This is a genomic window from Rhodanobacter sp. UC4437_H4 (genome assembly GCF_052978425.1).
This window is the reverse complement of record NZ_CM129673.1, coordinates 2371723-2428662: the sequence shown is the minus strand read 5'-3', so window position 1 is coordinate 2428662 and position 56940 is coordinate 2371723. Positions and strand designations below refer to the sequence as shown.

The 56940-nt window shown below is 69.2% G+C and carries 46 protein-coding genes (2 of these 46 cut by a window edge); 22 read left to right on the top strand and 24 right to left on the bottom strand.

Translation table 11 applies throughout. From position 1 onward, the window contains the following. Both aroE and ACVCL3_RS11075 read left to right on the top strand, forming a co-directional pair. On the top strand, positions 1 to 563 hold the 3' portion of the coding sequence (gene aroE, locus ACVCL3_RS11080) for a shikimate dehydrogenase (protein WP_447101311.1). 268 nt of this gene lie to the left of the window's left edge; 563 of the gene's 831 nt are visible here — the last part of the coding sequence; its start codon lies beyond the left edge, outside the window; it ends in the stop codon at positions 561 to 563. Between the two features lie 122 nt (positions 564 to 685). After that, a complete protein-coding gene (locus tag ACVCL3_RS11075; protein ID WP_447101310.1) occupies positions 686 to 1228 on the top strand; it encodes an energy transducer TonB in 543 nt (180 codons plus the stop codon). 7 nt (positions 1229 to 1235) lie between these two features. On the opposite strand, the gene ACVCL3_RS11070 is transcribed toward ACVCL3_RS11075, so the two are convergent. Beyond that, the gene (locus tag ACVCL3_RS11070; protein WP_447101309.1) at positions 1236 to 1565 is read right to left on the bottom strand and encodes a low molecular weight protein tyrosine phosphatase family protein; all 330 of its coding nucleotides are present in this window, start codon (positions 1563 to 1565) and stop codon (positions 1236 to 1238) included. Then, positions 1565 to 2098 carry a gamma carbonic anhydrase family protein gene (locus ACVCL3_RS11065; protein WP_447101308.1) on the bottom strand — a complete coding sequence of 178 codons (534 nt, stop codon included), beginning with the start codon at positions 2096 to 2098 and terminating at the stop codon, positions 1565 to 1567. The genes ACVCL3_RS11070 and ACVCL3_RS11065 overlap by 1 nt, the downstream gene beginning before the upstream one ends. A gap of 93 nt (positions 2099 to 2191) precedes the next feature. Between ACVCL3_RS11065 and ACVCL3_RS11060 the strand changes: the two genes are divergently transcribed. Continuing rightward, positions 2192 to 4249, top strand: a complete 2058-nt coding sequence (locus tag ACVCL3_RS11060) for a M3 family metallopeptidase (RefSeq protein WP_447101307.1) — start codon at positions 2192 to 2194, stop codon at positions 4247 to 4249. Between the two features lie 163 nt (positions 4250 to 4412). Here the strand turns inward: ACVCL3_RS11060 and ACVCL3_RS11055 are convergent, their stop codons facing one another. Further along, a complete protein-coding gene (locus ACVCL3_RS11055; protein ID WP_008438719.1) occupies positions 4413 to 4622 on the bottom strand; it encodes a cold-shock protein in 210 nt (69 codons plus the stop codon). A 217-nt stretch (positions 4623 to 4839) separates the two neighbouring features. Between ACVCL3_RS11055 and xth the strand changes: the two genes are divergently transcribed. The 4 genes from xth to ACVCL3_RS11035 all read left to right on the top strand — a co-directional run bounded on the left by xth (position 4840) and on the right by ACVCL3_RS11035 (position 8061). After that, on the top strand, positions 4840 to 5607 hold the full coding sequence (gene xth, locus ACVCL3_RS11050; protein WP_447101306.1) for an exodeoxyribonuclease III: 768 nt from the start codon (positions 4840 to 4842) through the stop codon (positions 5605 to 5607). Between the two features lie 5 nt (positions 5608 to 5612). Continuing rightward, positions 5613 to 6290: a YecA/YgfB family protein gene (locus tag ACVCL3_RS11045; protein ID WP_395120790.1), complete on the top strand. Its 678-nt coding sequence runs from the start codon at positions 5613 to 5615 to the stop codon at positions 6288 to 6290. Positions 6291 to 6377: 87 nt separating this feature from the next. After that, the gene (locus ACVCL3_RS11040) at positions 6378 to 7124 is read left to right on the top strand and encodes a DUF4336 domain-containing protein (RefSeq protein WP_447097677.1); all 747 of its coding nucleotides are present in this window, start codon (positions 6378 to 6380) and stop codon (positions 7122 to 7124) included. Between the two features lie 103 nt (positions 7125 to 7227). Beyond that, the gene (locus ACVCL3_RS11035) at positions 7228 to 8061 is read left to right on the top strand and encodes a pirin family protein (RefSeq protein WP_447101305.1); all 834 of its coding nucleotides are present in this window, start codon (positions 7228 to 7230) and stop codon (positions 8059 to 8061) included. An 84-nt stretch (positions 8062 to 8145) separates the two neighbouring features. Here the strand turns inward: ACVCL3_RS11035 and ACVCL3_RS11030 are convergent, their stop codons facing one another. The 7 genes from ACVCL3_RS11030 to ACVCL3_RS11000 form a co-directional block, all read right to left on the bottom strand. Then, positions 8146 to 8967 carry a carbohydrate ABC transporter permease gene (locus ACVCL3_RS11030; protein ID WP_395120795.1) on the bottom strand — a complete coding sequence of 274 codons (822 nt, stop codon included), beginning with the start codon at positions 8965 to 8967 and terminating at the stop codon, positions 8146 to 8148. Next, positions 8964 to 9842, bottom strand: coding sequence for a carbohydrate ABC transporter permease (locus tag ACVCL3_RS11025; RefSeq protein WP_447101304.1), 879 nt, complete (start codon positions 9840 to 9842; stop codon positions 8964 to 8966). Before ACVCL3_RS11025 ends, ACVCL3_RS11030 begins: the two co-directional genes overlap by 4 nt. After that, positions 9839 to 11119, bottom strand: a complete 1281-nt coding sequence (locus ACVCL3_RS11020) for a sugar ABC transporter substrate-binding protein (protein WP_447101303.1) — start codon at positions 11117 to 11119, stop codon at positions 9839 to 9841. Before ACVCL3_RS11020 ends, ACVCL3_RS11025 begins: the two co-directional genes overlap by 4 nt. After that, positions 11116 to 12609 carry a glucoamylase family protein gene (locus tag ACVCL3_RS11015; protein ID WP_447101302.1) on the bottom strand — a complete coding sequence of 498 codons (1494 nt, stop codon included), beginning with the start codon at positions 12607 to 12609 and terminating at the stop codon, positions 11116 to 11118. The genes ACVCL3_RS11020 and ACVCL3_RS11015 overlap by 4 nt, the downstream gene beginning before the upstream one ends. 64 nt (positions 12610 to 12673) lie before the next feature. Continuing rightward, the gene (locus ACVCL3_RS11010) at positions 12674 to 14188 is read right to left on the bottom strand and encodes a tryptophan halogenase family protein (protein ID WP_447099502.1); all 1515 of its coding nucleotides are present in this window, start codon (positions 14186 to 14188) and stop codon (positions 12674 to 12676) included. A gap of 109 nt (positions 14189 to 14297) precedes the next feature. Further along, positions 14298 to 17345, bottom strand: a complete 3048-nt coding sequence (locus ACVCL3_RS11005; RefSeq protein ID WP_447101301.1) for a TonB-dependent receptor — start codon at positions 17343 to 17345, stop codon at positions 14298 to 14300. A gap of 32 nt (positions 17346 to 17377) precedes the next feature. Then, the gene (locus ACVCL3_RS11000) at positions 17378 to 18397 is read right to left on the bottom strand and encodes a LacI family DNA-binding transcriptional regulator (RefSeq protein WP_447101300.1); all 1020 of its coding nucleotides are present in this window, start codon (positions 18395 to 18397) and stop codon (positions 17378 to 17380) included. Between the two features lie 571 nt (positions 18398 to 18968). Between ACVCL3_RS11000 and ACVCL3_RS10995 the strand changes: the two genes are divergently transcribed. Together ACVCL3_RS10995 and rsmG are read left to right on the top strand one after the other, a co-directional pair. Continuing rightward, positions 18969 to 19424, top strand: coding sequence for an SPFH domain-containing protein (locus ACVCL3_RS10995; protein WP_395120801.1), 456 nt, complete (start codon positions 18969 to 18971; stop codon positions 19422 to 19424). A gap of 157 nt (positions 19425 to 19581) precedes the next feature. After that, on the top strand, positions 19582 to 20211 hold the full coding sequence (gene rsmG / locus ACVCL3_RS10990) for a 16S rRNA (guanine(527)-N(7))-methyltransferase RsmG (RefSeq protein ID WP_447101299.1): 630 nt from the start codon (positions 19582 to 19584) through the stop codon (positions 20209 to 20211). 147 nt (positions 20212 to 20358) lie between these two features. On the opposite strand, the gene ACVCL3_RS10985 is transcribed toward rsmG, so the two are convergent. Then, positions 20359 to 21714, bottom strand: a complete 1356-nt coding sequence (locus tag ACVCL3_RS10985; protein ID WP_447097669.1) for a GH1 family beta-glucosidase — start codon at positions 21712 to 21714, stop codon at positions 20359 to 20361. Positions 21715 to 21985: 271 nt separating this feature from the next. Between ACVCL3_RS10985 and ACVCL3_RS10980 the strand changes: the two genes are divergently transcribed. The 5 genes from ACVCL3_RS10980 to ACVCL3_RS10960 all read left to right on the top strand — a co-directional run bounded on the left by ACVCL3_RS10980 (position 21986) and on the right by ACVCL3_RS10960 (position 26246). After that, positions 21986 to 23074: an ABC transporter ATP-binding protein gene (locus ACVCL3_RS10980; RefSeq protein WP_447101298.1), complete on the top strand. Its 1089-nt coding sequence runs from the start codon at positions 21986 to 21988 to the stop codon at positions 23072 to 23074. 123 nt (positions 23075 to 23197) lie between these two features. Then, positions 23198 to 24061 (top strand): ParA family protein, encoded by an 864-nt coding sequence (locus ACVCL3_RS10975; RefSeq protein WP_395120804.1) that lies wholly within the window; start codon positions 23198 to 23200, stop codon positions 24059 to 24061. 3 nt (positions 24062 to 24064) lie between these two features. Further along, positions 24065 to 24934, top strand: coding sequence for a ParB/RepB/Spo0J family partition protein (locus tag ACVCL3_RS10970; RefSeq protein WP_395120805.1), 870 nt, complete (start codon positions 24065 to 24067; stop codon positions 24932 to 24934). A gap of 12 nt (positions 24935 to 24946) precedes the next feature. Further along, complete coding sequence (locus ACVCL3_RS10965) at positions 24947 to 25492, top strand: sigma-70 family RNA polymerase sigma factor (protein ID WP_395120806.1); 546 nt, start codon at positions 24947 to 24949, stop codon at positions 25490 to 25492. Beyond that, positions 25479 to 26246 carry a DUF3379 family protein gene (locus tag ACVCL3_RS10960; RefSeq protein WP_447101297.1) on the top strand — a complete coding sequence of 256 codons (768 nt, stop codon included), beginning with the start codon at positions 25479 to 25481 and terminating at the stop codon, positions 26244 to 26246. The genes ACVCL3_RS10965 and ACVCL3_RS10960 overlap by 14 nt, the downstream gene beginning before the upstream one ends. A gap of 93 nt (positions 26247 to 26339) precedes the next feature. Here ACVCL3_RS10960 and ACVCL3_RS10955 read toward each other — a convergent pair whose 3' ends face one another. From ACVCL3_RS10955 to bufA1, 4 genes are read right to left on the bottom strand one after another with little or no spacing between them, the layout of a single operon-like run. Next, positions 26340 to 26810, bottom strand: coding sequence for a DoxX family protein (locus ACVCL3_RS10955; RefSeq protein ID WP_447101296.1), 471 nt, complete (start codon positions 26808 to 26810; stop codon positions 26340 to 26342). A 31-nt stretch (positions 26811 to 26841) separates the two neighbouring features. Continuing rightward, on the bottom strand, positions 26842 to 27597 hold the full coding sequence (locus ACVCL3_RS10950) for an HvfC/BufC family peptide modification chaperone (protein WP_447101295.1): 756 nt from the start codon (positions 27595 to 27597) through the stop codon (positions 26842 to 26844). Further along, positions 27572 to 28438 carry an MNIO family bufferin maturase gene (gene bufB, locus ACVCL3_RS10945; RefSeq protein ID WP_447101294.1) on the bottom strand — a complete coding sequence of 289 codons (867 nt, stop codon included), beginning with the start codon at positions 28436 to 28438 and terminating at the stop codon, positions 27572 to 27574. The genes ACVCL3_RS10950 and bufB overlap by 26 nt, the downstream gene beginning before the upstream one ends. A gap of 5 nt (positions 28439 to 28443) precedes the next feature. Beyond that, the gene (gene bufA1, locus ACVCL3_RS10940) at positions 28444 to 28752 is read right to left on the bottom strand and encodes a BufA1 family periplasmic bufferin-type metallophore (protein WP_395120811.1); all 309 of its coding nucleotides are present in this window, start codon (positions 28750 to 28752) and stop codon (positions 28444 to 28446) included. Between the two features lie 170 nt (positions 28753 to 28922). On the opposite strand from bufA1, the gene ACVCL3_RS10935 reads away from it, so the two are divergent. Together ACVCL3_RS10935 and ACVCL3_RS10930 are read left to right on the top strand one after the other, a co-directional pair. Beyond that, a complete protein-coding gene (locus ACVCL3_RS10935; protein ID WP_395120812.1) occupies positions 28923 to 29639 on the top strand; it encodes a glycosyltransferase in 717 nt (238 codons plus the stop codon). A 64-nt stretch (positions 29640 to 29703) separates the two neighbouring features. Further along, positions 29704 to 30072, top strand: coding sequence for a DUF488 domain-containing protein (locus ACVCL3_RS10930; protein ID WP_395120813.1), 369 nt, complete (start codon positions 29704 to 29706; stop codon positions 30070 to 30072). A gap of 60 nt (positions 30073 to 30132) precedes the next feature. Here ACVCL3_RS10930 and ACVCL3_RS10925 read toward each other — a convergent pair whose 3' ends face one another. Then, a complete protein-coding gene (locus ACVCL3_RS10925; protein ID WP_447101293.1) occupies positions 30133 to 31080 on the bottom strand; it encodes a patatin-like phospholipase family protein in 948 nt (315 codons plus the stop codon). A 195-nt stretch (positions 31081 to 31275) separates the two neighbouring features. Between ACVCL3_RS10925 and ACVCL3_RS10920 the strand changes: the two genes are divergently transcribed. Then, a complete protein-coding gene (locus ACVCL3_RS10920) occupies positions 31276 to 33036 on the top strand; it encodes an SLC13 family permease (protein WP_447101292.1) in 1761 nt (586 codons plus the stop codon). 88 nt (positions 33037 to 33124) lie between these two features. On the opposite strand, the gene ACVCL3_RS10915 is transcribed toward ACVCL3_RS10920, so the two are convergent. Then, positions 33125 to 34096 (bottom strand): helix-turn-helix transcriptional regulator, encoded by a 972-nt coding sequence (locus tag ACVCL3_RS10915; RefSeq protein WP_447097657.1) that lies wholly within the window; start codon positions 34094 to 34096, stop codon positions 33125 to 33127. Between the two features lie 147 nt (positions 34097 to 34243). Between ACVCL3_RS10915 and ACVCL3_RS10910 the strand changes: the two genes are divergently transcribed. Further along, positions 34244 to 35041 carry a DUF481 domain-containing protein gene (locus ACVCL3_RS10910; protein WP_395120817.1) on the top strand — a complete coding sequence of 266 codons (798 nt, stop codon included), beginning with the start codon at positions 34244 to 34246 and terminating at the stop codon, positions 35039 to 35041. An 82-nt stretch (positions 35042 to 35123) separates the two neighbouring features. Here ACVCL3_RS10910 and hemC read toward each other — a convergent pair whose 3' ends face one another. Continuing rightward, positions 35124 to 36041 (bottom strand): hydroxymethylbilane synthase, encoded by a 918-nt coding sequence (hemC, locus tag ACVCL3_RS10905; protein ID WP_447101291.1) that lies wholly within the window; start codon positions 36039 to 36041, stop codon positions 35124 to 35126. A gap of 141 nt (positions 36042 to 36182) precedes the next feature. Between hemC and ACVCL3_RS10900 the strand changes: the two genes are divergently transcribed. Then, the gene (locus ACVCL3_RS10900) at positions 36183 to 36938 is read left to right on the top strand and encodes a Bax inhibitor-1/YccA family protein (RefSeq protein WP_395120819.1); all 756 of its coding nucleotides are present in this window, start codon (positions 36183 to 36185) and stop codon (positions 36936 to 36938) included. 156 nt (positions 36939 to 37094) lie between these two features. Here the strand turns inward: ACVCL3_RS10900 and ACVCL3_RS10895 are convergent, their stop codons facing one another. The 5 genes from ACVCL3_RS10895 to ACVCL3_RS10875 all read right to left on the bottom strand — a co-directional run bounded on the left by ACVCL3_RS10895 (position 37095) and on the right by ACVCL3_RS10875 (position 44862). Further along, positions 37095 to 40148 (bottom strand): efflux RND transporter permease subunit, encoded by a 3054-nt coding sequence (locus tag ACVCL3_RS10895; RefSeq protein WP_447101290.1) that lies wholly within the window; start codon positions 40146 to 40148, stop codon positions 37095 to 37097. A gap of 9 nt (positions 40149 to 40157) precedes the next feature. Continuing rightward, entirely contained in the window at positions 40158 to 41318 is a 1161-nt protein-coding gene (locus ACVCL3_RS10890; RefSeq protein WP_447101289.1) for an efflux RND transporter periplasmic adaptor subunit, read from the bottom strand. Positions 41319 to 41443: 125 nt separating this feature from the next. After that, positions 41444 to 42940 (bottom strand): efflux transporter outer membrane subunit, encoded by a 1497-nt coding sequence (locus ACVCL3_RS10885; RefSeq protein ID WP_447101288.1) that lies wholly within the window; start codon positions 42938 to 42940, stop codon positions 41444 to 41446. A gap of 94 nt (positions 42941 to 43034) precedes the next feature. Then, the gene (locus tag ACVCL3_RS10880; RefSeq protein WP_447101287.1) at positions 43035 to 43568 is read right to left on the bottom strand and encodes an energy transducer TonB; all 534 of its coding nucleotides are present in this window, start codon (positions 43566 to 43568) and stop codon (positions 43035 to 43037) included. Between the two features lie 7 nt (positions 43569 to 43575). Next, positions 43576 to 44862 carry an acetyl-CoA C-acetyltransferase gene (locus ACVCL3_RS10875; RefSeq protein WP_395120824.1) on the bottom strand — a complete coding sequence of 429 codons (1287 nt, stop codon included), beginning with the start codon at positions 44860 to 44862 and terminating at the stop codon, positions 43576 to 43578. Positions 44863 to 45026: 164 nt separating this feature from the next. Between ACVCL3_RS10875 and ACVCL3_RS10870 the strand changes: the two genes are divergently transcribed. Continuing rightward, positions 45027 to 46148 carry a hypothetical protein gene (locus tag ACVCL3_RS10870; RefSeq protein ID WP_447101286.1) on the top strand — a complete coding sequence of 374 codons (1122 nt, stop codon included), beginning with the start codon at positions 45027 to 45029 and terminating at the stop codon, positions 46146 to 46148. A gap of 212 nt (positions 46149 to 46360) precedes the next feature. Next, positions 46361 to 48760, top strand: a complete 2400-nt coding sequence (locus ACVCL3_RS10865; RefSeq protein WP_447107227.1) for a sensor domain-containing protein — start codon at positions 46361 to 46363, stop codon at positions 48758 to 48760. Positions 48761 to 48823: 63 nt separating this feature from the next. Here the strand turns inward: ACVCL3_RS10865 and ACVCL3_RS10860 are convergent, their stop codons facing one another. Continuing rightward, complete coding sequence (locus tag ACVCL3_RS10860; RefSeq protein ID WP_447101284.1) at positions 48824 to 49288, bottom strand: N-acetyltransferase family protein; 465 nt, start codon at positions 49286 to 49288, stop codon at positions 48824 to 48826. Positions 49289 to 49470: 182 nt separating this feature from the next. Here ACVCL3_RS10860 and ACVCL3_RS10855 point away from each other — a divergent pair, with 182 nt between their 5' ends. Beyond that, positions 49471 to 56940: the 5' portion of a GH36-type glycosyl hydrolase domain-containing protein gene (locus tag ACVCL3_RS10855; protein ID WP_447101283.1), read on the top strand. It continues 1179 nt past the right edge of the window; 7470 of the gene's 8649 nt are visible here — the first part of the coding sequence; it begins with the start codon at positions 49471 to 49473; its stop codon lies off the right edge, out of view.

Here is a 56940-nt window from a genome sequence, read left to right as displayed (position 1 = left end):
TGACCCGGCTGGAGGACGGCCGTCTGGCGGCGCACAACACCGACGGCGACGGCATGGTGCGCGATCTGGCCGAACGCCACGAGATCGACCTGCGCGGCCATGACACCTTGCTGCTCGGTGCCGGCGGCGCAGCGCGCGGGGTGGCCTGGCCGCTGCTCGATGCCGGCGTGCGATCGCTGACCATCGTCAATCGTTCGCCGGCGGCGGCCGACGCGCTGGCCGACGCCATTGGCGAGCCGGCGCGGGTGCGTACCCGCTACTGGGACGACCTGGCCACCATCGGCAGTTTCGACCTGATCGTCAACGCCACCTCGGCCGGCGTGCTCGGCGCGGCGCTGCAACTGCCGTTTGCCCTGCTCGGCAGCCGCGCAGTGTGCTACGACCTGTCCTACGGCCAGGCCGCCGCCGGTTTCCTCGGCTGGGCCCGCGCGGCCGGCGCGCGCTACGCCTGCGACGGCCTGGGCATGCTGGTGGAAACCGCGGCCGACGCCTTCGCGTTGTGGCACGGCCAGCGACCGGACACCGAGCCGGTGTACCAGACTTTGCGCCGGCAAACGGCCTGAGCGCACCGGTCGCCGCCGCGCCACACGACTGAAACAATGCGCGGGCAGGATGGCGCGACCCGCCGGGAGCGCGCCGATGACGACGACTCCAGCGCGCGGCCATCGTTTGCGCAGCAGGTGTCATGTCCCGCTTTCTTTCCACCGTATCGCACCGATACGCGCTTGCCGTCGTCTTGCTGCTGGTGTTGGGCGGAGCCGCTGCGACCTTCCGGCGGGGCCCGGTGGCGGCACCTTCGCCCGCTGGAACGACCGCTGTCGAAGCGGCCGGGACACCGCTCGACGATGCGCAGAGCGGCCGCGCCATCCTGCTCGGGCTGGCGCGCGACGCCATGCGCGACGGCCGCCTGATCGCGCCGGCCGGCAGCAACGCGTTCGAGTTCTACCTCAGCGTACTGCAGCTGGAGCCGCACGACCGCACCGCGCACGAGGCGTTGCGGGACTCCTTCGGCCGCGCCTCGGAGGAGATCGAGCGCACCATCAACCGCAACGAACTGGAGGAGGCGCGCCGCGAGATCGATCTGCTGCGCGAATTCGACAGCAACAACTTCACGCTGTCCCTGCTCGGCGGCAAACTGTCCGCCGCGCGCAACATCCTGACCCGGCAGCACGAGGCCGAAGCCGAGCGCATCCGCCAGGTGAACGCCATGCGCGGCGCGGCGAAGTGAGGCCGGCTCAGCGCAGCAGCGGCCCGGCCTTCCGCAGTAGCGCTTCGACCAGTTCCGCCTGCATGAAGGTATAGCGGTCGGGAATGTCCAGGCAGACGATCTTCTTGCCCTTGAGCCGGGCGCGATGGCGTGCCTGCAGGCGTCGGCGATGGCTGCTCTCCATCACCACGATCAAGTCGGCCCAATCCAGCTGGTCCGTGCTCAGCCCCACCTCGGCATCGTCGGCGAGGCCGGCCGAATCCACCTCGAGGTTCGGCCAGGTGCCGAACACCTGCTCGGCGGTCGGGCTGCGCAAGCGGTTGCGGCTGCACAGGAACAGCACGCGACGGAGGGCCATCAGGCCTCCGCCAGATAGACGTCCTTCAGCCGCACATAGTGATTGGCCGAATAGTGCAGCTGCTCGATCTCGCGTTCGCCCAGCACGCGCACGCATTTCGCCGGGTTGCCCAGCCACAGCTCGCCCTCGCCGACCACCTTGCCCGGCGGGATCAGCGCGCCGGCGCCGACGAAGCCGTGGCGCATCACCACCGCGCCGTCGAGCACGCTGGCGTGCATGCCGATCAGGCAGTGGTCGCCGATCGTGCAGGCGTGCACCACCGCGGCGTGGCCGATGGTGACGCCCTCGCCGATCAGGCACGGGAAGCCCGGGCCGTACGGGCCGGCGTGGGCCACGTGCACGATGGCGCCGTCCTGGATGCTGGTTTTGGCGCCGACGCGGATGGCGTTGACGTCGCCGCGCAGTACCGTGCCGGGCCAGATCGAGACGTCGTCACCGAGCACTACGTCGCCGATCACCGTAGCGGCGGGGTCGACGTAGACGCGTTGGCCGAGCGTGGGCGCGATGCCCTTGAAGCTGCGCAGGGAATTCATCGGCGCATTCTAGCGGCGCGCGGTGCCTCGTCACGCGGCCGCGCTTGATTTCGCCCGGCGCGATCGCCACGCTGGCGGCTCAAAGGAGACCGCATGAGCCCCGACAATCCGCTGCTGGCCGACGACATCCTGCCGGCGTTTTCGCAGATTCGCCCCGAGCACGTCCAACCGGCGATCGACGCGATCCTGGCCGACTACCGCGCCGCCATCGACGCGCTGGTCGCCCCCGGCGCGCCCCGCGACTTCAACCACGTGATGCTGACCCAGGAACGGCTGGAGCAGCGCCTGGCGCGGGCCTGGGCACCGGTGTCGCACCTGCAGGCGGTCGCTGACAGCGAAGCGCTGCGCGCGGTCTACGGCCCGGCCGAGGAAAAACTCACCGAGCACGCGATCGAGCTGGGCCAGAACCGCGCGCTGTACGCGGCGGTGCAGACGCTGGCCGATGCGGCGGATTTCGCCGCCTTGCCGCGGCCGGAGCGCGCGCTGGTCGAACATGCCCTGCGCGACTTCAGGCTGTCCGGCGTGGCGCTGGCCGAGCCGGCGCGTTCGCGCTTCCGCGAGATCGGGGTGGAGCTGTCGCGGCTCTCCACCGAGTTCTCCCATGCCGTGCTCGATGCCAGCGAGGCATGGCACGAACACGTCACCGACGAGCGCGACCTCGCCGGCATCCCTGCCTCCGGCCTCGCCGTGCTGCGCCAGTATGCGCAGGATCAGGATCTGGACGGCTACCTGGTCACGCTCAAGCAGCCCAGCGTGCAGGCCGTGCTGAACTACGCCGACCACCGCGGCCTGCGCGAGCGGGTGTACTGGGCCTACCAGACCCGCGCTTCGGACCAGGGTCCGGATGCGGGCAAGTTCGACAACAGCGAGCGCATCGAGAAGATCATGGCCCTGCGCCACGAAGCTGCGCGCCTGCTCGGCTTCGCCAATGCGGCGGAGGAGTCGCTGGCCACCAAGATGGCCGCCTCGCCGGCCGAGGTGCTGGAGTTCCTGCACGACCTGGCCGCCCGCGCCAAGCCCGTCGCGCAGCGCGAACTGGCCACCCTTCGCGAGTTCGCCCGCGCCGAACTGAAGCTCGACACGCTCGAACCGTGGGATGTCGCCTACGCGTCGGAGAAACTGCGCCAGCGCGAGTACGCACTGGACGAGGAGCAGCTCAAGCCGTACTTCCCGCTGCCGGCGGTGATCGACGGCCTGTTCGGCCTCGCCGGAAAACTCTACGGCATCACTCTCGCCGCCCGCGACGACGTCGACGTGTGGCACCCGCAGGTGCGCTACTACGACGTGCGCGATGCCGCCGGCAAGGTGTTCGCCGGCGCCTACGTCGATCTCTACGCGCGCAACGGCAAGCGCGGCGGCGCCTGGATGGACGTCTGCCGCGCCCGCTTCGACGACGGCGGCCAGGAGCAACGGCCGGTGGCCTTCCTCACCTGCAACTTCGCCCCGCCCACCGAGGGCCGGCCGGCCCTGCTCACCCACGACGACGTGCTGACCCTGTTCCACGAGTTCGGCCACGGCCTGCACCATTTGCTCACCGGCATCGCGCTGCCCTCGATCGGCGGCATCGACGGCGTGGAATGGGACGCGGTGGAACTGCCCAGCCAGTTCATGGAGAACTTCGGCTGGAATCGCCAGGCGCTGGACCTGTTCGCGCGCCACTGGCAGACCGGCGAGCGGCTGCCGGACGAGCTGTTCGAGCGCATGCTGGCCGCGCGGCATTTCCACGCCGGCCTGTTCCTGGTGCGCCAGCTGGAGTTCGCGTTGTTCGATTTTCTGCTGCACCTGGAGTACGAGCCGTCCCGCGGCGCCCGCGCGCTGGCGGTGCTGGAGCAGGTGCGCAAGCAGGTGGCGGTGCTGCATCCGCCGGCATGGCAGCGCTTTCCGCACGGCTTCAGCCACATCTTCGCCGGCGGCTACGCGGCCGGTTACTACAGCTACCTGTGGGCCGAACTGCTCAGCGCCGACGCGTTCGGTGCGTTCGAGGAGCAGGCGGGGGAAAGCGGCAGCGTGATCGACCGCGCCACCGGCGAGCGCTTCCGCCGCGAGTTCCTCGCCGTCGGCGCCAGCCGCCCGGCGCTGGAGAGCTTCATCGCCTTCCGCGGCCGCAAACCCGAGCCGGAGGCGCTGCTGCGCAGCTACGGTTTGGCGTGAAGGGCCGGGAATGGGGAATAGGGAATAGGGAATCGCAAAAGCGGTCGGTCGCGAAGCGTTGCCGCTCTTCCTATTCCCTATTCCCCATTCCCTATTCCCCGCCCCCAAGGCAAAAAAAAGCCCGCCGAAGCGGGCTTTCCTTCAGGAGCTGAGTCTGTGCGACTCAGGCAGCCTGGACTTCCTCGGCCTGCAGGCCCTTCTGGCCCTTGGTGACGATGAACGTGACGCGCTGACCTTCCTGCAGGGACTTGAAGCCCGTGCCCTGGATCGCGCGGAAATGCACGAACAGGTCATCACCGCTTTCCGGCGTGATGAAGCCAAAACCCTTGGCGTCGTTGAACCACTTGACTGTACCGCTCTGACGATCCGACATGTAACGTTACCTTTGAAGCATGGATGATTTGCGGCTCGGAGCGATTGCACTTGACCGCAAGATGGGCAAGTGAACCGGGTGCTCCGGACGGCTTGCCCGCGCAGCATACACTGGAAATCGCGATTTCGGTGGCTTTCCCGCACCGAAGTATTGCGATCGGCGCGAACCGTTCAGCCGGCCCGCCGGGCCGATCGGGGCAATCCTTTACAATATCCCGATGAAAATCGCCTCCTGGAACGTCAACTCGCTGAAGGTGCGCCTGCCGCATCTGGGCCAGTGGCTGGCCGACGCACAGCCGGACATCGTGGCGCTGCAGGAAACCAAGCTGGAGGACGCGAAGTTCCCGGTCGACGAGCTGGCCGCTGCCGGCTACCGGGCCGTGTATTCGGGCCAGAAGACCTACAACGGCGTGGCGATCCTGGCTCGTGAAGCGCCGGTCGACGTGATTACCGACATCCCCGGCCTGGACGACCCGCAGCGGCGCATCCTCGCCGCGACCATCGGCCCGCTGCGCGTGATCGACCTGTACGTGGTCAACGGCAAGGCGGTCGGCGACGAGAAATACGCCTACAAGCTGGACTGGATGGCCAGGGTGCGCGAGTTCCTGGCGCGCGAGCACGAGCGCCACCCGAACCTGGTGGTGCTGGGCGATTTCAACATCTGCCCCGACGATCGCGACGTCTACGACCCGGTGGCCTGGGGCGAGGACATCCTGTGCTCGCCGCCCGAGCGCGAGGCACTCAAGGCGATCACCGACCTGGGCCTGCACGACAGCTTCCGGCTGTTCGAGTCCGCGCCCGGGCACTACAGCTGGTGGGATTACCGGCAGGCGGCGTTTCGCCGCAACATGGGCCTGCGCATCGACCTGATCCTGATCGGCGACGCCCTGAAACCGGCCGCCAGGGCGGCGGGGATCGACCGGGAACCGCGGCGCTGGGAGCGCCCGTCCGACCATACCCCGGTAACGCTGGAACTGGACATCTGACCGAAATGACTGCAAAGAACGAATGGCCCAGCTCGCTGGACGACCACGAACTGGACGAACTGGACCGCTACCTGCGCGCGCATACCGGCGAGGGCGACCTGCTGCTCGATGGCGTGCACGGCCTGCTCTCGGCGCTGGCCGTCGGCCCGCTGCTGGTGCTGCCCGAGGAATGGCTGCGCGAGGTGCTGCACGAGCCGTTCGAGGACGAGGACGAAGGCAATCGCGTGCTGGCCCTGCTGGCCAAGCTCAACGATTCGATCAGCGCCGAGCTCGACGTGGATGCCTACGAGCCGATCCTGGGCGAAGTCGAATCCGAGGCCGGTCCGATGCTGTCGGCCGCCGGCTGGTGCGAGGGCTTCAGCCGCGGCATCGACCTGCGCGCCGCCCTGTGGGAAGGCCGCCTGGCTGAAGATCCCCAGCTGATGGAGCTGCTCGGCCCGGTGATGGCGCTGGCGGTGGACGAAGGCATCCTGCGTGCCGAGGCCGAGTTCGAAAAGCTCAGCGACGACGAATACGACGACTGCCTGGGCCAGGTGCCGGCGGTGCTGCAAGCCGTGAACCAGTACTGGCAGGCCAACCCCGCCACCGAGGCGGAAGTGGAAGCGATGGTGCGCCAGCACCAGCCAGCCAGCGATAGCGAGGCCGCACCGCCGCGCCAGCGCAGCGGTCACTGGGTGCATTGAGGGCCGGGATTCGGGAATCGGGATTCAGGATTCGGAGTAAACCCATCGCCCGCGAGCGGGCTCCTGCTGCAATTGGCGAGGTCATTCGTGACGGAACTCGGCTTGTACACCCCGCTCGACACGTTGAAACCGGTTGCCGCCGACATCTGGATCGTCGACGGCCCGGTGGTGGCGATGGCGGCGCTCGGCATGCGCATGCCGTTTCCCACCCGCATGACGGTGGTGCGGTTGCCCGACGGCGGGCTGTGGTGCCACTCGCCGATCGCGCCCGACGCGGCGCTGTTCGAGGCGATCGATGCGCTCGGGCCGGTGCGCCATCTGGTGTCGCCCAACCTGCTTCATTACGCCCATATCGCCGCGTGGAAGCAGCGCTACCCCCACGCCACGGCGTGGGCTTCGCCCGGGGTGCGCCAGCGTGCGGCCAGCCAGCGCATCGACGTGCATTTCGACGCCGATCTGGACGACGCGCCGCCCCCGGACTGGGCCGGCAGCATCAAGCAGATGTGCTTCCGCGGCAGCCGCGTGATGCAGGAATTCGTGTTCCTGCATGACGCCAGCGGTACGCTGATCCTCACCGACCTGATCGAGAATTTCGAACTCGACAGGCTGCACGGCCCGATGCGCTGGCTGGCACGGCTGGGTGGCGTCCTGGACCCCGACGGCAAGGCGCCATGGGACATGCGCCTGACCTATCTGGGTCGCAAACGCCAGGCACGCGCTTGTCTGGCGCGGATGCTGGCGTGGCAGCCGCGGCGCGTGGTGCTGGCGCACGGGCGCTGGTTTCCGGACAACGCCATGGCCGAGTTGCGCCGGGCCTTTCGTTGGCTCGACTGAGCCGGTGTCGCGCCAGCGAAACGATCCGTTCCGGTGACACCGCTTGGATCGGCGCACGAATCGGACCATCTTGGCGGGCATGTCTTACCAGCCGGAGAACCCCATGAGCGATCGCACCATCACCCGCCGCATCCGCGGCACCGACACCTCCGACGGCGCCGGCGTGAAGCTCAAGCGCATCATCGGCCAGCCCGGGCTGGACATGCTCGACCCGTTCCTGTTGCTGGACGAATTCCGCTCCGACAGCGCCGATGACTACATCGCCGGCTTCCCCGAACACCCGCATCGCGGCTTCGAGACGGTCACCTACATGCTCGCCGGCCACATGCGGCACGGCGACAACCATGGCAACCGCGGCGACCTCACGCCGGGCAGCGTGCAGTGGATGACCGCCGGCCGCGGCATCCTGCACTCGGAAATGCCGCAGCAGGAAAACGGCCTGATGTGGGGCTTCCAGCTGTGGGTGAATTTGCCGGCGAAGGACAAGATGACGGCGCCGCGCTACCAGGACATCGCCCCGGAGCGGATTCCGGTGGTGCATCCGGCCGACGGCGTCGAGGTCAAGGTGATCGCGGGCGAGCTGGCCGGCGCCACTGGACCGGTCGAAGGCATCGCCACCGCGCCGGTATATCTCGACGTCAGCCTGCAGCCCGGTGCGCGGTTCGCGCTGGCGTTGCCCGTCGGCCACCACGGTTTCGCCTACGTGTTCGAGGGCGAATCGGCGCTGGTCGGTGGCGAACGGCTGCAACGCAGCGAGCTGGGCGTGCTGTCCGATGGCGAACAATTGCAGCTGGCCGGCGGCGACAAACCCTCGCGCCTGCTGGTCGTCGCCGGCAAGCCGCTGAGCGAACCGGTGGCCCGCTACGGTCCGTTCGTGATGAACACCCAGGCGCAGATCCACGAGGCGATCACGGATTTCCGGGCGGGCCGGTTCTAATCAGATAAAGCGCTCCTTGCATTCGCCCCCTCTCCCAGAGGGAGCGAACGCAAGGAGCGCGTCACTCCATTAAAGCGGGCGCTCTCACCCCTTCACGCTCCCCAGCAACAACCCCTGCAGGTAATGCCGCTGCAGCGCCAGGAACAGCACCAGCACCGGCAGCACGGTGACCACCGAGCCGGCCATCATCAGTTCGGTGTCCTCGCTGTGTTCGCGCACCAGCGAGGCCAGCGCCAGTGGCAGGGTGTAGTGCTCCTGGCCGGTCAGCACGATCAGCGGCCACATGAAATCGTTCCAGGCGGCGAGGAAGGTGAACACGGTCAGCGTCACCATCACCGGCTTGAGCAGCGGCAGCATGATCTGCACGAAGATGCGCCACTCGCCGGCGCCGTCGATGCGCGCCGCTTCCAGCAACTCGTCCGGCACGCTGCGGGCGAACTCGCGCACCAGGTAGATGCCGAACAGCGTGGCCATGCCCGGCACGATCGCGCCGGCGTAGCTGTTGACCAGGCCGGCATATTTCAGCAGCAGGAACAGCGGCAGCATCGCCACTTGGGCGGGGATCAGCAGCGCGCCGATCAGCGCGCGGAACAGCCGCTCGCGCCCGGCGAAGCGCAGCTTGGCGAAGGCGTAGCCGGCCATCAGGTTGCACACCAGCGCCAGCGCGGCGATCGCGCCGGAGATCGCCAGGCTGTTGAGCAGGTAGCGGCCCATGCCGGCACGGGCGAACAGCGCACGGTAGTTGTCCAGCGTGGGTTGCGCGGGCAGCAGCGGCGGCGGCAGCGAGCTGGCGCTGCCGGCCGGCATCAGCGAGGCCGACAGCATCCACAGCAGCGGCAGCACGGCCACCGCGGCGCAGCCGAACAAGGCGCCGTTGACCAGCCACCGGGCGAGGCGCGGGTTCATGCCGCCGCCCCGCGTCGCGCCAGTCGCAACAGCAGCATGGTCACCGCCAGGATGATGCCGAACAAGGCGAAGGCGACGGCCGAGGCCACGCCGAAGTTCCACCACTTGAAGCCGTCGTCGTACATCAGGTAGAGCACGCTCGTGGTGCTTTGCAGCGGCCCGCCTTCGGTCATCACGTAGGGCTCGGCGAACAACTGGAAATAGCCGGCGACGGTCAGCACCATCACCAGCACCATGGTCGGCCGCAGCATCGGCAGGGTGATGTGGCGGAACTGCCGCCAGCGCGAGGCGCCATCGATGCGCGCCGCCTCGTACAGCTCCGGCGGGACCGCCTGCAGGCCGGCCAGCAGGATGATCATGTTGTAGCCGAAGTTCTTCCACACCGCGAAGGCGATGATCGTGGGCATCGCCCAGTGCGGGTCGCCCAGCCAGTCCACCGGGTTCAGTCCCAGCATCGCCAGCGCATGGTTCACCAGGCCGTACTTGGTGTTGAACAGGTAGCGCCAGATCACCGCCACCGCCACCACGGTGGTCACCACCGGGGCGAACAGCACGGTGCGATGGAACGCCTTCATCCGCGCCAGCGGCGAGTTGAGCAGCAGCGCGGTGCCCAGCGAGGCGCCGATCGACAGCGGCACGCCGACAACCACGAAGTAGAACGTGTTGCCCAGCGCGGTCCAGAACAGCGGCCGCTGCAGCAACTCCCCATAGTTGTGCAGGCCGACGAAGCGCAGGTTGCGCAGGTCGGCCAGCGCGTACAGGTCGTAATCGGTGAGGCTCAGGCCCAGCGCGCCCAGCACCGGCACGAAGAAGAACACGCCCAGCACCAGCAGCGCCGGGGTGAGGAACAGCCAGGCGGTGCGCCCGCGGCTCATCGCGCGCGCCCGGCGCGGTCGAGCATCCAGCGCCGCTTGGCCAGGATCGCGTCGGTGCGGCGGTCGATCTCGGCGGCGGCCTGGTCCACGGTGAGCTCGCCGTGGGCCGCGCGCGCGGCGACCAGCTGCATCTCGGTGACGATGCGCTCCCATTCCGGCACCGGCGGCGTCGGCTTGACCCGTTCCAGCTGCTCGTGGAATGCCTGTACCGCGGGATCGCCACGCAGCGCGTCGCCCCGCCACGCCGAACGGCGCGGCGGCATGTCGCCCAGCAACGCGTAGAACTGCTGCTGCACCTCGGGGCGCGACAGGTATTCGATCAGCAACCAGGCCTGCGCCTTGCGCGGCGAGTGGCGAAAGATCACCAGGCTGGAGCCGCTGGCGATGCCGGCACCGGGGCTGTGCGGACCAGGCAGCGGCGCGGTCGCCCATTCGTCCTGCCGGGACGCCGGGAGGCGTTGGCGGAACTCGCCGATGTTCCACGGCCCGGAGAAGTAGAACGCGTACACGCCGCGGCCGACCTCGGCCCATGGGTTGGGCACTTCGGTGTTGGCCAGCAGCGGCGCTTCGTGGCGCTTGAACCGCTCCACGTAGAACGCCAGCGCGCGCTTGAATCCGGCGCTTTCGAAATTGCCGTAGCGGCCGCCGTCGCGCAGCAGCGGTTCGTCCTGCTGCAGGGCCAGCGACAGCAGCTGCTCGAACTCGTTGGTCGGCAGCAGGATCGCGTAGTGATCGGGCGCGGCCTGCGCCTGCAGCGCGGCCAGCTGCCGCGACCAGGCAGCCCAGTCGCGCGGCGGCGCGTCGAAGCCGGCGGCGGCGAGCAGGTCCTTGCGGTAGAACAGCAGCCGCGTGTCGACATACCAGGGGATGCCGACCAGGGTGCCGTCGATGCGGTTGGTGGCCCAGATGCCGGGAAAGTAATCCGCCGGCTGCACCGCGCGCGAACGTTCGACGTACGGCTGCAGCGGTTCGAGCGCATCCAGCGCGCACATCTCGGCGAGCCAGGTGTTGCCCAACTGGGCCACGTCCGGCGTGGTGTCGCCGGCGATCGCGGTGAGCAGCTTCTGGTGCGCCGCCTTCCACGGCAGTTGCTGCACGTCGACGCGGATGTCCGGGTGTTCGCGCTCGAACGCCGGCATCAGCTGCGCCACCGCCTCGCTCTCGCGGCCCATCGCCCAGAAGGTCAGTGTGTGGCGATCATCGTGATCGCCCCGGCAGGCAGCGATGCCGACCAGCAACAGCGCCGGCGCCAGCAGTCGCCAGCGCCGCCGGCTCACGGTGTGGCCGCCGCCCGTGACAGCCAGCCGCCGCGGAAGCCGGCCTGCTGCAGGCCCTTGCGCACATACGGGTTGCGCTTCATCACTTTCCACACCAGGCCGCTGCGCCAGTTCTCCAGCATCAGCAGGATCGGGCCCTGGTCGATGCCCAGGTACTCGGTGTCGACCCAGCCGAAGCCGGGAATCACCAGGCCGGTGCGCAGCGGCGCGTCGGGATCGCGCAGGGTCAGGTTGAACGCGTCGCGGAAGCCGTACTTCGCGTAGATGTATTTGCCGTAGCGCTGTTTCATGTGCAGGAACTCCGGCACCACCAGGTCCGGCGCGAAGGCGATCGAGCCCAGCGCTGCCGTGGGCGCGATGGTACCGTCATCGACCACGTGGCGCAGGCCCACGCCGCGCGCGGAGTAGCCGAAGTAGCGCCGCTCGCGCCCGTCCGTGACGATGCCGAAGTGGCCCGGGCCGTTGCTGGCCGTCAGCCCCCACAGGTTCTCGCCGTAGCCGGTCCAGCCCGCGGGATTGGCGATCGCGTAGTTGCGTTGCGACAGCACCGCATGGCGGCCGTTTTCGAAATAATCCGAATCGTGCTGGCGCATGAAGTCGTCACGGATGCCGCGGAAGTCGATCCACGCGGCGCTGTACTGGTGGCCGAACAGTGGCCCGAAGGTCAGGAAGGTTTCGCCGTAGAGCGTGCCCCAGTAGCGCGGGTTGGTGCGCGTCCACGCGTGCCACGCCGCGGGCTGCAGCGGATGGGTGGGCGAGCCCAGCGCCAGGATGTAGAGCAGGTTCGCCTCGCTGTAGCCCTCCCAGTCGTGCGGGATGAACTTGCCGCCGGGGGTCCAGCCCATGCTGACCAGCGGCGGGCGTGCCTGCATCCACGGCCAGTCGACGCGCTTGTAGAGCATGTCGGCGAGCGCGCGAATCTCTTTTTCCTGCGGCGTGTCGCGGTCGTAGTACGACTGCGCGAACAGCACGCCACCAAGCAGCAAGGTGGTGTCGATGCTGGACAGCTCGACGCCGCGACCGTGGCGCAAGCCGGTCTGCATGTCGAGGAAGTGGTAGTAGAAGCCGCGGTAGCCGGTGGCGTCATCCTCGCTGGCGTTCTGCGGCGAGTCGGCGAAGAAGCGCAAGGTCACCAGGGTTCGCTTGACCGCCTGGTCGCGGTTGATCCAGCCCCGTTCGGCGCCGATGCCGTAGGCCGTCAGGCCGAAACCCACCGCCGCGATGCTGGAGAACGACTGCCCCGGCCAGTGGTCCGGTGCCAGCCCGTTGACCGGATTGGTGGTGTCCCAGAAGAACTGGAAGGTGCGGTGTTCCAGCTCGTCCAGTTGCGCCTGCTGGTCGGCAGGGAGGGCGGTGAAGGCCAGCGGCGCGTGGCGCGTGGCCTCGGTGGTGATGTCCTGCGCTGCGGCTGGTGCCCATGCACCCAGGCCGGTGAGCGCGAATGCCAGCAGCAATGGGGCGAGGAAGGAGCGGAAGCGCAGAAGACTCATCGAGCGGAATATCCGTGGCGACGAATGAAGGATGTGGTTCTTGTGTTGATGGTGCAAACCCGGGTCACGCAGCTCCAGCGGTGCAGTAGCGATCGATGAAGGCCTGCTGCATCGGCATCGAATCGACGCAGCTGGCGACAACCTGGCCGACACCGGCAATGAACTTGCGCAGGTCCCGCTCGGGCATCTGGTCAACCAGGGGGTGATAGCCCCGCGGGATGATGCCTTGGCCGATCATCACCTGTACCCAGCTGACCAGAGCAAACATTTCCTCGGCATTGCGGAAGAAGCGGCCGCTGTCGCGAAACAGGGCGATGTTCTCGCGCAGTTGATCCGGAATCGACATCGTGCGGCACTGGCGCCAGAACGGCGTGTCGTCCCGCCGGGTGGCGTGGTAGTGCAGAATGAGAAAGTCACGGATGCGCTCGTACTCGAAAACGGCTTGCGCGTTGTAGCGATTGATCACCACCTCGCTGAAATCGCGCTGCGGAAAAAGATTGAGCAGGCGCGCGATACCGGACTGGATCATGTAGATGCTGGTCGATTCCAGCGGTTCCAGGAACCCGCTGGACAGTCCCAGCGCCACCACGTTCCTGTTCCAGAACTTCTTGCGCACGCCGGTGGTAAAGCGCAACGGGCGCGGCTCGCCGACCGCAGGTGCGTCGAGATGGGCGAGCAAGGTTGCCGCTGCTTCGTCGTCGCTGACATGGCCGCTTGAATACACGTAACCGTTGCCGGTGCGATGCTGCAACGGAATCCGCCACTGCCAGCCGGCATCGCGCGCGGTGGAGCGCGTGTAGGACGTGGGCGGTCCCACCTTCTCGCAAGCCACCGCAACTGCACGGTCGCACGGCAGCCAGTGCGTGAAGTCCAGATAACCCGTATGCAGCGCCTGCTCGATCAGCAGGCCACGAAAGCCGGAGCAGTCGATGAACAGTTCGCCATCGATCCGCTCGCCGCTTTCCAGGACGACGGCCTCGACAAAGCCGTCATGCGCACGCAGCAGGGTCTGGGAGATCTTGCCCTCGGTACGACGCACGCCGCGCCGCTCGGCGTAGCCCCGCAGGTACCTGGCGTAGCGGCCAGCATCAAAGTGGTAGGCATAGGCGATGTCCGCCAGCGGCGAGCCGGCCGGTACATCGGTGGCCGAAGGCATGAACTTGCCAAGCGGCGCGGCCACCGTGTTCAGCGAGTAGGCGCCGATGTCCTCGGCGATACCCAGCTGATTCGCCTTGATCCAGAACTGATGAAACGGCAGCAGGCTGACATCGTGGCCGATCGTGCCGAAGCCGTGGATATACGTGTCGCCGATGCGGCCCCAGTCGTTGAACTGGATGCCGAGCTTGAACGTGCCCTGCACCTGCCTGATGAACTCGATCTCGTCGATTTCCAGGAGATTGTTGAAGAGCTTCAGGTGCGGCACCGTCGCCTCGCCGACGCCGACCGTACCGATTTCTTCCGATTCGATCAGCCGGATTGCATAGTCCGGCCCGAGTACCTTCGCAAACGCCGCTGCAGCCATCCAGCCCGCGGTGCCACCGCCGACAATCACGATATTGCGGATGCGTGGATCAGTCATGGAAAACCCGCTCGTGCAAGGGAGTGCTTCGGCGTGAAGAACAAAGCCCGCGAAACGCGGGCTTTGCATGAGACCGCTCCGGTGCCGTCCACCGGCTCGAAGCTCCGCCCTAGAAGCTGATGCCGGCCGTGGCCCTCAGGGTGCGCGTGTAACCGGTGATGTCGCCGGTGGGGTTGTAGAACACCTGCGGGTTGTAGACGCCGCCGCTGCCGTAGTTCGTCATGTAGCCCACGGTATTCCTGAAGTTGAACACGTTGATCAGGTCGATGCGCACATAGCCACTGACGTTGTCGTAGATCTTGAAGTTCTTCGTGGCCTGCAGGTCGAGGTCGCGATAGCCGAAGACCTTGCCGCCGATCAGGAAGCGGCCGTTGCCCGGTGGCGCGATGGCGACGACGCGACCGCCGGCGCCGTTGGTCACGCCGTTGTCCTGGTTCGTCGCCGGCGCACCATAAAAGGCCATGCCGACGTTGGGAACGGGTGTGGACAGGGTCAGCTTGCCGCCAAACACGAAGCCCCAGGGGCCATCGATGTTGCCGGTCACCACGAGCCGGTTCTTGGCCACGGCACCGCCGACAAACGGGTAATGGCCGACGGTCTCGAAGTCGAACGCGTACTGGTCGGTCGGGTCGTTGTTGTTGTGGTTCTGACTCGAATGGGTGTGGGTGTAGGCAATCGTCAGGCCCCAGTGCGATTCCTTGGTATAGGGCTTTTCCGCGGACAGCAGGACCTGGGTGGTGCGGGTTTCCAGGCCGTTGTTGCCGATGATGAAACTGCCGAAGCCGGGGATGCCGTTGCCCCACGGCTGACTGCCGTTCTGCCAGAAACTGCCGTCGGGATAGCGGTTGCCCAGCGTGTAGACCAGGCCGTCGTGGCTGCGGATGTTGGCGATCGCGGCGCTGGTGTTCCATTCGCCGATCGTGTTGCGCATGCCCAGGCTGATCTGGTCGGAGTAGGGCGTCTTGAGGTGGTTGTTGACCGCGTCCACCTCCTTGCCGGTGTTGGTTCCGGCCACCAGCGCCTGCAGGGTCGCGATGTCCATGTATGACGGATCAAAGGCGTAGCAGGTACCGACCCCTACCGTGCACGGATGGAGCGGGGTGTTGAACTGGATCGTCGGCTGCGACAGCACCGACTTGGTCTGCTCGACCTGGATCGCCTCGTACAGGTTGCGATCGTAGGAACGGCCGATGCCGCCGAAAATGACATGCGCTTCGTCCCCGTTGAGGTCGTAGGAGAAACCGAGACGGGGCTGGAAGTTGTTCTTCGGCGCCTTTCGATTGTTCCCGGTGCTGATGTAGTCGTTGATGTCCACGCCGCCCAGGGCCAGTGTCTGCGCGTAGGTCTGACCGGCGGGCGCACCAGTGTGGGGATCGGGGCTGTTGAGGGCGGCGACCACGTTGGCTGGCGTGACGTAGTTGAGATAGGAAGGCGTTTCCTCGTAATCCCAGCGCACGCCCAGGTTCAGGGTCAGCTTGTCGTTGACGGCCCAGTCATCCTGGATATAGGCGCCGAACTGCTTGTCGCGACTGGTCGCCACCGGACTTTGCCCCGGCGTGGGTGAGCCGAACTGCACTTCGTAGGGGGTCGCCTCGGTGCCGGCGTCGGGCGTGACGGCGTAGCTGAACAAGGCATTCGTATCGCCGGCGTCCTGCGCCGTGAGTTTCACTTCCTTGTACTTCACCCCCATCTTGATGACGTGGTCGCCGTGCCACTCGAAATCATTGAAGGTCAGGTCGTCCTGCAGCGCCGGCCCTTTCTGGCCCTTGTTCTGCTGGGCCAGCGGGGAGTTGCCGGTCTGCAGGATCGTCTGGTTCTGGTTGATGTCCTGCGTGTACCGCGCACCGGCGCCGTGCATGGCGGGCGTGGGTGAGAAGAACGCGTCCTCGTACGTCACCTGCAAGCGGTTGAACCAGCTGTAGGCGCTGTGATCCCAGCGCAGGTCATAGCGTTTGTCGGTGTTGTTCGTGTTGATGGCCGCCGACGGCGTGGTGACGCCGCCGATGCCGGACACCTGGGTTTCGTCGCGATACTTGCCGCTGAGCTCGAAGCGATCGCGGTCGGTGGGCTCGTAGTCGATCTTGCCGAACCAGTCGTTTTCCTTGAACGGCAGGCTGGCCGGGCCGATCTGCGCGCTGGCGCTGGCGGGCAGCTGGCTTTCGTAGCCGCCGCCGATCAGGCCCGGAACCACCGTGGTCGGCGTGTCGAATTCCTTGCCCTCGTAGGCAATGAAGAAGTGCGCCTTGTCCTGGATGATCGGGCCGCCCAGGTCGAAGCCGTAGTCCTTTTCGTGCGAATCGGTCTTCTTGTGGTTGGCTATTTCGGAAGGCGTCTTCGCGCGCATGGCGGTGTTGGTGAAGTCGCCGAAGACGTCGCCGTGGAAGGTGTTGGTGCCGGACTTGCTTTGCGCCACCACGGCGGCGCTCGAGACCTGGTCGAACTCGGCCTTGTAGTTCGAGGTGATGACCTTGTATTCGCCGATGGCCAGCTGCGGGAACGGGTTGCCCTGGCTGCCGGTCTGGCCGGTGACGCCGCCCTGCAACACGTAGTTCTTCTGGCCCACGCCGTCGATGTACACGTTGATCGCGCTGGTGGCCTGGGCGCCGGAACGCAGGCTGGTGTTGCCGTTCGCATCGCGCGTGAAGACCATGCCCGGCACGGCGTCGGCGAATTGCAGGAAGTTGCGCGAGGATTGGGGCGTGGCGTCGATCTGGCGCAGCGACACGGTGTTGCCGACCTCGGAAGTCTTCACTTCCTGCAAGGCCGTTGCAGTTACCGTGACGGCGCCGAGATTGGTCGCGTTGGCTGCGGCGGGTGCGCTGGTGCTGGTCGCGGCCGCGGCCGTCAGATTCAGGGTCGCGGTGGACGCCACGCTGAGCGTGACGGTCTGTGTCGTGCCCGGGCCGGCATCGACCGTATACGTGCCGGGTGGCAGGCCGACCAGCGCATAACTGCCTTCGCCGTTGGCCTTGGTCACGCGGGTCGAGCCCGTGGCGATATTCCTGGCGGTCACCAGGGCGTTCGGAGGCGCATGGCCGCGCAGGTTCGCGTCGGAACTCGCGGCCATCACGAACGATGGTGCGACGGCCAGAGACATGATCGACGCGCCGATCAATCCGGCCAGCAGGTTCTTCTTGAATTGCGTTGAGGTTTTCATCGCTCCCCTCCCCGGGCAGCTTGCTGAGACGTTCAGGAGTTCTTTTCTGGTTTGTTTCCGCCGCAGGTGTCGCGAACCACGATTTCAAAACCGAGCGTGTCGGCGGAAGGTGTTTCCTGCCCGGGGTGTTCGACGACGTCGGCCAGGCGCTCCAGCGCGAGACGGCCGAAGTCGGCAATGCGCACGCGCACCGTGGTCAGGGCCGGTGTCACGTAGCGGGTGATCGGGATATCGTCGAAGCCGGCCAGCGCGATGTCCTCCGGCACCTGCACGCCGGCGTCCTTGAACGCCGCCAGGCAGCCCACCGCCATCATGTCGTTGGCGGCGAACACGGCCGCCGGCCGCTTCGTCCGCGCCAGCAGCTGCTGGCCGGCGCGATAGCCCGATTCCTCGGTGAAGTCGCCATCCACCACGGTCAATGCCGCGCGCGGGGCGTATCTGGCCATCGCCTCGCGATAGCCGCGCTCGCGTTCGCTGGCGTCGAAGTTGCCGGGCGGCCCGGCGATCAGCGCCACGCTGCGATGGCCGGCCTGCAGCAGGTGCCGCACCATCGCCACCGCGCCGCCGTGGTTGTCGATGTTGATCACGTGGAACGCCGGCCCGCTCACCGCGCTGTTGAGCAGCACCACCGGCAGCGCCTTGGGCAGGTTGGCGCGCAGGAACGCCGTGTCGACCCGTTCGGACAGGATCAGCAGGCCGTCGACGCGACCCTGCATCGAGCGCACCGCCGCCGCCGCTTCGGTCGCGCCACCGTGCGAGCTGGATACCAGCAGGTGCAGGCCGCGCGCACGCGCCGCCAGGTCGATGCCGCGGATCAACTCGGAAAAGAACTCGCCGTACAGGTCGGGCAGCAGGGCGCCGACAGTGTGCGTGCGACGGGTGATCAGCATGCGCGCCGCTGCATGCGGGATGTACTGCAGGCGCTCGGCGGCGGCGTGGATGCGCGCGCTGGTGGCCGCGGTGACGCCGCCGCCGCCATTGAGCGCGCGCGACACTGAAGCCACCGACACCCGGGCCTCGCGCGCCACGTCTTTGATGGTTGCTGCCGCCATGGGAATGTTTCCGCCGGGTTCGCCAACCCTTGGGTGGCGCCAACGTAAACGTTTTCATGCGGACTTGTAAAGGGCTTGTTGCGGCGACCTGTGCTGCATCGCAGCAGCGCGCAGGCGGCAGCCCGGCGGGAAATCCCGGCGAAACGCCAGAGCGGCCCGCTTGCCGATCCAGGCACTCCCTTGCTGCGCCACGGCAACGGTATGCGGCGCCGACGGGCCGGCGTGGCCGATGGGCCGCCCCCTCGAACGTGACGGACGCCACGCCCCCGCGCCTTGACTGCGGATACCCCGTGTTTTGGCAAGTTCGATGCTTGATTCCCGGGGAAGGAGGAAAAGCGGGCCGCGCGCGACCGAACCGGAGTGAAAACTGACGCAGCGCGGCCGTTCGTGTCCTCCCGTGTCGTCGACAGCTTCACCGATCCGGCGACGTGCTCTTGACTTGTTTTCGGCGTCTTGTTAAAGATTCATCCGCGCGTTAAACCGCGGTTAAGTCACACAGAGTCAATCGATTGTATCCTTCAGTTCCAGTATCAGACGAATAAACCAATCTCAAGTTACTGATTTCACGACCATGACCATGCTGTCCACCCTCATCGTTGCCTTGCTCGCCGTGCTGCTCGCCAGCGCCGTGCGGCGCGTGCCGGAGGGTCTGGTCTACAGCATCTACCGTCATGGCAAGCCGCGCCGGCTGCTGCCGGCCGGGACGCATCTGGTGCTGCCGCTGCTCGACCGGGTCGCGCACAAGATCAATCTGTCCGGCCAGACCCTGCAGCTGCAGGCGCCGCTGGGGCCGCGCGACGTGCGCGGCACGGTGTACTGGCAGGTGCTGGAGCCGGAACGCGCCGACGCCGTGTTCGAGCAGGTCGACCAGCTGATCCGCCATGGCGCGCAAGCCGCGCTGCGTGACGAACCCGCCACCGAGGCGGTCGATCGGCGCGATCTGGGCGCGCGGGTCAAGCAATCGTTGAATCACGTGCTGCGCGAGCGCGGCATGATGGTCACCCGGGTCGATCTCGACGCCGCCTGAGCATCGCATCGCGCCAGGCGCCCGCAGAGCGCCGCGCCGCAGGGGATTTGCTCCACTTCGAGCCCGCTTCGGCGGGCTTTCTTTTGCCCCGGCTGCTGGCGTTGCGGCGGGCTTGCCGGGATACTTGCCGACCGCTTTCCCACAGGACTGATGGCCGATGGCCGCGCGCGACGCCTTGCAGGCACAACTCGAACAGGGCATTGCCGCGCTGGGCCTGCAACTGCCTGCCGATGCGGTGCCGCGCCTGCTCGACTATCTCGCCCTGCTCGAACGCTGGAACGGCGCCTACAACCTCACCGCGGTGCGCGAACCGACCGAGATGGTGACCCGCCACCTGCTCGATTCGCTGGCGATCCTGCCGTTCGTGCAGGGCCACAGCCTGGCCGACCTCGGCACCGGCCCCGGCCTGCCCGGCATCGTGCTGGCGATCGCCGCGCCGGGCTGGCAGATCCTGCTGGTGGATTCCAACGGCAAGAAGGTGCGCTTCCTGCGCGAGGCGATCCGCAGCCTGAAACTGGAGGGCGTGCGCGCCGAACAGGCACGGGTGGAAGACGTCGCCGGCCAGTTCGACTGCATCACCGCGCGCGCCTTCGCCAGCCTTGCCGACATGCTGGCCTGGGGCGGCCACCTGCTGGCACCGCAAGGGACCTGGCTGGCGATGAAGGGGAAGCTGCCGGACGACGAGTTGGCGGGGATCCCGGACGGCTTCGTCGTGCGCGCCACGCACGAACTCCATGTGCCCGGCTTGCCCGCTGAACGCCACCTGCTGGTGCTCGGCCGCGGGTAGGGCGGGCAGTGCCCGCCGGTCTTTGTCCGAGATCGCGAGAGCGGCGGGCAGTGCCCGCCCTACGCCACCACGGTTGTTGTAGGAGCGCACCCTGTGCGCGATGCTCTTCGTCACGCTGCACAAAGGCATCGCGCACAGGGTGCGCTCCTACAGATCCAGCACCGCGCCGTTGCTCTCGATAATCTGCGCATACAGCCTGGCGCTGGCCTTGGCCGTGCGCTGCTGGGTGGCGAAGTCGACGTGGTAGAGGCCGAAGCGCTTGGCGTAGCCCAGCGACCACTCCAGGTTGTCCAGCAGCGACCAGGCGTAATAGCCCTGCACGTTCACCCCTGCGGCGATCGCGGCATGCAGCGCGCGCAAGTGCTTGCGCAGGTAGTCGCAGCGCAGCGGGTCGTCCACGGTGGCGCCTTCGGCGACCGGCGGGTCGTAGAAGGCGGAGCCGTTCTCGGTGATGTACAGCGGGATGTCGCCGTAGCGCTGCTTGAACCAGACCAGGGTGTCAGTCAGCCCCTGCGCGTAGACCTCCCAGCCCGTTTCGGTGTGGGTGCGGTTGGGTTGGCGCACCGACACCGCGCGCAGCGGATACGCGTCCGGGTCGTGCCGGACCACCGCGCGCGTGTAGTAGTTGATGCCGACGAAATCGACGCGCTGGCGGGTCAGCGCGAAATCCTCTGCCGGGAAATCCGGCCATGCGGCGCCGAAGATCTCCTTGAGCTGCTCCGGATAGCTGCCCAGCAGCGCGGGGTCGGCGAACTGCCGGTTCATGTAGGCGTGCGCGCGCGCGGTGGCGGCCATGTCTTCGGCGCCTTCGGAATACGGGTATTTCGGCTCGATGTTGAACACCACGCCGATCTCGTGCCTGCCGTGCGCGCGATAGGCCTGGATGCCGGCGCCGCTGGCGCGCATCAGGTTGTGCGCGGCGATCGGCGCCTCGTACTTGTTGCGGTGTCCGGGCGCCAGCGCGCCGTGCAGGTAGCCGCCGTCGGTGACCACCCAGGGTTCGTTGAGCGTGGACCAGCGCGGCACGCGGTCGTCCAGCGCCTTGAACATGACCTCGGCGTACTCGGCGAACCAGTGTGCGCTGTCGCGGTTGAGCCAGCCGCCGCGGTCGTCCAGCGCCGCCGGCAGGTCCCAGTGGAACAGCGTGGCGTTCGGCGCGATGCCGTGTTCCAGCAGCTCGTCGACCAGCCGCGAGTAGAAGTCCAGCCCCTTCGGATTGACCCGGCCGGTGCCCTCGGGAAGCACGCGCGCCCAGTTGATGCTGAAGCGGTAGCCATCGAGGCCCAGCGCCTTCATCAGCTGCACGTCTTGACGGTAACGGCGGTAGTGGTCGCAGGCGACGTCGCCGGTGTCGCCGTTGGCCATCATCCCGGGCGTATGCGCGAAGCGCTGCCAGATGCTGGGGCCGGCGCCGTCGGCCAGCGGCGAGCCTTCGATCTGGTAAGCGGAAGTGGCGGCGCCCCAATGGAAACCGTCGGGAAAAACGAATCGGGGTGCGGTCATGGGGTTCCCTGAGAGGTTGTGCTTTTTCAACCTCGAAGCCCGGCCATGGATGGCCGGACGCGGATCGGGCACGCAAGTGCCTGATTCGCGTGAGCGAGTCCGGGCGTGTACCGGACTCGCGATAGAAGAAAACCACAGGAAGTGGTTTTCTTCACAAGCTCTGAGGCCCGCGCTTTGATGTAAACGCTTACATGGGCAGAATAGCCCAATGCCCGCCGGCCTGCGAAGCGCCGGCGCCGCGGCCGAGCCGGCCACCGCTGTGGAGATGCCGATGGCCGAGGTTCAACTCGATCGCCTGCGCAAGGTCTACCCCGACGGCCACGTCGCGGTCGCCGGCGCCAGCTTCACCGTGGCCGACGGCGAATTGCTGGTGCTGGTCGGGCCGTCCGGCTGCGGCAAGACGACCTTGCTGCGCATGATCGCCGGGCTGGAACCGATCAGCGACGGCACGCTGCGCATCGGCGGCCGCGTGGTCAACGAGGTGGCGCCGAAGGACCGTGACATCGCGATGGTGTTCCAGAACTACGCGCTGTACCCGCACATGACGGTGGCCGAGAACCTGGGCTTCGGGCTGAAGCTGCGCGGCCGGCCGCGGGCCGAGATCGCGCAGAAGGTGGCGGTAGTGGCCGAGTCGCTGGGGCTGCAGTCGCGGCTGGCGGCGCGCCCGGCCGCCTTGTCCGGCGGCCAGCGCCAGCGGGTGGCGCTGGGCCGCGCGCTGGTGCGCGAGCCGCAGGTGTTCCTGCTCGACGAGCCGCTGTCCAACCTCGACGCGAGGCTGCGCCTGTCGATGCGGGTGGAGATCGCCCGGCTCCACCGCCAGCTCGGTGCCACCATGATCTACGTGACCCACGACCAGATCGAGGCGATGACCCTGGGCCAGCGCATCGTGGTGCTGGATGGCGGCGTGATCCAGCAGATCGACACGCCGATGGCGCTGTACGACCGGCCCGCCAACATGTTCGTGGCCGGCTTCCTCGGCAGCCCGGCGATGAACCTGCTCCGCGGCACGCTGCGCCGGCACGAGGGCTGGCGGCTGGGCTGCGCCGCGGGCGAGCTGGTGCTGGGCGACCTTCTGCCCGATCCCGCCTGGGCGGCCTGGTGCGATCGCGAGGTGGTGCTGGGCGTGCGCCCGGAACACCTGCAGCCGGACCCCGCCGGTGCGGCCTTGCAGGCGCGACTGGAGGTGGTCGAGCCGGTGGGCAACGAGGTCTTCCTGAACCTGCGCTTCGGCGACCAGGTGCTGGTGGCGCGGGTACCGCCACGCCCCCTGCCCGAGCCCGGCAGCCTGGTCGCGCTGGGCCTGTCGCACCCGTACCTGCACCTGTTCGATGGCGCCAGCGGCGCGCGGATCGGCGACTGAGCCCGGATCGCCCAGCAGCGTGATCCCCGCCGCCACCGGCGGCAGAGCGGTCCGGCCGGGGCAGGCAAGCCCGGGCGGCAATGCTAATCTAGCCGTCCTTCGCGAACGGAATGCCTTCGATCCATGGCCCGCATCATCGCTGTCGCCAACCAGAAGGGCGGCGTCGGCAAGACCACCACGGCCGTCAACCTGGCCGCTGCGCTTGCGGCGGCCAAGCGCAAGGTATTGCTGGTGGATCTCGATCCGCAGGGCAACGCCACCATGGCCTCGGGCATCGACAAGCGCCAGATCGGCCCGAGCGGCTGCGAGGTACTGCTTGAAGAGGTGGAGATCAGCGCGGCGATCGTGCCCACCGAGGCGCACTACGACGTGCTGCCGGGCAACGGCGACCTCACCGCCGCCGAGCTGAAACTGATGGACGCGCTGGCCCGCGAGCACCGCTTGAAGGACGTGCTGGCCAAGGTCGCGGACAAGTACCACACCATCCTGATCGACTGCCCGCCCTCGCTCAACCTGCTCACCCTCAACGCGCTGACCGCCGCCGACGGCGTGCTGATCCCGGTGCAGTGCGAGTACTTCGCGCTGGAGGGCCTGTCCAGCCTGCTCGACACGGTCAAGGCGGTGCGCCACCGGCTCAATCCGAAACTGGAGATCGAGGGCCTGCTGCGCACCATGTACGACGTGCGCAACAACCTCGGCAACGAGGTCTCCGCCCAGCTCACCCAGCACTTCGGCGACAAGGTGCTGCGCTCGATCATCCCGCGCAACGTGCGCCTGGCCGAGGCGCCGAGCCACGGCCAGCCGATCCACCTGTACGACCGCAGCTCGCGTGGCGCGATCGCCTACATCGGCCTGGCCGGCGAGGTGATCCGGCGCGAACGCGGGCTGCCGCCGCGCGCCGAGCCGGCCGACGAGGTCGACTCCGCCGCACATGGCGACCACAACGGCGTGCTGCTCAAGGCACCCGCCGCCAATCATCAGGACTGAGGCATGGCAGCAGCGAAAAAACGTGGATTGGGACGCGGGCTGGACGCCTTGCTCGGCGGCGACGGCGAAGGCACGCCGTCGGTACTGGCGCAGGAGGGCGAGCTGCGCACGCTGCCGATCCAGCAAATCCAGCCCGGCAAATACCAGCCGCGGCGCCACTGGAACGACGAGGCGCTGGACGAGCTGGCTGCCTCGATCAAGGCGCAGGGCCTGATCCAGCCGGTGGTGGTGCGCGAGATCGGCAAGCACCGCTACGAACTGATCGCCGGCGAACGCCGCTGGCGCGCCGCGCAGCGCGCGCAGCTGGGCGAGATCCCGGCGCTGATCAAGCAGGTGGCCGAGCAGGCCGTGCCGGCGATGGCGCTGATCGAGAACATCCAGCGCCAGGACCTCACCCCGCTGGAAGAAGCCGATGCGCTCAAGCGCCTGATCGAGGATTTCGAACTCACCCACCAGCAGGCCGCCGACGCGGTGGGGCGCTCGCGCGCCGCGGTGTCCAACCTGCTGCGGCTCACCGAGCTGCCCGAGGCGATCAAGAAACTGCTCGACGACGGCAAGCTGGAGATGGGCCACGCCCGCTGCCTGCTGACCCTGGACGAGTCCATCGCCGTGCCGCTGGCGCGCCAGGCCGTCACCCTCGGCTGGAGCGTGCGCGAGCTGGAGGAGGCCGCCCGCCGCGCGCAGACCGCGCCGAAGGGCAAGGCCCGCCACGCGCCCGCGCGCGATCCCAACATCAGCGCGCTGGAGCGCGAACTGGGCGAGCGCTTCGCCACCCGCGTCGAGCTGGCCCAGGGCAAGGGCGGCCGCGGCAAGCTGGTGATCCACTACCACAGCAACGACGAACTCGACGGCATCCTCGGCAAGATCCGCTGACCTTGGTGAAAGATGAAACGCTCCGGGCCGGTCTATCTGGCAGTGAGTTCCCGACAACGTCAATTCGAGGCGCTGACCCGCGCGCATGCCGGCGACCTGTACCGCTTCGCCTACTGGTTGTGCGGGCAGGACGCGCTGGCCCAGGATCTGGTGCAGGAGACCTTGCTGCGCGCGTGGAAAAGCCTCGACGCGCTGCGCGAGGCCGAGTCCGCCAAGCCGTGGCTGCTGACCATCCTGCGTCGCGAGCACGCGCGGCTGCATGAGCGCAAGACGCCGGATACCGTCGAGCTGGAAGACAACCTCGCCGAGGACGCCGCCTGGGCCAGCCCCGAGCGCCACGGCGATGCCGCCGAACTGCGTGAAGCCATGTCCCGATTGCCGCACAAGTACCGCGAACCGCTGCTGCTGCAGGTGCTGGGCGGCATGAGTTGCGACGAGATCGCCGCCGAGCTGGACCAACAGCCCGGCGCGGTGATGACCCAGTTGTTCCGCGCCCGGCAGAAGCTGAAATCCATCCTGCAGGGCGGCCGCCCGGAGGCGCAGCATGGATTGCCTTGAGTTCCGCCGCCGCCTCGGCGCCGAACCGCACTCGCGCGCTGCCGAACTGCTCGCCCATCGCGACAGCTGCGCCGCCTGCGCCGCCGCGTGGGAGCGCGCCCAGGCATTCGAGCGCGAACTGCATGCCGCCTTCGAGGTGCCCGTGCCCGAAGGCCTCGCCGAGCGCGTGCTGCTGGCCCAGGCCACCGGCGAGCGCCACCGGCAGACCCGTCGCCGCCAGCTGGCGTTCGCGCTGGCCGCCTCGCTGCTGCTCGCGCTCGGCCTCGGCGGCTACGGCTGGAAGCGGATGGATGCGCGCTCGCTGCCTGCGCTCGCCGTCGCGCACATGCCCGACGAAATCCACTCGCTCGACCTCGTCCAGCCCATCGGTACGCCCGCCATCGCCGCCGGCTTCGCCGTGCGCGGCGTCAGCCTGCGCGGCCCCGCCCCCGTCGACGTCACCTACGTGCACGACTGCCCGGTCGGCCCCTACAAGACCGTGCACCTGGTCAGCCGCGTCGGCGGCACCCCGGTCGCCGTGCTCTACCTGCCGCACAAGCAAGTGGCCAAGGCCAGCGACTTCCAGCGTGACGGCTGGCATGGCCGCATCGTGCCGCTGCAACACGGCACCCTGGTGATGCTCACCGACCGTGGCGGCGCACGCCCGTTCGACGCGGTGGCACGCCACTGGCGGGTGGCGATCGATGGAGAGGGCAGCGCGCAGACTGCGCAGCGCCGCGCGGTCAACGAGGCGCCGGGCCGGTTGGCACCCTGAGTCTTCCCGGCACCTGATCACAAGGACTCGCGGCGACCGGCTGGCGTCCATGCCCTTTCGTCCGCGCTGACACGACGGGCAGGGGACTCCCCGTCACCGAAATAACCGGCTCATCACGGCGTCCACCGAGATCCGCCCTGCCCCAAGCGCCACCAGGGCCAGCAGCATCAATCCCCAGGCCTTGTGGTCATTGAAGTCGCCGCCGATCAGTCCGTGCCAGAGGCCGTTCGGCCACAGTGCCGGGTAGGAGACCACCGCGACGATGTTGTAGACGAACAGCACGGCGGCGACCACGCGGGTGCCGAGGCCCAGCGCGAGGAACCACGGCAGCACCAGTTCGGTCCAGGTGGCGAGCGTGGCGGCCAGCGCAGGGGCGAGCAGGGGCACCTGGTATTCGTTGTCGAACAGGTAGGCCGTGCCGCTGGGGTCATCCCATTTCACCGTGCCGGCGCGCCAGAACGCGAGCGCCACGAACACGCGGAACAGCAGCAGGGCGAGCGGGGTGAGCACCGCGAGTTGCGCGGTGAGACGCGACCAGCGGGCGATGGCGACGGCGGTGTTCATGTGGACGATTCCCGGATGAGTGGATGACGGATCACGCGGCGATCAGCGCGTGTTCGAGCAGGGGGCGCAGCAGGGTTTCGGGCGGCGCCTGCGGGTCGATCAGCTGTGCGGCGGCGAGCGCCAGGTCGAGCGATGACTCATGCCGCAGCGCGTCCACGAACGCGGCCTGCGCAGGTGCGATGGCGCGCATCGCGACCTCGCTGCCTTCGCGCCACAGCAGCACGGATTGCGGCACGGCGGGGTCGATGGCGTCGTGTTCCGGCGCCTGCGCGCAACGCCACAGGTCGAGCACCGCCCAGGCGCAGGACAGCGCGCGCACGCACGGCCGCAGCCGCGGCGGGTGGTCCGCGTCGGCCAGCGCAGCGACCAGGGCTGCGGCATCGGCGGGCGTGGCATCGGCGGCCAGCGCGACTTCCTGGCGCAGCCATTCCAGCCGCGCCACGTCACCCAGCCAGGGCCACGGCGCGGTTTCCGGCTGCGCGGCCACGAACGCGGCGAAGTCGGCGCCGTAATCCTGCAGGTTGCCGCTGCGGTTGCCGCGGAAAGCGGCGTGGCGGGTGGCGAGGCCGTCGAAGCAGTCCTCGCCGAGCAGGTGTTGCAGCGCGGGGAAACTGGTGGCCAGCGCGTCGACGTGGATCGCGAGGTTGGCGTTCCGATAGATGCGCAGGCGGGCGGCGGGCGCGATGCCGCGCGTGGCGATCCACGGTTCCAGCGAGGGCGCCACGCCGTCCACGATGGCGCCGGCGAACGCGTGCTGCAGCTCACGCAGCGAGGGCGGCGACGACATCGAGATGCTCCGTGGCGAGCCGCGCCTCGTCTTCCAGCACGGCGAAATCGGGCAAGTGCTGGTCCCATTCGATCAGGGTGGGTTTCGCGCCGAGGCGGGCCAGCGTGTAGCCGTACAGCGCCCACACGGCGGCATCGACGCGCTGGTCGTGCGAGTCGATCAGCAGTTCGCCGCCCAGCCCCTGCTTGCGGGTGAAGCCGGCCAGGTGCAGTTCGCCCACCGCGGCGGCGGGGATGCCGTCGATGAAGCGTTGCGCGTCGAAGCCGTGGTTGACGCTGTTGACGTAGACGTTGTTGACGTCCAGCAGCAGGCCGCAGCCGCTGCGCGCGGCGAGTGCGGCAAGGAACTCCCACTCGCTCAGCGTCGAGTGGCTGAAATGGATGTAGCTGGAGACGTTCTCCACCAGCACGCGGCGGCCCAGCGTTTCCTGCAACTGGCCCACGCGCGCCACCATCAGCTCCAGCGCTTCCTCGGTGTACGGCAGCGGCAGCAGGTCGTTGTAGTGGCGCCCGCCGATGGCGCCCCAGCACACGTGCTCGGATACCAGCGCGGGTTCGGTGCGTTGCACCAGCGCGCGCAGCGCGGCGAGGTGGGCGGGATCGAGCGGCTCGGCCGAACCCAGCGACAGGCCCACGCCGTGCAGGCTCACCGGGTAGTCGCGGCGCAGCGCGTCTAACGCGTTCCACAGCGCGCCGCCGGCGCAGAACAGGTTCTCGCTGTGCAGCTCGAAGAACGGCACGGCGGGCCGGTGGTGCAGCACGTGCGCGACGTGCGCCGGCCGCAGCCCGATCCCGACACTCGTCGGGATCGGCTGCGCACGCACGGGGCGTGACGGGGGCACGGCTGTCAGCTCTTCTTCATCATGGCGTCGTGCGACATGGCGGCGTGGGCCTGCAGCGAACCGCCATCGAGCTTGGCGCACAGGCCGGCGGGTACCGCCACGAAGGCCTGCGGATCGCGCGCCTTGCTGTCCTGGCCCGCGCAGGAATGGCCCGGGGACTGGCAGTCGTTCTTCATCGCGGCGTTGACGCCGTAGCACTTCTGCGTGGCGCTGGCGGCCATCTTGTCGGCGGCGTGGGCGGTCGTGGCGGCGCCGAGCGCGCCGGCGGCGAGCAGGCTGAGCAAGGCGGAGCTGAGGATGGTCTGGGCTTGCATGGGTCTCTCCCGTGGATGCCGGACAATTCCGGCTGCGGTAGATGACCCGGTGGACGCGGATTTCATTACACCCGGTTTTCGTATCCGGTGCCGACGGTCCGTGCCGGCAGGCATTAAACTGCGCGTTCGCCGCCGTCCGCGGTGCCCGTTTCCGCTGAAAGGCCAGCCCCATGCCGCAACTTTCCGTCGTCGTCCCCGTGTTCAACGAGCGCGACAACATCCCGCCGCTGCTCGCCGAAATCGCGGCTGCCTTGCGTGGCACGGCCGACTACGAAGTGATCTACGTCGACGACGATTCGTCCGACGACAGTCGCGCCGTGCTCGAAGCGCAGAAGGCGCAGCATCCCGAGTTGCGCGTGCTGCACCACGTCACCCGCAGCGGCCAGAGCACGGCGGTGTGGAACGGCGTGCGCGCGGCGCGCGGCAGCTGGATCGCCACGCTGGACGGCGACGGCCAGAACGATCCGGCCGACATCCCGAAGCTGCTCGCCGCGCGCGACGCCGCGGCGGCCGAGGTGAAGCTGTTCGCCGGCTGGCGCACCACCCGCCGTGACAGTTTCAACAAGCGCATCTCCTCGAAGGTCGCCAACGCGGTGCGCTCGCGCATGCTGCGCGACGCCACGCCGGACACCGGCTGCGGCCTGAAGCTGTTCGAGCGCGAGGTGTTCCTGCGCCTGCCCTACTTCGACCACATGCACCGCTACCTGCCGGCGCTGGTCAAGCGCGCCGGCTTCCGGAGCACCAGCGTGCCGGTGGGCCATCGCCCGCGCACCGCCGGCGTGTCCAAGTACGGCATGCTGGACCGGCTGTGGGTCGGCCTGGCCGACCTGCGTGGCGTGGCGTGGCTGATGCGCCGGGGCAAGGTGACCGAAGTCGAGGAACTCTGACCTCGATCACGCGGTGTCGCCGCGGCGGTCGTATGCTTGTCCTGTTTCATTGCAGGAGAACGCCATGGCCCTCGCGATCAAGCGTGCGTACGAAGCGCCCGCCAGGGAGGATGGTTATCGCGTGCTGGTGGAGCGGCTGTGGCCGCGCGGCATGAAGAAGGAAGAGGTGCCGCTGGACCAGTGGGCCAAGGAACTGGCGCCGACCACGGCGCTGCGCAAATGGTTCGGCCACGATCCGGCGCGCTGGGACGGCTTCCGCCACCGCTACGCCAGCGAACTCGACGAGCTGGCCGAATACTGGCAACCGCTGGCCGAGCGCTCCGCGCGGCACCCGGTCACCCTGATCTACAGCGCCCGCGACGAGGAGCACAACGGTGCCCTCGTGCTGCGCGACTACCTGCAGCACTGGCTGCACACGCACGGGCCGCGCTGACCGCCTTGAGCATGGCCCCGCCCTTGCGCAGCGGGGAAGTCGAAGTGCCGTGCGGCCCGCTCAAGTCGCGCGCAGCGGCGTGCCCGTGCGCGGCCACTCGGCCAGCGCCTTGCGCGTCCGCAGGCGACCGCGCTCGATCAGTTCGCGGGCGCGGTAGAACTCGTAGACGCTGGCGATGTTGCGCGGCAGGGTGATCAGCAGGTCCGGCTCGTACGCGGCCAGGCGCAGCCGCGCCAGGTTGGCCTGCATCAGGTCCATCGCCTGGTTCAGCGTGTCGAAGGTACCGGGCTCGCGCGGCGGTTCCTCGCTGCGCGGCATCAGCCGGCTGATGAACTCGCCGATGCGGTGGCGATAGCCAGGGTCCTGTCCGGTGGCGCTCTCCTCCACCGGCGCGACGGCCGCCTCGACCGGGCCGTCCACGCTGACGGCGAACAGATAATCCGCCTCCACCCCGATCAGCGGCGTGACCGGCACCGGGTTGAGCAGGGCGCCGTCGACCATGCGGTGGCCGTTGAGGTGGTGCGGGCGGAACACGGTCGGCACGGCGATCGAGGCGCGGATGGCCTCGAACAGGTTGCCGCGGCCCAGCCATACCTCGCGGCCGCGGTCGAGGTCGGTGGCCACCGCGGTGAACGCCAGCGGCAGCTCCTCGATCAGGGTGTCGCCGATCAGCCCGCGCAGCGTGCCGATGATCTTCTCGCCCTTGATCAGGCCGCCGCCGGAAAAGGACCAGTCGACCAGTCGCAGCACGTCGAAACGGGCCAGCGCGCTCACCCAGTCGCGGTAGACGTCGAGCTTGCCCATCGCGTGGATGCCGCCGATCAGCGCGCCCATCGAGCTGCCGGCGATCGCCACGATGCGAAAACCCTGCGCCTCGATTTCCTCGATCACGCCGATGTGCGCCAGCCCCTTGGCGCCGCCGGCGCCGAGCGCCAGCGCCACGGTGGGCTGGCGCTCGCCGGCTGGTTCTTGCGGCTCGCCTGGCGCGTCGGGTTCGTGGGTATTCATGCCGACATTCAATCACGAATCGTCGATGCCGCCGCGGCCAGCCGGCAGCGACGGCGGGCGAACAGCTGCGCGGGTTAGTATGACCGGGGCCGTGGCGGCAAGCCGACGGCGACACTCCACGGAAACCTGCATGGCCCCATCCCGACCCACCGCGACGCCCCGCCCCGCCCGCCTGCCCGCGCCGAGGCGCGCTGCATGAACTGGCAGGCGTGGGCCACGGTCGCGGTGATCGTGCTGGCGATGGCGCTGTTCGCCAGCGAGAAGCTGCGCATCGACCTGATCGCGCTGCTGGTGCTGGCGACGCTGGTGATCCTGGGCATCGTCACGCCGGTGGAGGCGCTCAGCGGCTTCAGCAACGAGGCGACGGTGACGGTGGCGGCGATGTTCGCGCTCAGCCTGGGCATCGAGCGCTCCGGCGCGCTCGATCCGCTGAGCCGCTGGCTGATGCGGATCAAGCGGCCGTGGGTGCTGACCCTGGCGCTGATGCTGGCGATCGCGCCGCTGGGCGCGTTCGTCAAGAACATTGCGCTGGTGGCCACCTTCCTGCCGCTGGCGCTGCGCGTGTGCCAGCGTACACACACCTCGCCCGGCCGCGTGCTGATGCCGATGGCCTACGCTGCGCAGATGGGCGGCGTGTGCACGCTGATCGGCACCTCCTCCAACCTGCTCGCCGACACGCTGGCGCAGAAGCACGGGATGGAGGCGTTCGGCGTGTTCGAGTTCACCCGCATGGGCGTGATCCTGGCGGTGGTCGGCATTGTCTACCTGATGCTGGTCGGCCGCTGGCTGCTGCCGCGCGAGATCGACACCCAGCTGCCGGTGCAGGAGGAGATCGGCAAGTACGTCACCGAGCTGGAGGTGACCGAGCAGTCCGCGCTGGTCGGCGGCAGCATCGCCGATGCGAAGCTGGGCGAGCGTTACGGCGTCTACCCGCTGGAGCTGCTGCGCGGCGAGCGGCGCATGTGGTCGCCGCGCAGCCAGGAGATCGCCGTCGGCGACGTGCTGCTGGTGCGCGGCGACTGGGGGAAGATCGAGGATTTCCAGCGCCGCGCCGGCCTGCGCAACGCGCCGGACCGCCGTTACGCCACCGGCGATGCCCGCTCGCGGGTGATGGTGGAGCTGATGATCGCGCCGGCCAGCCCGATGGAAGGCCGCCAGCTGGAGGAAACCGGCCTGCACTGGCGCTACGACGCGGTGGCGCTGGCGATCCACCGGCGCGGCCAGCTGCTGCGCGACAAGCTCAGCGACGTCAGCCTGGCGGTGGGCGACGTGCTGCTGGTGCTGGTCGACGACGAGGCGTTGTCCAACCTGCGCAACGACGAGGCCTTCATCGTGCTGAGCGAGCGCGAGGAAGCCCACCGCACCCCGCGCAAGGCGTGGTATGCCGCCGCGATCATGGTTGGCGTGGTGGTGGCCTCCGGCCTGCACTGGCTGCCGATCCCGATCGCGGCGATCTGCGGCGCGGTGGCGATGGCGCTCACCGGCTGCTTCGGCCGCAAGGACGTCTACGAGGGCGTGGACTGGAAGATCATCATCCTGCTCGGCGCGATCCTGCCGCTGGGCATCGCGATCGAGCGCAGCGGCCTGTCGGAAACGCTGGTGCAGATGGGGCTGGGCGTGGTCGGCGACCACGGCCCGCTGGCCGGCCTGCTGATGGTCTACCTGCTGACCGCCCTGCTCACCGAACTGATGGGCCACAACCCCTCGGTGGTGCTGATGGTGGGCATCGCCGTGTCGGTGGCCCACGCCATGCACGTGGACCCGCGTCCGTTCGTCGTCGCGGTCGCCTTCGCCGCCGCCACCTCGTTCGCCACCCCGGTCGGCTACCCCACCAACACCATGGTCTACTACGCCGGCGGCTACCGCTTCACCGACTTCATGAAGGTCGGCATCCCGCTGATCGCCATCTTCTGCGCGCTGTCGATGTGGCTGATACCGCAGTTCTGGCCGTTCTAGAGCTGGGAATAGGGAATGGGGAATAGGAAGAGCAACGGCGTTCCGCGACCCCCTGCTTTCCCTATTCCCCATTCCCTATTCCCGGCAGTCAGGCATAGCCTGACAGCGCCAGCCGCAGCAGGATCTTCATCTCCTCGCGCAGCGGCAGCGGGGCGACCACTTCCGCGTCGGGGCCGTACTTGAGCACGTCCATCAACAACTCTTTCGAGTTGGAGTAGGGCAGTTTCAGCTCGTAGCGGCCGTCGCTCAGCCATTCGCCCTGCTGCTGCGAATGCCAGTGCTCGTCGGAAACCCAGCGCGCGGCGTGGGCGGAGAAGCGGATCGTGGCCCAGGCCTTGGGCTTGCCGGCGAAGATGCCGTAGCTGGAGGCGAGCAGTTCGTTGAGTTCGCTGTCGGTGACGTCGCGGGCGGGCGCGTCCTGCGCCTGCGCCTCGGCGATGCGGTCCACCGCGAAACTGCGCAGCGCCTCGCGGTCGTGGTCCCACACGTCGAGGTACCAGTTGTCGCGATAGTGGGTCAGCCGCTGCGGCGAGACCAGCCGGCGGCTGTCGGCATTGGTGGTGCGTGCGCGGTAGCGGAAGCGCAGCTGGCGCCGTTCGAGCACCGCGCCGGCGACCACGCGGAACACTTGCTGGTCGAGCTTGCGCTCGCCCCACGGAATCACCCGGATGCGCTCGATCGGCAGCGCCTTGCCGCTGCCCTGGTGCGACAGCAGGCCCTCGATGCGCGCCTTGAACGGCGCCAGCGTGCCGGCGAGCACGCCGGGGCCGGAGCGGCTGATCAGTTCGTTGAGCGCCAGCAGCGAGGCCAGCTCGTCGGAGGTCAGCCACAGGCCGGGCAGCTCGAACTTCTCGCCTTCGCCGGCTTCGTAGCGGAATGCCGCCTGGTCGGTGCCGGCGCTCTCGATCGGCGCGCCCAGCGCATCGCGCAGGAACGCCACGTCGCGATACAGCGTGGCGCGCGAGCATTCCAGTTCGCCCATCAGGCGCGACAACGGCACCGGATAGTGCGCCGATTTCAGGAGGCGATGCAGCGTCAATATCCGTTCGTAGCGATCCATTCGGCACGTCTCGGGCGGGGCACGTCCTAGCATGGTGGCGGCCGTGGATGGCTGCAAGTCGCACGGCGGGCCGGCGCATTCACTGCGAGTTCAAGACGGCTGGCTAAGGTACGCTGTTACCAAACTTTAACAAACGGATATTCGGCAATGAACAAGACCCTGATCGGCGGCCTGCTGCTGGCCGGTTTCGCCAGCTTCGCCGCCCACGCCCAGGACACGGAAAATCGCGGCGGCTGGAGCGGTTCGGGCGAATTCGGTTTCGCCTCGTCCACCGGCAACTCGCGCTCGGAGAACATCAACGCCAAACTGGGCCTGAGCCAGGAAAACGACCAGTGGAAGAACAACTTCTTCGTTGACGCGCTGCGCTCCAAGAGCGAGCAGAAGATCGTCGACACCAATGGCAACACGATCGAGCAGTTCAACACCACCGCCAACCGCTACGACGCCGGCGCCTCGGTCGGCCTCAAGCTCGACACGCGCAGCTACATCGTCGGCGCGGCCCGCTACGAGCACGACGACTTCGGCGCCAACCTGTGGCAGGGCACGGTCTCGCTGGGCTACGGCTATATCGCGCTGAAGGACGAGCGCAACGAGCTGTCGTTCGAAATCGGCCCCGGCTACAAGCGCTATCGTCCCGCCGACACCCAGGTGCTGGTCGGCAACGTGCTGGTCGCCCAGCGCCAGCCCACCGAAGGCGAAGTGGTGGCCCGCGGCCTGGTCAACTACAAGTTCAAGCTGAGCGCCAACACCGCCTTCGAGGACACGTTCCTCACCGAAGCGGGCTCCAAGAACACCTACATCCAGAACGACGCCGGCCTGGCCGTCAGCATGACCAAGAAGCTGGCCCTGAAAGTGGGCTTCCAGGTCCGCTACAACAGCGACGTGCAGCCGGGCGTGAAGCAGACCGATACGCTGACCACGACGAATCTCGTGTACAGCTTCTGAGCGCCGGATGGGGAGTGGCAGGGCGGGCACTGCCCGCCGTGGGTCGCTGCCGCATGGACTGCAGGAGCGTGACAGCGTCGGCTCACGTCCCCAGCAGTTTGCCCGCCCCTTGCGCGAGCAACGCCTGCGCCACCTGTCGACCGAGTGCTTCGGCCTGATCCGCCGGCGCGCTGCCTTCGGCGTGCAGCAGCTGGCCGCTGGCCGCGTCGCCGACGAGGCCGCGCAGGTGCAAGCCGTGGTCGCTGCGCATGCACCAGGCGCCGACCGGCACCGTGCAGCTGCCGCCAAGGGCGCGGTTCATCGCGCGCTCGGCGCTCACCGTGAGCCGCGTGTCGGCGTCGTCGAGCGCGGCGAGCAGGGCCAGCGCCGCCGGATGCTCGTCGCGCGCCTCGATCGCGATGGCGGCCTGGCCCGGGGCGGGAAGCCAGTCCGGCGCGGCCAGTCGCGAGACGATGCGCGAGGCCAGGCCGAGGCGTTCCAGCCCGGCGCAGGCCAGCACGATCGCGTCATACTGGCCGGCGTCGAGCTTGCCCAGCCGGGTGCCGACGTTGCCGCGCAGGTCGCTCAGCTGCAGATCCGGCCGCAGCGCGCGCAGTTGCGCCTGCCGGCGCAGCGACGAGGTGCCCACGCGCGCGCCCCGCGGCAGCGCGGCGAGGTCGGCGTAGTGGTTGCTGACGAAAGCGTCGGCGGCGTCGGCGCGGGGCAGGATGGCCGGCAGGGTGAAGCCGCTCTCGAGATCGGCCGGCACGTCCTTCAGCGAGTGCACCGCCAGCTCGGCGCGGCCTTCCAGCATGGCCACTTCCAGCTCCTTGAGGAACAGTCCCTTGCCGCCGATGGTGGCCAGCGGCTGGTCGAGGATCTCGTCGCCGCGGGTGGACAGCGGCACCAGCTCCACGCCCAGGCCGGGGTGCGCCGCGCGCAGCAGCGCGGCGACGTGTTCGGCCTGCCACAGCGCCAGCGCGCTCTTGCGGGTGGCGATGCGCAAGGTGGAAGGGTTCATTGGAACTCCGCGACGTTCGGCAAGGTCCCATTGTAGTTGACCGGCCCGGTGCGGCGTGGCCAGCCCGCGACGTTTGGGCGCGGTGGCTGACACGGTCGTCGCGGGCCGGCTACGATGTCGACAAACCCCTCGGAGTTCATCATGCAAAGCGGTAATCCGGCACTCAACAAGAACACCTTCCTCGACGCCGCCAGCGGTGCGGTGGTGTCGCATGGCGACGAGGTGATGACTCTCAACGGCACGGTCAACAAGACCGGCCTGCTGCTGATCCTCGCCATCGTCGGCGCGGCCTTCAGCTGGGGCCAGTTCAACGGTGCGGAGAGCCTGCCGACGATGGGCCCGCTGATGATCGGCGGCGCCATCGGCGGCCTGATCCTGGCCTTGGTCACCGTGTTCAAGAAAACCTGGGCGCCGGTCACCGCGCCGTTGTACGCGCTGGTGGAGGGCGTCTTCATCGGCGCGTTGTCGGCGATCTTCGAGATGCGCTACCCGGGCATCGTGATGCAGGCGGTGGGGCTGACCTTCGGCGTGATGGCGGCGATGCTGCTGGCCTATCGCAGCGGGCTGATCCGCGCCACCGAGAAGTTCAAGCTCGGCATCGTCGCGGCCACCGGCGGCATCATGCTGCTGTACCTGGCCAACTTCGTGATGGGCTTCTTCGGCCATTCGATGGGCTTCATCAACGGCTCCAGCGGCCTGGGCATCGCCTTCAGCGGCGTGGTGGTGGTGATCGCCGCGCTCAACCTGATCCTCGACTTCGACATGATCGAGCAGGGCGTGCATGCCCGCGCACCGAAATACATGGAGTGGTACGGCGCCTTCGCCCTGGTGGTGACCCTGGTGTGGCTGTACCTGGAACTGCTGCGGTTGCTGTCGAAGCTGCAGTCGCGCAACTGAGACAGCGGCGGGAGTGAAGAAAGTCGGCGGGCGATGTCCGCCGGCTTTTTTTGGGGCCGGGAAAGCGGCGGGCAGTGCCCGCCCTACACCGACGTATCGTCGCGTAGGGCGGGCACTGCCCGCCGGCTCTTGCTTTCCGGGCGGGGCTCTCTTCGTCTAGGCCACCAGCTCAGCGTCATCCCCCGGCTGTTCCGCGTGATGGTCCGCCGCCAGCAGCATGTAGAACGCGGGCACCACGAACAGGGTGAACACGGTGCCGATGGCCAGGCCGGTGGAGATCACCAGGCCCATGTTGAAGCGGCCCGCGGCGCCGGCGCCGGCGGCGATCACCAGCGGCATCACGCCGAGCACCATCGCCGCGGTGGTCATCAGGATCGGCCGCAGGCGCACCGCCGCGGCGTGCTCGATCGCCTCGCGCTTGGACATGCCGGCGCGTTGCGAGTCGTTGGCGAACTGCACGATCAGGATGCCGTGCTTGCTGATCAGGCCCATCAGGGTGACCAGGCCCACCTCGGTGTAGATGTTGAGGCTGGTGAACAGGTTGACGAAGATCAGCGCCCCGAACAGCGCCAGCGGCACCGAGACCAGGATCACCACCGGGTCGCGCAAGCTGTTGAACTGCGCCGCCAGCGCCAGGAACACGATGATGACGGCGAACAGCAAGGTGCCGCCGAAGCCGCCGGATTCCTGCATGAACTGGCGCGACTGGCCGGCGTAGTCCACGTTGTAGCCGGAAGGCGCCACCTCGTGCACCAGGTCGCGCAGGTAGGTCAGCGCGTCGCCCTGCGACATGCCCGACACGCCCGAGATGGTGGCCGAGTTCAGCTGCTGGAAGCGGTTCAGCGACTGCGGCACCACCTCGTGGGTGACCTTGGCCACGGTGCCGGCCTGGATCACCGAGCCGTCCGGCACGCGCAGGTAGTAGTCCAGCACCTGTTCCGGGTTCAGCCGGTCGGCCTGCAGCACCTGCGGGATCACCCGGTAGGAACGCCCGGCGATGGAGAAGTAGTTGACGTAGCCGCCGCCCAGCGCCGAGCCCAGCGCGGCGCCGACGTCGGCCTGGGTCAGGCCCAGCGTGGCGATCAGGTTGCGGTCCAGGTTCACCGTGGCCTGCGGCTTGTCGATCTTCAGGTCGGAGTCGATGAAATAGAACTTGCCGCTGGCCTGCGCCTTGGCCAGCACCGCGCTGGCCACTTCGTTGAGATTGTCGAACGGCTCGGTGGTGGTGATCACCACCTGGATCGGCAGGCCCTGCGCGCCGGGCAGCGGCGGAAACTGGAACGCCGCCACACGGCCGCCGGCGATGCCGTTCCATTTTTCCTGCAACACCTGCTGCAGTTCGTGCGCGCTGCGCTCGCGCTGGTCCCACGGCTTGAACACCACGCCGCCGATGCCCTGGTTCACCGTCGGCACGCCGGTCAGCTGGAACATCTGCTCGTACTCGGGCAATTCCTTGGCCAGCTCGAACATCTGGGTGGCGTAAACGTTCATCTGCTCGGCGGTGGCGTTCGGTGCGCCGACGATCTGGCCCACCACCACGCCCTGGTCCTCCTCCGGCGCCAGTTCCGATTGCGCAGTGACGCCCAGCGCCACCGTGGCCAGCAGCAGCAGGCCGGCCATCACGATCACCACCACCCAGGTCGACAGCACGTTGTGCAGCACGCGCTGGTAACCGTGGTGCACGCGGTCGAACTGGCGGTCGATGAACTGCACGAAGCGACCGCCTTCCTGCCCGCTGGTGAAGAAGCGCGAGGTCAGCATCGGCGACAGCGTCAGCGCCACGATCGCCGACACGGTCACCGCGCCGGCGAGGGTGAACGCGAACTCGCTGAACAGCGCGCCGGTGAGGCCCTTCTGAAAGCCGATCGGCACGTACACCGCGATCAGCACCACGGTCATCGCCAGGATCGGCCCGCCCAGCTCGCGTGCGGCCAGCAGCGCGGCCTGCAGCGGGGTCTTGCCTTCCTCCTTCATGTGGCGGTCGACGTTCTCCACCACGATGATCGCGTCGTCCACCACCAGGCCGATCGCCAGCACCAGCGCCAGCAGGGTCAGCAGGTTGATCGAGTAGCCCAGCACCAGCATCACGAAGAACGCGCCGATCAGCGCCAGCGGCATCGCGATCACCGGGATGATCACCGCGCGCAGGCTGCCCAGGAACAGGAAGATCACCAAGGTGACGATCACCAGCGCCTCGACCAGGGTCTTGATGACCTCGTTGATCGAGCTGTTCACGAAGTCGGTGCCGTCGTAGACGATCTTTCCGGTCAGCCCGTTCGGCAACTGGTGCTGGATCTCGGGGAACGCATCGCGCACGCGCTGGGCCACGTCCAGCACGTTGGCGTCCGGCGCCACCTTGATGCCGATGAACACCGAACGCTTGCCATTGAAGGCCACGTTGAAGTCGTAGTTCTCCGAGCCCAGCGACACCGTGGCCACATCCTGCAGCCGCACGATCGCGCCGCCGGATTGGCGGACCACCAGCTGCTTGAATTCATCCACCGTGTGCAGGCTGCTGTCGGTGGTCAGGTCCACCGTCACCGCCTGGCCCTTGCTGGAGCCGACCGCGGCGAGATAGTTGTTGGCCGCCAGCGCGGCGTTGACGTCGCTGGCGGTGACGCCGACCGCGGCCATCCTGGCCGGGTCCAGCCACGCGCGCAGCGCGAACTGGCGCGCGCCGAGCAGCTCGGCGGTCTGCACGCCGTCGAGCGCGTCCAGCTTCGGCTTGACCACGCGCGCGAGGTAGTCGGTGATGTTGTTGGTCGGCAGCACGTCGCTGTAGAAGCCGATGTACATCGCGTCGACCGTCTCGCCGGTCTGCACGTTCAGCACCGGCTGCTGCGCCTGCGGCGGCAGCTGGTTCTTCACCGAATTGACCTGAGTGGTGATCTCGGTCAGCGCGCGGTTGGCGTCGTAGTTGAGGCGCAACGTGGCGGTGATGGTGGACACGCCCGATACGCTGCTGGAGGACAGGTAGTCGATGCCCTGCGCCTGCGAGATCGCCTGCTCCAGCGGCTGCGTGATGAAGCCGGCCATGGTCGCCGCGTCGGCGCCGTAGTAGGCGGTGGTGACGGTGACCGTGGCGTTCTGCGTCTCCGGATACTGGCGCACGCTGAGGCTGCTGACCGCGCGGATGCCCAGCACCAGGATCAGCAGGCTGACGACGATCGCCAGCACCGGCTTGTTGATGAACGAGTCGGTGAATTTCATCGTGGCGGCTCAGTGTTCCTGCGGCGTGGGGTGCGCGCTGTCGGCCGGTTGCACCCGGTTGTCGACCTTGATCGGCGCATCGTTCTTCAGCTTCACCTGGCCGCTGGTCACCACCTCGGTACTGGCGGCGAGGCCCTTGACGATCGCCACCTGGTCGCCGCGGGTCTCGCCCACGGTGACGAAGGTCTGTTGCACCGTCGGCGGCAGCGGATGGCCCTGCGCGTCCTTGCCCTTGGATGGATGCACCACGTAGACGGTGTCGCCGTACGGGTTGTAGACGATCGCCGCCTGCGGCAGGGTCAGCCGCGGCTGGCGCTGGCCGACGTCGACGGCGAGCTTGGCGAACATGCCCGGGCTCAGCGCCTTGTCGTGGTTCGGCACGCTGGCCTCCACCCGCACGTTGCGGGTGCCGGGGTCGACCTTGGGGCTGATCGCGGTGAGCTTGCCGTCGAACTGGCGCCCTTCATAGGCATCCAGGTTCAGGTGCAGCGACTGGCCGACCTGCAACCGGCCCAGCTCGCTCTGCGGCACGTGGAAGTCGACGAACAGCGGGTCGAGCTGCTGCAGCGTCACCAGCGTGGTGCCGGCGCTGACGTAGTCGCCCGGGCTGATCGTGATGATGCCGGCGCGGCCGGCGAACGGCGCGCGCAACTGCTTCTTCGCCACGATCACCTGCTGCTGCGCCACCGCGGCCTGGTTGGCCTTGAGCTCGGCCGCGGCGCGGTCGTATTCGGCCTGGCTGATCGCCTGCGCCGCCAGCTGCTGGCGCGCGCGCTCGAAGGTCAGCTGCGACAGCTTCGCCGTCGCCTGCAGCTGCTCCAGCTTGGCCGCCTCGTCGCCGTCGCGCAGCTGCAGCAACAGCTGGCCCTGCTTGACGTCCTGGCCGGATTTCAGCGGCACCGCGGTGACCAGGCCGGAGGCATCCATCGCCAGCTCCGCGCCCTGCGCCGCGCGCAGCGTGCCGACCGCGTTCAGCGCGGGCTGCCACGGCTGCTCGCGGACGGTGGTGGTGCTGACCGTGGCCGGCGCCGGTTGCGGCATCGAGTGGATCATGCGCATCACCAGCAGCACCTTGATGCCGACGATCACGGCGATCAGCAGCAGCACGCCGCCGACCATCCAGAGCATGCGCTTGGTGGTGCCGGGTTTGTTGTCAACGCGCGTGGGCATGCGCGGGCTCCTTTGGGTTGATGCGGTGATGGGTTCGATCGTCGCTTGCCGCGAAACCCGAAGGGACTCGCATGGCCGCTTTACCGTCCGTCATTCCCGCGTTCGCGGGAATGACGGCGCCGGGATTACTGGTCCTGTCTGGTCAATGGTTCGTCGATGTCGTGTTGCCAGCTGCCGCCGAGCGCGGCATACAGCGCGGCGGTATCGGCCAGCCGCGCGGTGCGTGCCTGGATCAGCGCGATGCGCGCGCGCTGGTGGTCACGCTGCGCCTGCAGCAGGTCGAGATAGCCGCTGGCGCCGACCCGGTACTGCCGCTGGGCCAGCGCCAGCCGCTGCGCGGCGGCGTCCTCGGCGGCGAGCTGGGCGGCCAGGCCGTCGGCGTCGTATTGCAGCGCCTGCAGCGCATCGGCCACGTTCTGGAAGGCCACCAGTACGGTCTGCTGCCAGTCGGCCAGCGCCTTGTCCAGGCCGGCTTCGGCGGCGCGCTTGCGGTGGCGCAGTTCGCCGCCGTGGAACAGCGGCTGGGTCAGTCCCAGCCCCAGCGACCAGGCGCGGCTGCCGGCGGAGAACAGCTCGCCGACATGCGCCGTCTGCGAACCGGCGCTGCCGGAGAGAGTGATCTGCGGCAGCATCGCCGCGGTGGCCACGCCGACCCGCGCCGTGGCCGCATGCAGTTGCGCCGAGGCGGCGCGGATGTCCGGCCGCTGCGCCACCAGCCGCGACGGCAGGCTGACCGGGATGTCGCGCGGCAGCGCGATCGCATCCAGCGGCAGCGGCGACAACTCCAGTTGCGCCGGCGTGCTGCCCAGATAGGTGGCCAGCTGGTTGCGGGTGGCGGCGAGGCGTGCGCGCAATGGCGGCAAGGTGGCCTCGGTGGCGGCCAGCTCGCTGCGTGCGGCCAGGGTGGCGGCCAGCGAGGTCGCGCCGATCTGCTGCTGGCGCTCGGCAATGCGCACGCTGTCGCGCTGGCTGTCGGCGATCGCCTCGGTGGCGCGCACCTGCTCGCGCAGCGACGCTTCCTGCAGCGAAGCGGTGACCACGTTGGCGGCGAGCGTCAGCCAGGTGGCATCGGCCTGCGCCTGCTGCACGTCGGCCAGCGCCGCCTGCGCCTCGATGCCGCGGCGGGTGCCGCCGAACAGGTCGATGCCGTAGCTGACGCTGACGCCGGCGTTGTACACGGTCAGCGGCGCGAAGGCGAAAGTGTCGCCGAACGCGGCGCCGGATTGCTTCTGGCGGGTGACGCCGGCGTTCGCATCCACCGCCGGAAAGCGCACCGCGCCGGCGGCGCGGGCGTTCTCCTGCGCCTGGCGCAAGGCGGCCTGGGCCGCGGCCAGCGACGGGCTGTGGCGCAGGGCGGTGTCCACCCGGCGGTCGAGCTCGGCATTGCCGAACGTGGTCCACCAGTGCTCGGGCACTGCCGCGTCGACGACGAAACGCTGTGCTGCGCCGGCCACGCTGGCGGTGCCGGCGGGCAGCGGCTGCGCGGTATAGCGGTCCACCCGCGGCGCGTCCGGACGGTGGTAGTCCGGGCCGACCGCGCAGCCGGCGAGGATCAGCCCCAGCAGCGGCGGCAACGCGCGCAGGCGCAGGGTCGGCGAGAAGCGGAGCAGGTCGCGGGGCACGAGGGGAGCCTGGGCAGGGGGAGCCGGCCCGGGACATTAGCAGACGACGGAGTTCAGATATATAGGTGAGAGGTCACCCGCGGCGATGCCGTCGTTACAGCATGCCGACGCGGCCGTCCTGCGAGGAGAAGCGCATCGGCAGCTCGCCGCTGAGGCCGTCCGGATGTCCCGGCGGCACCGCGAAACGCCAGCCCTGCACGCTGCGCAAGGCATGCGCGTCGAGGATCGGATCGCCGCTGGAGGCGACCACGCGCGCATGCAGCACGCGACCTTCGCCATCCACCCGCAGTTGCACGGTCAATTGGCCGTCCAGATGGCCGCGAACATCGTCCCAGCGTTCGGCCGCGGCTGGCGTGGCCAGCGGCTGCAGGCGTGTCGGCGCCGCCGCCGCCGCTTGCGCGATGTCCACGCCAGTCTCCGCCGGCAGGGCGCGCTGGCGCACGGCCGGCACGATCGCATGGCGACGGTGCCGCAGCGGGCGGGCCGACGCCGGGCCATCGTGTGACGCGGCGATGCCGCGCGGCGCATCGGGCCAGCTGGCGGTCAGCGTGCTGAGCCAGCCGGTGCCGGCAATGCCGATGGCCAGGGCCAGGACGCTGAGGCCGGTGGTGGTGCGCAGTCGCAACATGACCGTGCTACGGCCGCTCGAGGATCGCGGTGACGCCCATGCCGCCGGCGGTGCAGATCGAGATCAGCCCTCGACCGGAGCCTTTCTGTTCCAGCAGCTTGGCCAGCGTCGCCACGATGCGCGCGCCGGTGGCGGCGAACGGGTGGCCCACGGCGAGGCTGGAGCCGTGCACGTTGAGTTTGGCCGGGTCGATCGCGCCCAGCGGCGCATCCAGCCCGAGCCGGTTCCTGCAGTAATCGGCCGACTCCCACGCGCGCAGCGTGCACAGCACCTGCGCGGCGAATGCCTCGTGGATCTCGTAGAAATCGAAGTCCTGCAGACTCAGCCCGTGCCGCGCCAGCATGCGCGGCACCGCGATGGTCGGCGCCATCAGCAGGCCTTCGCCGTGCACGTAATCCACCGCGGCGACTTCGGCGTCGCGCAGATAGGCCTGGATTTTCAGCCCGCGCTGCGCGGCCCACGCCTCGCTGCCCAGCAGCACCGCGGCGGCGCCGTCGGACAGGCCGGTGGAATTGCCCGCGGTGAGCGTGCCGTGGCCGGACCGCTTGTCGAACGCCGGCTTCAGCGTGGCAAGTTTCTCCAGCGTGGTGTCCGGGCGCAGGAAGCCGTCGCGCTTGAGCCCGCGGAACGGCACCAGCAGATCGTCGAAGAAACCTGCCTCGTAGGCGGCGGCGAGCTTGTGGTGGCTGTCCAGCGCCAGCCGGTCCTGTGCCTCGCGGCTGACCTGCCACTGCCTGGCCATCTGCTCGCAGTGATCGCCCATCGACTTGCCGGTGCGCGGCTCGGCCACGCCCGGGAACGAAGGCTTCAGCTCGCGGAGCGAGAAGCCGCGCGTGGCGGCCTTGAACTTCTCCAGCGGGGTCTTGGCCCGATTCATCGCCAGCAGGCGGCGGCGCAGGCGGCGGCCGTACACGATCGGCACGTCGCTGGTGGTGTCCGAGCCGGCGGCGATGCCGGCCTCGATCTGCCCGCAGGCGATCTTGTTGGCGATGATGATGGTGTTGTCCAGCGACGTGCCGCAGGCGCGCGCGGTGGTGATGCCCGGCGTGGTCGGTGCCAGCCCGGAGCTGAGCACCGCCTCGCGCGCCAGGTTCCAGTCGGCGCTGTGCTTGATCACCGCGCCGGCGGCCACTTCGCCCAGCTCCACGCCGTGCAGGCCAAAGCGCTCGACCAGGGCGCCGAGCACCTTCACCGACATGCCGAAGTTGCCCACGTCGGCATAGGCAGTGTTGTTGCGACAGAACGGGATGCGTACGCCGCCGATCACGCCGACGCGCCTGTGCGTGTTTTCCATGCCCTGAACGATCCATCACACGAATGGCTTCAAGGCTAACCCGCCATGCCGCCGGGCGAAAGCCCGGATGGCCGCCGGCGTGGCGGTTTGTTCAGCACCGTGCGGCAGGTCGCTCGCGGCGCGGCGGTAGAATGCATGTTTTCCCGCTGCAAGATGGATCCATCGTGGAAGCGCAAACATTGCACGCCCTGCCGGTGCTGCTGGCCCTCGAACCGGTGACCGGACAACCGGCGCCGGCGACCACCCTCACCCGCGACGCGGCCGCCGAACTGGCGCAGCACGTGGCGACCGACCTGCTCGGCCTGGTGCCGCAGGTCGCCGGGGCGCGGCTGGCGCTGGCCGGGGCGCTGTTCGACCAGGTCGAACTGCTGCGCCCCGGTTTCCCGGTGTGGGCGACGCTGGACGACCTGGCGCGCCGGCTGCCGCGCGGCACGCTGGAGCACGTGGTCGCCTTCGGCAGCCACGACGGCGTGATGCCGGCGCCGGTGCTGCAGCCCTCGTCGGCGTACGCCGGCGGCCCGATGCGGCTGCTGCCGCTCAGCCTGCTGGTCAATCCGGAGGCCGCCGACGAACTCGCCACCCAGCTGGAGATCCAGCTGGTCGGCCGCGGCGAGGCCGGCGCGGCCACCGCCGACTGGCTGATGCGCACGCTGGGCATCCGCCTCGAACACCTGCGCTACCTCAGCCGCAACGACCTGCTCGCGCTGACCTGCGTGCAGTACGAACACGCCAACCTGGCGCCGCTGTGGTCGCTGCTGGAAGCGGCTTTGCTCACCCCGGAGCAGCCCGAGACGACGATGAGCGCGCGCGGGCTGGCGCTGCGCTACGCCGACGGCATCGTGTGGGCGCAGCCGCCGGCGCAATGGCTGGCCGCGCAGCGCACCGACGCGGCGCAGCGCGCGCACGATTTCGCCGGCATCGTGTTCGAGCTGCGCCAGTACGCCGCGCTGCTGGAGGCGCACCAGTTGCCGCTGCGGCTGCAGTCGTCGCCGGCGGTCGCCGCCGGCGCGGGTTATCTGCTGGAACAACTCGCCGACGCTCCGGCCTCCGCGCCCGCGCCGCGCCTGTTCGCGCACGAGGCGCCGGGGCTGGGCGTGGTGGCGGTCAGCGTGGCGCAGCCGCGGCCCGACGGCGCGCCGCGCATGCTGGCGCACGGCTATCCGCTGCAGCCGCAGGCGCTGGGCCCGTTGCTGCAGCAGCTCGCCGCGCAATACGGCACCGCCGCCGAACTCGACACCCGCGGCCAGGTGGTGCTGGATGCGGCCGGCGCCCTCGGCGCGCCCTGAGCGGATGACACGCGCGTGCCGGCCGGCCCGGACATTTTCCTGGCCGGCAGCAGTTGTGCGGCGGCGAACGGTCGGCGCATGATGGCGTGGCGCTGATAAGGGGGCGCGCTCCAGCTGACGGAAACACCATGCGGCCGCCGAAGCAAGCCGAGGGAGTACCGACACCGACAGGGGGATCGCACGAGCCGCAACGGCTGTGGCATGGCGCCCCCGTGCTGCTCACCTGGCTCGATCTCGACCAGCGCTTCGGCCACGTCAACGACACCCATCGGCGCTGGCTCGGCGTCGACCCGGCGCAGCTGATCGGCAAGCGCCTGGTCGAGGTGATCGGCGAGGCCAACTACGAACGCTCCCGCGCGGCGCTGGAGCAGGCCTACGCGGGCCACCCCTCCAGCTACGAGGGCGAGCTGTTCAACGGCCGCGAGCGGCGCTACGCGCACGGCAACTTCGCGCCCGATTTCGATGAAGACGGCCGCGTGCGCGGCGTGTTCACCGCGCTGGTCGACATCACCGAGCGGCGCGAGCTGGAGCTGCGCCTGCATGAAAGCGAGCGGCGCTTCTTCAGCGCCTTCCAGCACGCCGCGATCGGCATGGCGCTGACCGGGCCGGGCGGGCGCTTCCTGCGCGTCAACGCCGCGGTGTGCCACATGCTCGGCTACACCGAGGAGGAACTGCTCACCCTCGGCGTGGCCGACGTCACCCATCCGGACGACATGGCCGCCGATGCCGAGCAGATGCTGCAGCTGCTTTCCGGCCAGCGCGAAAACTACCAGCTGGAAAAGCGCAACCTGCACAAGGACGGCCACGTGGTGCACCTGCAGCTGGCCGTGTCGCTGGTGCGCGACGAGGAGGGCGCGCCGCTGTACTTCGTGTCGCAGGCGCAGGACATCAGCCAGCGCAAGGCATTCGAGGACGCGCTGCAGCGCGAGCGCGAGCTGGCCGAGGTGACCCTGCGCTCGATCGGTGACGCGGTCATCATCACCGATCCGCAGTCGCGCATCCGCTCGCTCAACCCGATCGCCGAGGCGATGACCGGCTGGCGCAGCGCCGAGGCGCAGGGCCTGCCGGTGGAGGCGGTGTTCCAGCTGTTCGACGCCGTCGACGGCCGGCCGGTGGCCAACCCGCTGCGCACCGCGATCGACAGCAACACCATCGCCGACCTCGGCACGCGCACCCTGCTGCGCCACCGCCACGGGTTCGACACGCCGGTGGAGGATTCCTCTGCGCCGATCCACGACCACGCCGGCAACGTCGTGGGCGGCGTGCTGGTGTTCCACGACGTCAGCGAAACCCGCGCGCTGGCGTTGAAGCTGGTGCACCTGACCCAGCACGACACCCTCACCGGGCTGCCCAACCGCAGCCAGCTGCCGGAGTACCTGGCCCAGGCGCTGGCCCATGCCCGGCGCCGCCAGCAGCGCGTGGCGCTGCTGTACATCGACATCCACCAGTTCAAGCAGGTCAACGACCAGCACGGCCATACCGCCGGCGACAGCGTGCTGCGCGCGTTCGTGGCGCAGCTGCAGCGCATCTTGCCCGCCGAGGCGCAGCTGATCCGCTATGGCGGCGACGAGTTCGTGGTGGTGCTGTCGCACCTGGACAACACCGGCGAGGCCGCCGCGCTGGCCCGCCGGCTGGTCGACCAGGGCGAGCAGACCCGGGTGGACGGCCTGCACGCGCTGGGCCTTCACCTGGGTGTCGGCATCAGCGTGTATCCGGACGATGCGCTGGATCCGGAAACCCTGCTGCAGCACGCCGAGACCGCCCTGGTCGCGCTGCGCAGCCAGGGCGTGCACGGCTGCCGCTTCTTCACCGCCTCGATGGACGAGCGCGCGCGGGCGCGCCGCAGCATCGAGTCGGCGCTGCGCCAGGCGCTGCCGCGCAACCAGCTGAGCCTGCATTACCAGCCGCGCGTGGCAGCCTCCAGCGGACGCATCGTGGGTGCCGAGGCCTTGCTGCGCTGGCACCTGCGCGGGCGCGAGGCCTACAAGCCGGACCAGTTCATCCCCGTCGCCGAGGACTCCGGCCTGATCCTGCCGATCGGCGCCTGGGTGCTGCGCCAGGCCTGCCTGCAGGCGCGCGCGTGGCAGCGGCAGGGCCATCGCATCCCGGTCTCGGTCAACGTGTCGCCGGTGCAGTTCCAGCACGCCGATTTCCCCGACTGGCTGGCCGAGGCGCTGGCCGAGAGTGGGCTCGATCCCGGCCTGCTCGAGCTGGAGCTGACCGAGCGCATGGTGATGTCCGGCGGCGACGTCACCGGCAACCTGCTGCAGCGGATCCGCCAGCGCGGCGTGCGCCTGTCGCTGGACGACTTCGGCACCGGCTACTGCAGCCTGTCCTACCTCAAGCATTTCCCGATCGACACCTTGAAGATCGACCGCGTGTTCGTGCACGACGTGATCGGCGACGCCGACACCGCCACCATCACCAGCGCGATCATCGCCATGGCGCAGCGGCTGGACAAGCTGGTGGTCGCCGAAGGGGTGGAGACCGAAGCGCAGGCCGCGTTCCTGCGCCAGGCCGGCTGCGCCGAACTGCAGGGCTTCCTGTTCGCCGCGGCACTGCCGGTCGCCGACTTCGAAAAGCTACTGACCGAACCCGCCCGCGCGACGTAGGGCGGGCACCGCCCGCCGGCTCTTTCTCGTACCCTTGGCGCAACCCGGCGGGCGGAGCCCGCCCTACGTCGCCGGCTCGACCAGCGATGCCTCGTACATGAAGTAATGGCAGCGCTGCATGCCGAGGCCTTCGTAAGTGGCCTGCGCGCGCGCGTTCTCCGTCTCCACGTACAGGCGCAGGCCCACCGCGCCGGCGGCCGCGGCGCGTTCGGCGACGGCCGCATGCAGCGCGCGGAACACGCCGCCGCGGCGCGCGGCGGGCACCACGTACACGCTCTGGATCCACCAGAAATCGCCGCAGCGCCAGTCGCTCCACTCATAGGTCACCAGCAGGCCGCCCACCGCCGTGCCGTCGACCTCGGCAACCAGGTAGAAGCCGCGCCCAGGTTGCTCGAACACCGCGCTGACGCCACGGCGCAGGCGTTCGGGGTCGAGTCGCTTGTGCTCGGTCTCCCACGCCATCGCCACGTTCCAGGCCGCCAGGTCGGCGACGTCGGCGGGGCGGGCGGTGCGGATCTGCACGGTCATGGCGGGTCTCCGGCGGCGGGACGGACGATCGTAGCGCGCATGCCCTTCACATGGAGGCGAGTACCGTCACGGCACAGCCGCTGGCCGCGCCGGCGACGTCCGGCCTTGCTGCCTGCGCGGCCCGCGTGCCGCGCGGCGGCATCGTCGGCGCTCTTTCGTTTTCCCGGCAAGGAGTTTTTCGCTTGAACATCGGCAGCGTCCTGGATCGGCTCAAGCTGCGCCGGCTGCAGGCCTTCCGCCGCCGCCGCGTGGCCGCCCGCACGCGGCCGGAGCAGGAGCCGGCGCTGCGCGCGGAGCTGTTCAATGCCGAGCAGATGGAACAGCACGGCCGCGAGCTGGCCGGCCAGCACCGCCTGCGCGAACGCTCCAGCATGGATCTGCTGCTCGGCCGGCTGGCCGACAACGAGGCGGTCATCACCCACAGCTGCGAGCGGCTGACCCAGGCGACCCGGCGCAAGCGGCGGATCACGCCGGCGGCCGAGTGGCTGCTGGACAACTTCTACCTGATCGAGGAACAGATCCGCATCGCCCGCCGGCATCTGCCCAAGGGCTACAGCCGCGAATTGCCGCGACTGGACAACGGCGCCTCGGCCGGGCTGCCGCGGGTCTACGACATCGCGCTGGAGATCATCGCCCACGGCGACGGCCGCATCGACACCGCCGGCCTGCACCGCTTCATCCACGCCTACCAGGAAGTGACGCCGCTGCGACTGGGCGAGCTGTGGGCGATCCCGATCATGCTGCGGCTGGCGCTGATCGAGAACCTGCGCCGCGTGGCCGCGCGGGTGATGGCCGACTGGCGCCACCGCGGCCAGGCCGCGCGCTGGGCCGACACGATGACCGCCACCGCCGAGCGCGCACCCAACTCGGTGGTGCTGGTGGTGGCCGACATGGCGCGCTCCGACCCGCCGATGAACGGTCCGTTCGTGGCCGAGATGGCGCGCCGGCTGCAGGGGCAGAGCCCGGCGCTGGCGCTGCCGCTGAGCTGGATCGAGCAGCGCCTGTCCGAATCGGGGCAGAGCATCGAGCACCTGGTGCAGCGCGAGGCGCAGCAGCAGGCCGCCGCGCAGGTGAGCGTGAGCAACAGCATCGGCAGCCTGCGCCTGCTGTCGGCGATCGACTGGCGCGATTTCGTCGAGCGCGTGAGCCTGGTCGAGCAGCAGCTGCGCGAGGACCCGGCCGGCGTCTACGCGGAGATGAACTTCGCCACCCGCGACCGCTATCGCCACGTGGTGGAGCGGCTGGCCCGCCAGCACCGGCTGGACGAGGTGCGCGTGGCCGCCGCCACGGTGGAACTGTGCCGCGCCGCCTCGCCGAACGAGCCGGCTCCGGCGCTGCCGCGGCACGTCGGCTGGTACCTGATCGATCGCGGCCGGCCGCAGCTGGAGCAGCACCTGGGCGTGCGCCCGCGCCTCGCCGATCGCCTGCGCCGCCATTTCGACCGCGCCCCGGTGTCGATCTACCTCGGGCTGCTGGTCGTGCTGACCGTGGCCATCGCCGAGCCGCTGGTGGTGGCCGCCGCCGAGGACGAACTGGCGGTGGGCTGGCTGCTGGCGATCGCCGTGATGGCCTTGCTGGTGGCCAGCCAGCTCGGCTCCAGCCTGCTCAACTGGATGGCCACGCTGGCGATCGCGCCGCAGCCGCTGCCGCGCATGAACTACGTCCACGGCATCCCGGCCAGCGCGCGCACCCTGGTGGCGGTGCCGTGCATCCTGGGCAGCGCCGGCGACGTGGAAGAACTGATCGAGGCGCTGGAAGTGCGCTTCCTCGGCAACCGCGACGAGAACCTGCACTTCGCCCTGCTCACCGATTTCGCCGACGCCGACAGCGAAACCCTGCCCGGCGACGAGGCGCTGCTGCGGCTGGCGCAGCGGCGCATCGAGGCGCTCAACGAACGCTACGCCAGCGTCGAGTCCGACCGCTTCTTCCTGTTCCACCGGCCGCGCCGCTGGAACGCCGGCGAGCGCTGCTGGATGGGCCACGAGCGCAAGCGCGGCAAGCTCGCCGACTTGAACGCGCTGCTGCGCGGCAACGCGCACGGCCGCTTCATGCGCATCGTCGGCGACATCGACGCGCTCGGCCCGGTGCAATACGTGATCACCCTGGACGCCGACACCGAACTGCCGCGCGACGCCGCCCAGACCTTCGTCGGCAGCATCGACCATCCGCTCAACCGCGCCGTGTACGACCCGGTGCGCCGACGCGTGGTCAGCGGCTACGCGATCCTGCAGCCGCGCGTGGGGATCAGCCTGCCCAGCACCGCGCGCTCGCGCTACGCGCAGCTGTACGGCAGCGACGCCGGCATCGACCCGTACACGCAGATGGTTTCGGATGTCTATCAGGACGTGTTCGGCGAAGGCTCGTTCATCGGCAAGGGCATCTACGCGATCGATGCGTTCGAGCGCACCCTGGACGGCCGCTTCCCGGAAAACCGCATCCTCAGCCACGACCTGGTGGAAGGTTGCCACGCGCGCTCGGGCCTGCTCAGCGACGTGCAACTGTTCGAGGAATACCCGGCCCGCTACGGCGCCGACGTGCGTCGCCGGCATCGCTGGATTCGCGGCGACTGGCAGCTGCTGCCGTGGCTGCTGCCGTGGGCGCCGACCGCGAAGGACGGCTGGCGGCGCAACGCGCTGACCGCGTTGTCGCGCTGGAAGATCCTCGACAACCTGCGCCGCAGCCTGGTGCCGCCGGCGGTGCTCGGCCTGCTGGTGTGCGGCTGGCTGCTGCTCTCGCCGGTGCTTTCGTGGACGGTCGCGGTGCTGGCGATGGTGCTGGTGCCGCCGCTGCTGTCGGCGCTGCTGGAGCTGGTGCAGAAACCCAAGGACGTGCAGCTGGACCAGCACCTGCGCGCCGGCTTCGCCGACGGCCTGCAACACGTCGCGCGGATGGCGCTGGGCCTGGCCTGGCTGCCGCACGAGGCGCTCTACCACCTCGACGCGATCGTGCGCACGCTGTGGCGGATCACGGTCAGCCATCGCCACCTGCTGCAATGGCAGACCTCCAGCGAGGTGGCCCGGCGCAGCAGCAATGCGCCCGGCGCCGTGTGGCGGCAGATGTGGATCGGGCCGGCGCTGGCGCTCGGCCTGGCCGTGGCGCTGGCGCTGCAGCGGCCGATGGTGCTGTGGCTGGCGTGGCCGCTGCTGGCGTTGTGGCTGCTGTCGCCGGCGATCGCCTGGTGGGTCAGCCAGCCGCGCCGGCCCGACACCTTCGTGCCGAACGCGGCGCAGACGCGCTTCCTGCGCACGCTGGCGCGGCAGACCTGGGCGTTCTTCGACAGCCACGTCAACGCCACCGAACACTGGCTGCCGCCGGACAACCTGCAGGTGCAGCCCGGCCCGGTGATCGCCTCGCGCACCTCGCCGACCAACATCGGCCTGGCCCTGCTGGCCAACCTGGCCGCGTGGGATTTCGGCTTTCTCGGCACCGGCCGCCTGCTCGAACGCAGCCGCGACACGCTCGCCACCCTGGAGCAACTGCCGCGCTACCGCGGCCACTTCTACAACTGGTACGACACCCGCACGCTGCAGCCGCTGGCGCCGCAGTACATCTCGGCGGTGGACAGCGGCAACCTCGCCGGCCACCTGCTGACCCTGCGCCCGGGCTTGCTGGAACTGATCCACGCACCGGTATTCCGTCCGCGCGTGCTGCAGGGGCTGCTCGACACCCTGCAACTGCTGCATGACGCGCTCGACCAGGAGCACGAGCCGCTGCACCGCCTGCAGGTCGAGCTGCAGGAGGCGCTGGACGAACCGCCGACCACCACCGGCGCGGCGCTGGCGCTGCTGCAGCGCCAGCGCGAACACGCCCATGCGCTGGCGCCCGCGCTGGCGCCGCATCCGGACAGCGACGCGGGCTACTGGCTGCACGCGCTGTGCGCGCAGCTGGACGAGCTGTGCGAGGAAACCGCCCGCTTCCGGCTCGACCCGGTGGACGATGACGCCGACGCCCTGCGCGGCATCCCCACGCTCGCCGTGCTCAGCCGCATCGAGCCGCTGCGCTGGTCGGGCGAGCACGACGCGGAGGCCATCCGCGAGCACGCCCGCGAGCGCATCGCGCTGATCGAGCAGCTGGCGCAGCAGGCCGACGAGCTGGCGCGGATGGATTACCGCTTCCTCTACGACAGCGCACGCGACCTGCTCGCGATCGGCTACAACGTCGACGCGCGCCGGCTCGACGCCGGCTACTACGACCTGCTCGCCTCCGAGGCACGGCTGGCCAGCTTCGTCGGCATCGCCCAGGGCCAGCTGCCGCAGGACAACTGGTTCGCGCTGGGCCGCCTGCTCACCACGGTGGGCGGCGAGCCGGCGCTGCTGTCGTGGACCGGCTCGATGTTCGAGTACCTGATGCCGAACCTGGTGATGCCCGGCTACGAGGACACCCTGCTCGACCAGACCTGCCGCGCGGCGGTGGCGCGGCAGATCGAGTACGGCAACCAGCACGGCGTGCCGTGGGGCGTGTCCGAGTCCGGCTACAACATCCTGGACGCGCACTTCACCTACCAGTACCGCGCCTTCGGCGTGCCCGGTCTGGGCCTGAAACGCGGCCTCGGCGACGACGTGGTGATCGCGCCCTACGCCAGCGCGCTGGCGCTGATGATCGCGCCGGCCGCAGCCACGAAAAACCTGCAGCGGCTGGCCAGCGAGGGCGTGCAGGGCCGCTACGGCATGTACGAGGCGGTCGACTACACCCCGGCGCGGCTGCCGGTGGGGCAGGGTTCGGCGCTGGTGCGTTCGTTCATGGCCCACCACCAGGGCATGAGCCTGCTGGCGCTGGACTTCGCCCTGCTCGACCGGCCGATGCAGCGGCGCTTCGCCGCCGATCCGCAGTTCCGCGCCACCAGCCTGCTGCTGCAGGAGCGCATTCCGCGCACCGCCGCCGAATACCTGCACGCGTCCGGCTTCCCCGACAGCAACGCGGCCGAGCCGACCAGCGAGGCGCGGCTGCGCGTGTTCGGCGACCCGAACCGGCCGCGCCCGGCGGTGCAGCTGCTGTCGAACGGGCGCTACCACGTGATGCTGTCCAGCGCCGGCGGCGGCAGCAGCCGGCGCGGCGAGCTGGCGCTGACCCGCTGGCGCGAGGACATCACGCGCGACCACTGGGGCATGTTCTGCTACCTGCGCGACGTCGCCAGCGGTGCGTACTGGTCCACCGCCTACCAGCCCACGCGGCACAAGACCGAGCTGTACGAGGCGATCTTCTCCGAGGCGCGCGCCGAGTTCCGCGTGCGCGAGCGCGAGTTCGACGCGCACACCGAGATCGTCGTCTCGCCCGAGGACGACATCGAACTGCGCCGCACCCACCTGACCAACCGCAGCCGCAGCGCGCGCACCATCGAACTGACCAGCTACGCCGAGGTGGTGCTGGCGCCGCCGCTGGCCGATGCGCTGCACCCGGCGTTCAGCAAGCTGTTCGTGCAGACCGAGCTGGTGCCCGCGCTGCAGGCGATCGTGTGCACGCGCCGCTCGCGCGCGGCCGACGAGCATCCGCCGTGGATGTTCCACCTGCTGGCCGTGCACGATGCCGACATCGACGAGATCTCGTTCGAGACCGATCGCGCCCGCTTCATCGGCCGCGGCCGCAGCCTGGCCGACCCGCAGATGCTCGACCTCGAGCAGACGCGGCTGTCCGGCAGCGCCGGCTCGGTGCTCGACCCGATCGTGGCGATCCGCTGCCGCATCACCCTGCAGCCCGAGCAGACCGCCACCATCGACTACGTCACCGGCATCGCCGACTCTCGCGAAGGCTGCCTGCAGCTGATCGGCAAGTACCGCGACCGCCACCTTGCCGACCGCGTGTTCGACCTCGCCTGGACGCACAGCCAGGTGCTGCTGCGCCAGCTCAACGCCGGCCTGGGCGATGCGCAGCTGTACGAGCACATGGCCACCGCGCTGCTGTATCCCAACGCCAGCCTGCGCGCCGAGCCCGCGGTGCTGCGCGGCAACCGCCGCGGGCAGAGCGGGTTGTGGGGACAGTCGATCTCCGGCGACCTGCCGATCGTGCTGCTGCAGATCGCCAGCGAGGCGCGCATCGAGATGGTGCGCCAGCTGGTGCAGGCGCATGCCTACTGGCGGCAGAAGGGGCTGGCGGTGGACCTGGTGATCTGGAACGAGGACCGCGCCGGCTACCGCCAGCAACTGCAGGACCAGATCCTGGGCCTGATCGCCTCGGGCAGCGAGGCCGGGCTGCTCGATCGTTCCGGCGGCATCTTCGTGCGCCCGGCGCAGCAGCTCTCCAGCGAGGATCGCATGGTGATGCTGGCCAGCGCGCGCATCGTGCTGGCCGACCATCGCGGCAGCCTGGCCGAACAGATCGGCCGGCGCCAGCTGGAAACCCACGCGCCGCCGTTCGAGCCCAGCCGCGCCGAACGCCCCGCGCCGGCGCTGCCGGCGCCGGTGGCCGCATTGCCGGAACTGCAACTGCGCAACCCGCACGGCGGTTTCAGCGCCGACGGCCGCGAGTACGTGATCGTTTCCGCCGCGAACGACGCCACGCCGGCGCCGTGGTCCAACGTGCTGGCCAACCCGCACTTCGGCACGGTGATCTCCGAGAGCGGCGGCGCCTACACCTGGGGCGAGAACGCGCACGAGTTCCGCCTCACCCCGTGGCACAACGACCCGGTCGGCGACGGCAGCGGCGAGGCGATCTACCTGCGCGACGAGGACAGCGGCACGCTGTGGTCGCCCACCCCGCGGCCGTGCCGCGGCAGCGGCCAGTACCTGACCCGCCACGGCTTCGGCTACAGCGTGTTCGAGCATGTCGAGGACGGCATCCATTCGCAGCTGTGGATCTACGTGGCGCTGGATGCCTCGGTGAAGTTCTCGGTGCTGAAACTGCGCAACGAATCCGGCCGGCCACGGCGGCTCAGCGCCACCGCCTACGTCGAATGGGTGCTCGGCGACCTGCGCGAGAAGACCGCCATGCACGTGGTCACCGAATCGGACCCGGCCAGCGGCGCGCTGTTCGCCCGCAACAGCTACAACGGCGAGTTCCCCGGCCGCGTGGCCTTCCTCGACGTGGACGATCCGGAGCGCGGCATCGACGGCGACCGCGGCGAATTCCTCGGCCGCAACGGCAGCATGCGCAAGCCTGCCGCGCTCGGTCGCAAGCAGCTTTCCGGTCGGCTCGGCCCCGGACTCGATCCCTGCGCCGCGCTGCAGTCGAAGGTGGCGCTGGACGACGGCGCCGAGCGCCAGCTGATCTTCCGCCTCGGCCTGGGCCGCGACGCCGCCGACGCCAGCGCGCTGGTGCAGCGTTTCCGCGGCGCCGGCTCGGCCGCGGCCGCGCTGGAGCAGGTGCGCGCGCACTGGCAGCGCGTACTCGGCGCGGTGCAGGTGCGCACGCCGGAACCGGCGCTTGACGTGCTCGCCAACGGCTGGCTGCTGTACCAGACCATCGCCTGCCGCATCTGGGCGCGCAGCGGCTACTACCAGAGCGGCGGCGCGTTCGGCTTCCGCGACCAATTGCAGGATTCGATGGCCACCGTGCACGCCGCGCCGGAACTCTCCCGTGCCCAGCTGCTCCTGTGCGCGGCGCACCAGTTCCCCGAGGGCGACGTGCAGCACTGGTGGCATCCGCCGCTGGACCGCGGCGTGCGCACCACCTGCTCGGACGACTACCTGTGGCTGCCGCTGGCCACCAGCCGCTATGTG

Excerpts from the sequence above, each read along its gene's own strand:
- rsmG (WP_447101299.1), top strand. The coding sequence starts at position 19,582 with ATGGCCGCGCGCGACGCCTTGCAGGCACAACTCGAACAGGGCATTGCC.
- ACVCL3_RS10960 (WP_447101297.1), top strand. The coding sequence starts at position 25,479 with ATGGATTGCCTTGAGTTCCGCCGCCGCCTCGGCGCCGAACCGCACTCG.
- ACVCL3_RS10955 (WP_447101296.1), bottom strand. The coding sequence starts at position 26,810 with ATGAACACCGCCGTCGCCATCGCCCGCTGGTCGCGTCTCACCGCGCAA.
- ACVCL3_RS10975 (WP_395120804.1), top strand. The coding sequence starts at position 23,198 with ATGGCCCGCATCATCGCTGTCGCCAACCAGAAGGGCGGCGTCGGCAAG.
- ACVCL3_RS11065 (WP_447101308.1), bottom strand. The coding sequence starts at position 2,098 with ATGAATTCCCTGCGCAGCTTCAAGGGCATCGCGCCCACGCTCGGCCAA.
- ACVCL3_RS11060 (WP_447101307.1), top strand. The coding sequence starts at position 2,192 with ATGAGCCCCGACAATCCGCTGCTGGCCGACGACATCCTGCCGGCGTTT.
- ACVCL3_RS10860 (WP_447101284.1), bottom strand. The coding sequence starts at position 49,288 with ATGACCGTGCAGATCCGCACCGCCCGCCCCGCCGACGTCGCCGACCTG.
- ACVCL3_RS10980 (WP_447101298.1), top strand. The coding sequence starts at position 21,986 with ATGGCCGAGGTTCAACTCGATCGCCTGCGCAAGGTCTACCCCGACGGC.
- ACVCL3_RS10950 (WP_447101295.1), bottom strand. The coding sequence starts at position 27,597 with ATGTCGTCGCCGCCCTCGCTGCGTGAGCTGCAGCACGCGTTCGCCGGC.
- ACVCL3_RS11070 (WP_447101309.1), bottom strand. The coding sequence starts at position 1,565 with ATGGCCCTCCGTCGCGTGCTGTTCCTGTGCAGCCGCAACCGCTTGCGC.
- ACVCL3_RS10925 (WP_447101293.1), bottom strand. The coding sequence starts at position 31,080 with ATGAATACCCACGAACCCGACGCGCCAGGCGAGCCGCAAGAACCAGCC.
- ACVCL3_RS11030 (WP_395120795.1), bottom strand. The coding sequence starts at position 8,967 with ATGAACCCGCGCCTCGCCCGGTGGCTGGTCAACGGCGCCTTGTTCGGC.
- ACVCL3_RS11000 (WP_447101300.1), bottom strand. The coding sequence starts at position 18,397 with ATGGCGGCAGCAACCATCAAAGACGTGGCGCGCGAGGCCCGGGTGTCG.
- ACVCL3_RS10910 (WP_395120817.1), top strand. The coding sequence starts at position 34,244 with ATGAACAAGACCCTGATCGGCGGCCTGCTGCTGGCCGGTTTCGCCAGC.
- ACVCL3_RS10920 (WP_447101292.1), top strand. The coding sequence starts at position 31,276 with ATGAACTGGCAGGCGTGGGCCACGGTCGCGGTGATCGTGCTGGCGATG.
- ACVCL3_RS10880 (WP_447101287.1), bottom strand. The coding sequence starts at position 43,568 with ATGTTGCGACTGCGCACCACCACCGGCCTCAGCGTCCTGGCCCTGGCC.
- ACVCL3_RS11025 (WP_447101304.1), bottom strand. The coding sequence starts at position 9,842 with ATGAGCCGCGGGCGCACCGCCTGGCTGTTCCTCACCCCGGCGCTGCTG.
- ACVCL3_RS11010 (WP_447099502.1), bottom strand. The coding sequence starts at position 14,188 with ATGACTGATCCACGCATCCGCAATATCGTGATTGTCGGCGGTGGCACC.
- ACVCL3_RS11005 (WP_447101301.1), bottom strand. The coding sequence starts at position 17,345 with ATGAAAACCTCAACGCAATTCAAGAAGAACCTGCTGGCCGGATTGATC.
- hemC (WP_447101291.1), bottom strand. The coding sequence starts at position 36,041 with ATGAACCCTTCCACCTTGCGCATCGCCACCCGCAAGAGCGCGCTGGCG.
- ACVCL3_RS10970 (WP_395120805.1), top strand. The coding sequence starts at position 24,065 with ATGGCAGCAGCGAAAAAACGTGGATTGGGACGCGGGCTGGACGCCTTG.
- ACVCL3_RS11035 (WP_447101305.1), top strand. The coding sequence starts at position 7,228 with ATGAGCGATCGCACCATCACCCGCCGCATCCGCGGCACCGACACCTCC.
- ACVCL3_RS10930 (WP_395120813.1), top strand. The coding sequence starts at position 29,704 with ATGGCCCTCGCGATCAAGCGTGCGTACGAAGCGCCCGCCAGGGAGGAT.
- ACVCL3_RS10875 (WP_395120824.1), bottom strand. The coding sequence starts at position 44,862 with ATGGAAAACACGCACAGGCGCGTCGGCGTGATCGGCGGCGTACGCATC.
- bufA1 (WP_395120811.1), bottom strand. The coding sequence starts at position 28,752 with ATGCAAGCCCAGACCATCCTCAGCTCCGCCTTGCTCAGCCTGCTCGCC.
- ACVCL3_RS10965 (WP_395120806.1), top strand. The coding sequence starts at position 24,947 with ATGAAACGCTCCGGGCCGGTCTATCTGGCAGTGAGTTCCCGACAACGT.
- ACVCL3_RS10935 (WP_395120812.1), top strand. The coding sequence starts at position 28,923 with ATGCCGCAACTTTCCGTCGTCGTCCCCGTGTTCAACGAGCGCGACAAC.
- ACVCL3_RS10890 (WP_447101289.1), bottom strand. The coding sequence starts at position 41,318 with ATGCCCACGCGCGTTGACAACAAACCCGGCACCACCAAGCGCATGCTC.
- ACVCL3_RS10895 (WP_447101290.1), bottom strand. The coding sequence starts at position 40,148 with ATGAAATTCACCGACTCGTTCATCAACAAGCCGGTGCTGGCGATCGTC.
- ACVCL3_RS10915 (WP_447097657.1), bottom strand. The coding sequence starts at position 34,096 with ATGGATCGCTACGAACGGATATTGACGCTGCATCGCCTCCTGAAATCG.
- ACVCL3_RS11055 (WP_008438719.1), bottom strand. The coding sequence starts at position 4,622 with ATGTCGGATCGTCAGAGCGGTACAGTCAAGTGGTTCAACGACGCCAAG.
- ACVCL3_RS11015 (WP_447101302.1), bottom strand. The coding sequence starts at position 12,609 with ATGAGTCTTCTGCGCTTCCGCTCCTTCCTCGCCCCATTGCTGCTGGCA.
- ACVCL3_RS10900 (WP_395120819.1), top strand. The coding sequence starts at position 36,183 with ATGCAAAGCGGTAATCCGGCACTCAACAAGAACACCTTCCTCGACGCC.
- ACVCL3_RS10985 (WP_447097669.1), bottom strand. The coding sequence starts at position 21,714 with ATGACCGCACCCCGATTCGTTTTTCCCGACGGTTTCCATTGGGGCGCC.
- ACVCL3_RS11075 (WP_447101310.1), top strand. The coding sequence starts at position 686 with ATGTCCCGCTTTCTTTCCACCGTATCGCACCGATACGCGCTTGCCGTC.
- ACVCL3_RS11045 (WP_395120790.1), top strand. The coding sequence starts at position 5,613 with ATGACTGCAAAGAACGAATGGCCCAGCTCGCTGGACGACCACGAACTG.
- xth (WP_447101306.1), top strand. The coding sequence starts at position 4,840 with ATGAAAATCGCCTCCTGGAACGTCAACTCGCTGAAGGTGCGCCTGCCG.
- ACVCL3_RS10995 (WP_395120801.1), top strand. The coding sequence starts at position 18,969 with ATGACCATGCTGTCCACCCTCATCGTTGCCTTGCTCGCCGTGCTGCTC.